The sequence below is a fragment of the Citrobacter sp. Cpo147 genome (genome assembly GCF_030332405.1).
GTDB lineage: Bacteria > Pseudomonadota > Gammaproteobacteria > Enterobacterales > Enterobacteriaceae > Citrobacter > Citrobacter portucalensis.
In genome coordinates, this window is record NZ_JAOWHX010000033.1 from 170,239 (window position 1) to 226,598 (window position 56,360).

A 56,360-nucleotide genomic window follows, 5' to 3' on the forward strand; every position below is an offset into this window, starting at 1 on the left:
TGACGGCATTTATTGGCGCACCGTTCTTTTTGCTGCTTTTGCTGCGGGGAAATCGCCCATGACGCTTCTGACCCTCCGCCATGCGTCGTTGGGATACCACAGTCACCAGCCCGTGTTACGCGATGTCTCATTTCAGGTTTCGCCCGGCTCCGTCTGTTGTCTGATTGGGGCCAACGGCAGTGGAAAAACCACCCTGATGCGCACCATTCTCGGCGTTCTTTCGCCGCTTCACGGTGACATTCTGCTTGATGGCGTCGCCATAAATCATCTCAGCGATCGGCAACGCGCCGCCGCTATCGCCTGGGTTCCTCAGGCACATGACGGCGCGTTTGCCTTCACTGCGCTGGACATGGTGATGATGGGGCTGGCCCCGCAATTGGCGGCATTTGCGGTTCCCGGCGCTAAAGAGCGTGAAAATGCGCACCAGCAGATGACGATGCTGGGAATCTCTCACCTGGCGCCCCGACGCTGGAACACGCTGAGCGGCGGAGAGCGGCAACTGGTGTTAATTGCCCGCGCGCTGGCGCAGCGTCCGCGTCTTTTGTTGCTGGATGAACCCGCTTCCAGCCTGGATTTTGGGCATCAAATCCGTCTGCTCGACACGCTGGTGACGCTGAAAAACTCGGGTATGGCCCTGCTGATGTCGACCCATCATCCGTTGCACGCCCGGGCAATCGCCGACAGCGTGGTACGCGTTGAACCGAACGGTGCAGTGTCGCAGGGGCTTCCTGAACAGCAGCTCGCCACCGATCGTCTGGCAGCGCTGTATCGCGTTACACCGTCACAAATCGCCCATCACCTCTTTGGCTCACACAACTAAGGAATAAGAATGCTCATTGACGACATTGATTTTGCCGATCTTTACCGTAAACATTTACAGCTGGCGAACAGAACCGAGAAAAAACCGGAGCACTGGGATAAGCGTGCGGAAAAAATGGCAGAGAATTGCGCCTCATTAACCGACAGCTATCTGCTACAGCTGTTGGGAAAAATCGACCTGAAAGGGGCGGAGTCGCTGTTTGATATGGGCTGCGGTCCCGGTACGGTTTCGCTGGCGTTGGCTAAAAAGATGCCAATAATTTACGGCGTAGATTACAGCCAGGGCATGCTTAGCGTAGCTGCCCGCCGCGCTGCGCAAATGAACGCCCGTCACGTGCAGTGGGTGCAGCGGGCCTGGGAGGAACACTGGGATGATTTACCCCAGTGCGATATCGCCGTCGCTTCGCGCTCTACGCTGGTTGCCGATATGCGCCAGGCGATGACCAAACTGAATAATCAGGCCCGACTGCGGGTTTACACCACTCATCTCGTCAGTTCATCTTTCGTTTCCCCCACCATTCAGCGTGCACTGGGCCGCGAAGTGATTGAGCTTCCCAACTATATCTATGCGCTTAATGTCCTGTATCAGATGGGGATCCACGCGCATGTTGATTTTATCCGCGGACCCAACTGCCAGCAGGACAACAGCACCTGGACGCGTTTTCTGGAAAACGTGCGCTGGAGTATGGGTGAACTGAGCGCCGACGAGGTCGAACGTCTGGAAAGCTGGTATCAGCAGCAGGATCCACGCGCGATTGCCCCCGCCAGCCGTGACTGGGCGCTTATCTGGTGGGACAGCGTGCCGCGGGAGGCGCTGCGATGATCTACTTTTCGCAGGCGCAAACCGACGCGCTGCTGCTGGAAGATATTCAGGGCGGCGACCTGACTACCCGCGCGTTGGGTATTGGCGCACAGCCGGGCGTTATGGAATTTTACCATCGCCAGGGCGGGTGCGTTAGCGGCACCGCCGTTGCCAGACAAATGCTCACCTCATTAGGGCTGACCATCAGCGACATGGTTGCCGATGGTGAACAGGTAAGTGCAGGACAGCGATTGATTTGCGCACATGGGAATGCGGCGGCGCTGCATCAGGGCTGGAAAGCGGTACAAAATGTCCTGGAATGGAGCTGCGGGGTTTCGGGCTATCTTGAGTGCATGTTGAGCCAACTGCGCCAACGCTATCCTGATGGGCAGATTGCCTGTACCCGCAAAGCCATTCCCGGCACGCGTTTGTTGGCGACTCAGGCAATACTCGCCGCGGGAGGCATTATCCATCGCGGAGGATGCGCCGAAACGGTACTGCTGTTTGCTAATCACCGTCATTTTCTTACCAACCCAAACGACTGGGCCGGCGCGATTGCGCGCTTACGCAGCCATGCGCCAGAAAAAAAGATCGTGGTTGAAGCAGATACACCAGATGAGGCATTAGCCGCGCTTCGCGCCGCGCCTGATGTCCTGCAACTCGACAAATTTACCCCTGAGCAAGCAACAGAAATTGTCCGCCAGGCACCTTTTCTGGCCCCCCATTGCACGCTGGCGCTGACTGGCGGCATTACCCTCGCCTCGCTGGCGAGTTATCTCGACTGTGGCATCAGACTTTTCATCACTTCCGCGCCTTACTACGCTCCGCCTGCGGATATCAAAGTTAGCCTGAGCCCGGACGCACGTGGCATATAACATTAATAAATGGACTAAAAATAATGAATTTCAACAAAAGTTGTCTTTACACAGCCCTGTCGTTTGCTTTCGCGCACAGTGCTTTTGCTGGGCAGGAAAGCGAAACCATGACCGTCTGGTCAAGCCCGGCCTCCGCGGCAACCACTACGGTTCTCGGCCAGGAAACGATGCAGCAACTGGATAAGCAAAACGTGGCGCAGGCGCTGAGCGTTGTCCCCGGCGTCGTGCTGCAAAAGTCAGGCAACCGCAATGAGCAGCAGGTGAAAGTCCGCGGTTTTGACAGCCGTCAGGTTCCCGTCTATTTTGACGGCGTGCCGGTATACATCCCCTATGACGGCAACCTCGATTTAGGCCGTTTTCTGACCTCCGATATCGCTTCGGTTGAAGTCTCCAAAGGCTACTCGTCTCTGCTACAAGGGCCGAACCAGATGGGCGGCGCCATCAATATCACCACCAAAAGACCTACCAAACCGGTTGAAGGCAGCATTGGCTATCGCCAGGGCTGGAGTCGTAGCAAAGACAACGCCCACGATATGCATGCTTCATTTGGCGCCAGCAACGATCTCGGTTACATCCAGCTCAGCGGCAGTCAGTTGAAGCAGGATTTCCTTGGCCTACCGCATGGCGTGGACAACCCTATTGCGGGCAGCAACGGCAAGATTGCCAACTCCTCCGCCGATGATAAACGCGGCATCGTGAAGCTGGGCTTTACCCCACGTGGTGATGACGAATATGTGCTGACCTATATTAATCAGGACGGTGAAAAAGATAACCCTCCGTACGCTGGAACCAGCAGTCAGAAATCACGCTACTGGCAATGGCCACAGTACGATAAAGAGAGCTATTACTATCAGGGCACTACCCATCTGGGCGATCGTTTTACCCTGAAAAGCCGTCTGTATCGCGACACATTTGAAAATACGTTGATGATGTACAACTCGCTTGCCGATCTGAAAAACAAAAAAGGCAGCTACAGTCATTATTCAGACTATAGCGATGGGGCTGGTCTGCAGCTCGCTGCGGATATGCGTGAAAACGACCAGCTCTCTTTCGCGGTGAACTGGAAGGATGATGTTCACCGCGAGAAAGGCGCACCGAATGCGTCTTACGACCGTTACGAAGACCGCACCTGGTCCGTTGCCAGCGAATACCAGTGGGCAGCGGCGGATAATGTCGATGTGGTGGCGGGAATAAGCTATGACTGGCGCGACAGTCTGGAAGGCATGAAGCACGAAAAAAATGGTAGCGTCACCCACTATGATGACAACAATCAGTCGGCCTTCAACTGGCAGATGATGACCAAATATCACTTCGATAATGCTGACACATTAGCGCTGTCCTACTCTGACAGAACGCGTTTCCCTACGCTTAAAGAGCGCTACACCACCTCGAAACCGGCCTATAACCAGGTGGCGCTGGTCAATCCGCAGCTTAAACCGGAACGCGCTCGCAGCGTGGATCTGACCTGGAATGGTTCACTTGGCAAAGACTGGGGATTCGAAGCCAGCGTCTATTACAACCGCATCAGCGATGCCATTCTTTCACACAATATTGATGCCGATACCATCCAGAATCAGAACAGCGGCCGGGTGGATTACACCGGTCTGGATGCAGGCGTTAAAGGTAAAGTCTTTGATATGCTGGATGTTGGGCTGAGCTATGGCCTGATTCATGCGGATGTCAAACGCAGCGACATCGGCAAAATAACCGATTTGCCGACGCAAACCCTCACCGCATGGATGACGCTGAAACCGTGGGATCCGTTGAGCATTACGCTGTCTGAAGAGGCCCGCTCATCGAGCTATAGCAATAGCGACGGCTCGCAGAAAGCCGCAGGTTTCGCCATTACCCATTTACGCGCCGACTACGCCATCGGTCACGGGTTTAGCGTCAACGCTTCGGTCAATAACCTGTTCGATACACAATACGTGTACAGCGAAGGATTTATCGAAGAAGGCCGTAATTACTGGGCTGGGATTGAGTACCAGTTCTGACTTAGCCATATAGAGAAACGGCCCCCACAGGGGCCGTTCGATTAATCTCGTCGTACAAGCCGGAAGACACCCAGCACAACAATCGCGCCGACCACGGCCACCAGGAAGCTGTGGAGATTAAACCCGCTGACATCGCCGCCAATACCAAACATCGTTGCCAGCCATCCACCGACCACAGCACCGACGACACCCAGAATACAGGTCAGGATAAATCCCCCGCCATCGCGCCCCGGCATAATCAGTTTGGCGATAACCCCCGCAATCAGACCAAAAATAATCCAGGCAATAATTCCCATTTTCAGGCCCTCTTTCCAGTGAACGCACGCGCAAGACATTCCTGCGCCAGCACTTAAAGTATAGGCAAGCCGTCGCGACATGCTTTTATCACGCAGACTTAATTCATTGGGTTTGGTAAAAAATTTCATCCATTTGTATTAAGTTCCGTCGATTGATGCCGATAACCCAACGACAAACCAGGCATCCAGGAGTCATTAGGTGTGAGTAACTACAATGAGCAGTTCCTGAAGCAAAATCCGTTAGCGGTGTTAGGTGTACTTCGGGACTTAAAGTCGCAGCAGGTTCCACTGCGTATCTCCTGGTCGGGCGGCCAGTTCATCAGCAAAGTTCTGGCCGTCAGCCCGGACGAGCTGGTCATGGATTTTGGCAGCCAGAAATATGAAAACCAGGCCGTACAGCGGGCCAGCCAGATCTCGATTATCGCCGAAACGCAGGGAGCCAAAGTAGAATTCACCCTGCCACAGTTGAAAAAAGGCGAGTATCAGCAACTGCCGGCGTTTATTTCATCCTTGCCGCCTTCTCTGTGGTTTGTGCAGCGTCGCGAATATTTCCGCATCGGCGCTCCGCTGCACCCTCCCTATCGCTGCACGGCAAAAATGCCGGACAACAGCACGCTGTGCTTTCGCTTATTCGATTTATCGCTTGGCGGTATGGGCGGGCTGTTAGAAACGGCAAAACCAGAAGGACTGGTAGAAGGTATACGCTTCGCGCAGGTTGAACTGAATATGGAGCAATGGGGGGTGTATCACGTTGACGCCCAGCTCATTTCCATTAGCGAGCGCAAAGTTATCGACAGCAAAAACGAAACCATTACCACTCCCCGCCTGAGCTTTCGTTTTCTCAACGTCGGCCCGGCGGTGGAGCGGAACTTACAGCGGATTATTTTTTCCCTTGAACGCGAGGCCCGGGAAAAATCGAATAAGGTGCGCGAGTAAACTCACACGAACTACATCACATCCAGCGCTTGTTGAAGCTTCCAGATATAGCGCGGGGCCTGCGGCGCCGGATGATTGTCCGCAACATGTTCAATAAATTCATCCGGGCTGAGATCGTTGATCTTATTGATGGCTTTCTTCCTGTCGGAAGAGAACGTTCGCAGCAATGCGCCCGCGCCGTTGGCGTACGATACTACCAGCGCATACTGCATCACTTGCGGATCCTCGATCCCGGCCAGCGGCCCGGTTTCGAGAATACTCAGGTATGCGGCCCCCATGGAGATATTGCGTTCGGGGTTTTTCAACTCGCTGGTCGACGGCTCTCCGCTCCAACCCATGCGGCGATAAACATCGCGTCCTGAAGTTGAGGCTTTCAACTGCATCAGACCAATCGCATTGGACTTACTGACCGCATTCGGATTTCCGCCTGATTCAATGGCAATAATTGCGGTAATCAATTGTGGACTGACACCCCAGGCCGCACCGGCTTTTTCACTGATTGGCATCCATTGCATTGCGCGTTTAACCGGAACTTCAGCATTCCACGGCGGGTTTTTGTAATCATGTTTTGAACTACAGCCCGCAAGTAATACAACCAAAAAAGCAAACCATCTCAATTTCACGTCATCTATCCTTATAGCCGGAACCTGTCGCTGAGGTGACAACGACATACCTACGCGGCATGATATACATTTGGTTTTAGTTGTAGCAAGGAAATGCCATGTCCCGGTTTCACTTAATTTCCCCGTCGGGCTACTGTATCAATCAGCAGGCTGCCTTACGTGGGCTTGCGCGTCTTACTGAGGCCGGTCATCAGGTCGACAATTCAGCAGTCATTGCGCGCCGCTGCCAGCGTTTTGCAGGTACAGAGGCAGAAAGGCTTGCTGATGTTAACTCGCTCGTTAATCTGAAAACCCCCGATACTATTGTGATGGCGGTACGCGGCGGCTATGGCGCGAGCCGTTTACTGGCAGAAATTGACTGGCAGGGGCTGGCAGCCCGCCAGCAACAAGATCCGTTGCTGCTGTGCGGACACAGCGATTTTACGGCGATCCAGTGTGGTCTGCTGGCACAGGGGAATGTGATTAGCTTCAGCGGCCCGATGCTGGCGGCGAACTTCGGCGCCGAAGAAATGAACGCATTCACCGAGTACCATTTCTGGCAGGCTTTGCGTAATGCCCAATTTACCCTCGAATGGCAGGGTGAGGGTCCGCAGTGCGCAACTGAAGGTACACTGTGGGGCGGAAATCTGGCGATGATCATTTCGCTGATGGGTACACCGTGGATGCCGGCTATCAAAAACGGCATTTTGGTGCTGGAAGACATTAACGAGCATCCATTCCGTGTCGAGCGTATGCTGCTGCAGCTGTACCACGCCGGAATACTAGCCCAGCAAAACGCCATTATTCTTGGCAGTTTTAGCGGTAGCGCACCCAATGATTACGATGCCGGTTACAATCTTGATTCAGTTTGTGATTTTCTGCGCGCCAGATTATCAGTACCGTTGATCTGCGGCCTCGATTTTGGCCATGAACAACGCACTGTCACCTTGCCTTTGGGAGCCAATGCGGTGCTGAAAAATGATAAAAACGGCACTCAGCTCACCTTAAGTGGGCATCCGGTACTAAAATCGTAAAAAAAGCGGCTAATAGGGCTAAGTAAAACGCTGTTTCTGTCGTTATTATGGTAGGGTTTATTAATACGAAACAGCGTAATTCAGGAGTAACCGAACGTTGGATGCCGCAGCAATTATTAGCCTTTTTATTTTGGGTTCCGTTCTCGTCACCTGCAGTATCTTACTCAGTTCATTCTCATCACGTCTCGGTATCCCAATTCTGGTGATATTTCTCGCTATCGGTATGTTAGCGGGCGTGGATGGTATAGGCGGCATACCTTTCGATAACTATCCATTCGCCTACATGGTGAGTAACCTGGCACTGGCGGTTATCCTGCTCGACGGCGGGATGCGCACCCAGGCCAGCTCTTTTCGCGTTGCGTTAGGCCCGGCGCTATCGTTGGCGACGGTCGGTGTGCTGATTACTTCCGGACTCACCGGCATGATGGCCGCGTGGCTGTTTCATCTGGATCTTATCGAAGGACTCCTGATTGGCGCGATTGTTGGTTCAACCGACGCCGCGGCGGTCTTTTCCCTGCTTGGCGGTAAGGGGCTTAACGAACGCGTTGGCTCTACGCTGGAAATTGAATCCGGCAGTAATGACCCGATGGCCGTGTTTTTGACCATCACGCTCATCGCCATGATCCAAAACCACGAGACCGGTTTAAGCTGGATGTTCGCGGTGCACATTATCCAGCAGTTTGGCTTAGGCATCATTATCGGTCTTGGCGGTGGATATATGCTCCAGCAGATGATTAACCGCATTTCGCTGCCTGCCGGACTGTATCCTCTATTGGCGTTAAGCGGTGGGATCCTGATTTTTGCCCTGACCACTGCGCTGGAAGGCAGCGGTATTCTGGCGGTTTATCTATGTGGTTTCCTGCTGGGTAATCGCCCTATTCGCAACCGGTTTGGCATTCTGCAAAACTTCGACGGTCTGGCCTGGCTGGCGCAAATCGCCATGTTCCTGGTGCTCGGACTGCTGGTTACGCCATCCGACCTGCTGCCTATCGCAATCCCGGCACTGATTTTGTCTGCGTGGATGATATTCATTGCCCGCCCGCTTTCGGTCTTCGCGGGACTGCTGCCGTTTCGTGGCTTTAATTTGCGCGAGCGCATTTTCATCAGTTGGGTGGGTCTGCGCGGTGCGGTACCCATCATCCTCGCCGTCTTCCCAATGATGGCGGGTCTGGAGAACGCGCGCCTGTTCTTTAACGTCGCCTTCTTCGTGGTACTTATCTCGTTGCTGTTTCAGGGAACGTCGCTTTCATGGGCTGCTAAAAAAGCCAAAGTGGTGGTCCCTCCCGTCGGCTGGCCCGTGTCGCGCATTGGTCTGGATATTCATCCGGATAACCCGTGGGAGCAGTTTGTTTATCAGCTCAGCGCGGATAAGTGGTGTGTGGGCGCCGCACTGCGCGACCTGCATATGCCGGAAGAAACGCGAATAGCCGCCCTGTTTCGTGACAACGTGCTGTTTCACCCCTCCGGCAGTACGCGTCTTCGCGAAGGCGATGTATTGTGTGTTATTGGCCGCGAGCGCGATCTCCCGGCTCTTGGCAAGCTGTTCAGCCAGTCGCCACCTGTGTCGTTAGACCAGCGCTTCTTCGGTGATTTTATTCTTGAAGCCAGCGCAAAATATGCCGATGTGGCGCTGATTTATGGCCTGGATGATGGCACCGAATATCGTGATAAGCAGCAAACGCTGGGTGAAATTGTCCAGCATCTGCTTGGTGCCGCGCCGGTCGTCGGTGACCAGGTGGAATTCGCTGGTATGATCTGGACGGTGGCCGAGAAGGAAGATAATGCAGTGCTGAAGGTTGGTGTTCGCGTTGCTGAAGATGAGGATGAGGATGAGTAAAGCGGATGTTTTTGCCGGGTGGCGGCTGCGCCTTACCCGGCCCACAAAATGCACTAAATAAAGTTACACCGTCACAACTGGCACGCGCAGCGCCAGAGAACACATTAACTCGTAGCCTACCGTACCTGCGGCGGTGGCCACATCGTCAATTTTAATCTCTTTGCCCCACAGCTCTACCGGCGTCCCGATCCCTGCCTGCGGGCACGGTGTCAGATCTACCGCCAACATATCCATTGAGACTGTCCCCACCGTCCCGGTACGTACACCATCCACCAGCACAGGCGTTCCGCTTGGCGCATGGCGTGGATAACCGTCTGCATAGCCGGTCGCTACAATGCCAATGCGCTGCTCGCCGCTGGCAGTGTAACGTCCACCGTAGCCCACCCGATCGCCAGCTTTCAGCGTTTGTATGCCGATTATCTCGCTGCTCAAAGTCATCACTGGCTTCAGGCCGGTGTTAGCGATGTCTCGCCATTGTCCCGAAGGCGATGCGCCATACAAAATAATGCCCGGACGAACCCAGTCATAATGCGCTTCAGGGTGCCACAGCGTGGCGGCCGAATTCGACAGCGATCGTCTGCACTCCAGCCCTTCAGTTGCCTGCGCAATACGCGCCATAGCTTCCTGAATACCTTCCGGGTGCTCTGCATCGGCAAAATGCGACATCAGCGTCATTTCACCGACGTTGGGCATCGCCCGCAGCTGTTGCCAGACCGTGGGAACTCTTTCCGGTAAAAACCCAAGCCGGTTCATACCACTGTTCACCTTCAGGTAAACATCGAGCGGCGCCTTCAGGCGCGCATTCTGCAATGCTTTTAGCTGCCAGTTACTGTGTACACAGGTGGTTAGTCGATAATTGTCATATACAGTCAGGTCTTCAGCGTGGAAAAAACCCTCCAGCATGAGTATCGGGCCTTTCCATCCACGCTCGCGTAGGGTTATCGCCTCTTCAAGATTGAGCATGGCAAAACCATCGGTTGTGCCCAACGCATTCCAGACGCGTTCAATACCGTGTCCATACGCATTGGCTTTTACCACCGACCAGACGCGGGCGTCCGGCGCGGCCTGGCGGGTAATGGTCAGATTTTGTTTCAACGCCTGCAGGTCAATGCTGGCCAGTATCGGGCGGGTCATCTCACGTCCTTATCAGTTATGTGCGCCATGTAAATGCCGTGGACGAGAGGGGGTAAACCCCGGACTGTAACGCGCCACGCTCAGATCGTCATAAGGTATGGCTGGCGTGCGGCCAGAAAGGATATCGCTCAGCAGCTGACCGGAGCCGCAGGCCATGGTCCAACCCAGCGTGCCGTGGCCGGTATTGAGCAGCAGATTCTTAAAGCGGGTGCGCCCCACCACCGGCGTTCCGTCCGGCGTCATCGGACGCAGTCCGGTCCAGAAGGTTGCCTGCTCCACATGACCGCCGCGCGGGAAGAGATCGCGTACGACCATTTCCAGCGTTTCACGACGAGGTTGTAGCAGTTCTGTATTAAAGCCGACAATCTCCGCCATACCGCCTACGCGAATACGATTGTCAAAGCGGGTAATAGCGATTTTGTAGGTTTCATCAAGGATAGTAGAAACCGGCGCACCGTCGTCTTGCGCCACCGGAATGGTCAACGAATAGCCTTTGAGCGGATAGACCGGGATATCAACGATCCCTTTCAGCATTGCCGTGGAGTACGAACCAAACGCCATCACATAGGCATCGGCTTTAACTATCTCTTCGCCGCACTGGACGCCATAAATCTGCTCACCATCGCTCAGCAGCTTATCGACCGGGGTATTAAAGCGAAACTTAACGCCTGCCTGCTCCGCCATCTGCGCCAGACGCTGGGTAAACAGCTGGCAGTCGCCGGTTTCATCATTCGGTAAGCGCAGACCACCGGTCAGTTTGTGCGCCACTTCTGCCAGTGCGGGTTCGACTTCCGCCAGACGGTTTGCTTCCAGCAGTTGATATGGCACGCCAGCATCTTCTAGCACGGCGATATCGCGAGTGGCGTTCTCATACTGTTGGGCAGTACGGAAAAGTTGCAGGGTTCCGCCCTGACGTCCTTCGTACTCGATACCGGTAGAGGCGCGCAGCGCTTTCAGGCAATCACGGCTGTATTCCGCCAGCCGCACCATGCGTCCTTTATTTTCCATATAGTGGCTGGTGTCACAGTTGCGCAGCATCTGCCACATCCATTTCAACTGGAACTGGGTTCCGTCAAGACGGACGGCCAGCGGAGCATGGCGCTGAAACATCCACTTAATTGCTTTTAGCGGTACGCCTGGTGCCGCCCATGGTGCTGCATAACCTGGAGAGATTTGCCCCGCGTTCGCCGCACTGGTTTCCAGTGCCGGACCGGGCTCACGATCAATGACGGTGACATCGTGTCCAGCCTGACTTAAGTACCAGGCGCTGGTCACGCCAACGACACCACTTCCCAGTATGACAACTCGCATAGCCACTCCGTTAACAGTAAAAGAACAATCATCTAATTACATCTTGATAACTCAGTTGAAAATATTATTCAACATATGGCTTTTTTATGGTGACTTACCTCACATATAGCGGTGATGGCTGGGGACTCTCCGCTTTGGCATCTCCTGCTGTGCGTTATTTTTATCCAGCATAAAATTTTGCGGCCATGCCATTTTTCGACGCCTCGCTAACGTGAAATCGCAAAGAAAAAATTTCTGCCGCAGCACGTTTTTTAACACCATGATCTATGCTTGACATGAGGTACTCCAGACAGAGAGTGCCGCCAACAATGAGGGTGCGCGAATGGCTACGATTGATTCCATGAACAAGGACAGCACACGGTTAAGCGATGGACCCGACTGGACGTTTGATCTGCTGGATGTCTATCTGGCAGAGATAGACCGCGTGGCGAAACTCTACAGACTGGACACCTACCCGCACCAAATCGAGGTGATCACCTCCGAACAGATGATGGACGCTTACTCCAGCGTCGGGATGCCGATCAACTATCCTCACTGGTCGTTTGGTAAAAAGTTTATTGAAACCGAGCGCTTGTATAAGCATGGTCAGCAGGGACTGGCCTATGAGATTGTTATCAACTCCAATCCGTGTATCGCGTATCTGATGGAGGAGAACACCATCACCATGCAGGCGCTGGTGATGGCGCATGCCTGCTACGGACACAACTCCTTCTTCAAAAACAACTACCTGTTCCGAAGCTGGACGGATGCCAGTTCCATTGTCGATTACCTGATCTTCGCGCGAAACTATATAACCCAGTGTGAAGAGCGTTACGGCGTGGATGAAGTCGAAAAGCTGCTCGACTCCTGCCATGCGCTGATGAACTACGGCGTTGACCGTTACAAACGCCCGCAAAAAATCTCCCTACAGGAAGAGAAAGCCCGTCAGAAAAGCCGTGAAGAGTATCTGCAAAGCCAGGTGAATATGTTGTGGCGCACACTGCCGAAGAAAGAGGAAGAGAAAACCGTGGCGGAAGCCCGCCGTTATCCCTCTGAGCCACAGGAGAACCTGCTGTACTTCATGGAGAAGAATGCCCCGCTGCTGGAGTCCTGGCAACGCGAGGTGTTGCGCATTGTACGCAAGGTCAGCCAGTATTTTTATCCGCAGAAACAGACGCAGGTGATGAACGAAGGCTGGGCCACTTTCTGGCATTACACCATCCTGAACCACCTTTATGATGAAGGTAAAGTCACCGAACGGTTTATGCTGGAGTTTCTGCATAGCCATACCAATGTGGTATTTCAGCCGCCCTACAACAGCCCGTGGTATAGCGGGATAAACCCTTATGCCCTGGGGTTTGCCATGTTCCAGGATATCAAACGTATTTGTCAGTCGCCGACCGAGGAGGACAAATACTGGTTCCCGGACATAGCGGGTTCTGACTGGCTGGAAACCCTGCATTTCGCGATGCGCGATTTCAAAGATGAGAGCTTTATCAGCCAGTTCCTGTCACCAAAGGTGATGCGTGATTTCCGTCTGTTCACCGTGCTGGATGACGATCGTCACAACTACCTGGAGATATCTGCGATTCATAATGAGGAAGGATATCGTGAGATCCGCAACAGGTTGTCGTCGCAATACAACCTCAGCAACCTGGAGCCGAATATTCAAATCTGGAACGTCGATCTGCGTGGCGACCGTTCGCTCACCTTACGCTACATTCCGCATAACCGCGCGCCGCTGGATAAAGGACGCAAAGAAGTGCTCAAGCACGTACACCGGCTTTGGGGTTTTGACGTGATGCTGGAGCAACAGAATGAAGATGGCAGCGTGGAGCTGTTGGAGCGTTGCCCGCCAAGGATGAACGGTCTGTAAATCTTATTACCGGAGGCGGTGTAAACACCATATCCGGCCTACGAAGTGCACGTATTGTAGGCCGGATAAGACGCTTTGGCGTCGCCATCCGGCATGGAGCGATTAACGGCCCTGAATAGCTAAGTCGCCCGGCAGGCTCTTCTGCATACGATGCCAAATTTCGCCGCTGTCGTGACCATAGCGGCGCACCGTTTCATACACCTGCTCATGAGCGCCCTGCTCGCAGAGTTCTGACAGTTTACGGTAGAAGCTCAGCGCCAGCGCGCGCGCTTCCGGATTGGCAAAATAATGACGGCCAATGCGGGTATATAATCCTTTCATACCGTTGAGGATCAAACCGTAAATCGGATTGCCGGAGGCAAATGCCAGACCGCGGAAAATGTTATAATCCAGATCGGCAAATGCGTCAGCGTGGTCGGCCACCTGATTTGCCGTCGCCAGAACCTCCTGCGCTTTATCAGGATGCTGGCGAAACGCAGTACGAACAAAGATCGTTGAAATATTGGTACGCACAGACAGCAGATTATCAATCAACTGCGGGACACTCTCGTGATCGAGACGCGCCAGCGTTTCAAGAATATTCAGCCCGGAGGTTTCCCAGAAGTTATTCACCTTCGTCGGTTTGCCGTGTTGAATGGTCAACCAGCCATCTCGCGCCAACCGCTGCAATACTTCGCGTAGCGTGGTACGTGTCACCCCAATAAGTTCGGAGAGTTCACGTTCAGCGGGCAAAATAGTGCCAGGTGGGAAGCGGTTATTCCAGATACTTTCAATGATGTATTCTTCCGCGAACCCAGCCGGGCTTTGCGCCTTAATGACCATAGTAAAAATTCCATTACACAGCAAAACATAGTTACACACATCATACCAGATGGGTATCTTAGCTGATAGCTGACGCAATGAAGAAAAAGTGGATCAAGGCTTCATTTTCCAAATAACGCTACAGTACAGCCAACCTTGTCAGTCTCGTGAATAGCTTGCCTGTACTCCCTCCTCCCGCTAAGCTTTGCGGTCAAACATAAAAACATGATTTCATTTTTAAAGGTAGGGAAATCACCATGGAGCTATCATGGGGCCGCGCGATGTGGCGCAATTTTTTAGGTCAATCACCAGACTGGTACAAACTTGCACTGCTTGTCTTCTTAGTCGTCAACCCGATTATTTTTTTCATCAACCCTTTTATCGCCGGCTGGTTGCTGGTGGCCGAGTTCATTTTCACGCTGGCGATGGCGTTAAAATGCTACCCACTGCTGCCAGGCGGGCTGTTGGCTATCGAAGCTGTCATTATTGGCATGACCAGCGCCACGCATGTGCGTGAAGAGGTTGCCGCAAACCTTGAGGTGTTATTGCTGCTGATGTTTATGGTGGCAGGCATCTACTTTATGAAGCAGTTATTACTGTTTATTTTCACGCGTCTGCTGCTCACTATTCGCTCCAAGACGCTGCTGTCGCTGTCTTTTTGTGTTGCAGCCGCTTTCCTCTCGGCGTTCCTCGATGCGTTGACCGTCGTGGCCGTGGTGATCAGCGTTGCGGTCGGTTTTTATGGTATCTACCATCGCGTTGCTTCTTCTCGCGCGGAAGACAACAACATGCTCGATGACAGCCATATCGATCAGCACAATAAAGTCGTACTTGAGCAGTTCCGAGGTTTTCTGCGTAGCCTGATGATGCACGCGGGTGTCGGTACGGCGTTAGGCGGCGTGATGACCATGGTGGGCGAACCACAAAACCTGATTATCGCCAAAGCAGCTGGCTGGCATTTTGGTGACTTCTTCCTGCGCATGTCGCCGGTTACCGTCCCGGTACTGATTTGCGGCCTGTTAACCTGTGTGCTGGTCGAGAAATTACGCTGGTTTGGCTATGGCGAAACGCTGCCGGAGACCGTCCGTGATGTCCTGCAACAGTTTGACGATCAGAGCCGCCAACAACGTACCCGTCAGGACAAAATCAAACTGATTGTCCAGGCGATTATTGGCGTCTGGCTGGTCGTTGCTTTGGCCCTGCACCTGGCAGAAGTCGGATTGATCGGTTTGTCGGTCATCATTCTGGCAACCTCGTTGACCGGCGTCACCGACGAACATGCGATAGGTAAAGCCTTTACCGAGTCGCTACCCTTCACCGCGCTGCTGACCGTGTTCTTCTCTATTGTCGCGGTGATTATCGATCAACAGCTCTTTTCGCCGATAATTCAGTTTGTTTTGCAGTCTTCTGAGCATGCTCAACTGACGCTGTTTTATCTCTTCAACGGCCTGCTGTCTTCGATCTCTGATAACGTTTTTGTCGGCACTATTTACATTAACGAAGCCAAAGCCGCACTGGAACAAGGGACTATCAGTCTCAACCAGTATGAGCTGTTGGCGGTGGCAATCAATACCGGGACCAACCTGCCTTCCGTGGCCACACCAAACGGCCAGGCCGCATTCCTGTTCCTGCTGACCTCTGCACTGGCGCCATTGATTCGCCTCTCTTATGGTCGCATGGTGTGGATGGCCCTGCCGTACACTCTCGTCCTGACGCTCGTTGGTCTGCTTTGCGTCGAGTTCACGCTGGTACCGGTGACCGAGTGGATGACTCAAACGGGCTGGTTAGCTACACTTTCATAACAATTAACCGGGCAAATCACTGCCCGGTTTGACTTTTTGCATGATAAATATCCGATTACGCAAATTTTCAATTCCCGCTAGTGGCGCATAAAGTGAATTGGTTTAAACTGCGGTCTCTACGCATGTTGCAGGGAAATGATTATGTTGCGATTTTTAAACCAGTGCTCCCGAGGTCGTGGAGCATGGTTATTGTTGGCGTTAACCGCCTTTGCGCTGGAGCTCGTCGCGCTGTGGTTCCAGCACGTCATGCTGCTAAAACCTTGCGTGTTGTGTATTTACGAACGTAGCGCATTATTCGGCGTGATGGGTGCAGGGCTGGTTGGTGCTATCGCACCAAAAACACCGCTGCGCTATGTGGCGATGATAATCTGGATTTACAGTGCCTGGCGCGGACTTCAGTTAGCGTATGAGCACACCATGATTCAGCTGCACCCATCACCGTTTATGACCTGTGATTTTGCCGCACGCTTCCCAAGCTGGCTGCCACTGGACAAATGGCTGCCGCAGGTGTTTTTAGCGTCCGGTGACTGTGCTGAGCGCCAGTGGTCTTTTTTAACCCTGGAAATGCCGCAGTGGCTGTTGGGGATCTTCGCCGCCTACCTGGTGGTCGCCGTGCTGGTGGTGATAGCACAGCCGTTCAAGCCGAAAAAACGTGACCTCTTCGGTCGCTAACAGAGACGCTCCTTCGGGAGCGTTTTTTTTGCCTTAAATTCATTGCCTGCTGGCATCTATAAGATGTATATTAAATACATCTTATAGATGCCGCACCAAGGAGATGTCTTATGTCCCATTTACGCATCCCGGCAAACTGGAAAGTTAAACGCTCTACTCCCTTCTTTACCAAAGACAACGTCCCTGCAGCACTGCTTTCTCACCATAACACTGCAGCAGGCGTTTTTGGCCAGCTTTGTGTGATGGAAGGTACGGTAACGTATTACGGCTTTGCCAATGAAGACGCAAAAGAGCCTGAAGTAAAAGTGGTGATTAATGCCGGTCAGTTTGCGACCAGTCCACCGCAGTATTGGCATCGCGTTGAATTAAGCGACGACGCCCAATTCAACATCAATTTCTGGGTTGAAGATGACAACCATGGAGATGAGATGTATCAGGCGAAAAAGTCTTAAGCCTTAACGCCTGCTAATCGATGGGCGGCTTAGTCCGCCCATGAAGGTTTGTTCAGAATATGATCCTGCCAGTCACGCACTTCCGATTCTTTCACCGCAATATGACGTACTGAAATACGTTCACCGTGCATCGCCGCTTTTGATCCCGTCAGCAGTGGATGCCACTCCGGCAGCCCTTTACCTTCCGCTAGCAGACGATACGCACAGGTCATCGGCAGCCATTCAAAGGTAGGCAGATTATCGCGCGTCAGTTTGATACAGTCAGGCTCGTACTCGAATCGACGTTCGTAATTACGGCACTGACAGGTTTTGATATTGAGTTGCTTACACGCGACGTTAGTAAAATAGATTTCGTCGGTGTCTTCATCCATCAGCTTATGCAGGCAGCATTGACCACACCCGTCACATAATGACTCCCACTCGGCATCGGTCATTTCATCCAGGGTTTTACTTTGCCAGAAAGGTATGTCGCTCATCAGGGTATCCGCTATTGCAATAAAGCTGCACCTTATAACCAGTCTGGCACGCTGATGCAAGTTTTGCCGCCCGAAAAGGCGGCAAGAAGAGATTACAGCACGCGTGTCGTCAGCGTTTGACCATGAAAACTGATAGCCAGTTCATCACCGCTGTTTAACGGCCCAACGCCCGCTGGCGTCCCCGTCAACACAACATCGCCCGCTTTGAGGGTAAAGAAACGACTCATGTAGGCAATCAAAGGAACGATTTGATGGATCATATCCGCCGTGGTGCCGTGCTGACGCTGTTCACCGTTGACCGTTAATCCGAGCATCGTATCCTGTGGATCGCCGTTAAACTCCGCCACCGGAATAAACCCTGACAGCGGGCAAGAGTTATCAAAACCCTTCGCTTTTTCCCATGGCTGCCCCGCCTTCTTCATTTTGCCCTGAATATCACGCAGGGTCAGATCCAACGCGACGCCATAGCCCGCGATGGCTTTGCGCACATGTTCTTCCGTCGCCTGACGTAAGGTCGCGCCAATCAAAACAGCCAGCTCAACTTCATGGTGAACCGAACCCATATCCGATGGGATAACCAGCGGCTGACGCAAATCGCACAGCGCGGTTTCCGGTTTAATAAACAGCACCGGCTCTTCCGGAGGCGTTCCACCCATCTCTTTAATATGGTTGGCATAGTTACTCCCTACGCAAACCACCTTACTCACCGGATAATCCAGCAGAGCACCATGCCAATTATGATGTTGATACATTACTTTCCCCTAACGTAGTTATCAATTTCAGGTACTGCATCGATGGGGCGTGCTGCTGCCGGATGCAGTTTAACGTTTATCGTCTGGTGTATTTTGTTTCGTCGCGGCCAGATGCTGTTTAAGTAAATCTTCTGGCGGCGGTGGTATTTGTAAATAATAGCCCTGCTCGGTGAGTGCCTGTTTTACTTTTTCCAGATCGGCATTAACCAGCTTTTTACGGCCATCAAGCGGCAACATCATTGCCAGCGTAGGCTGACCAAATCCTTTCATCAGTTCTTCAGGAACTCGCGAGAAATCGTCTTTTTTTTCGACATATAAATAGGTCTGGTCACGTTTACTGCTTCGGTAGATCACACAAAACATATCTTTTACTCTGAATTCACGGAATGGTGGCTTGCCTCAATATAATACTGACTATAACATGCCTTATAGTCTTCGGAATATCACCCCGCGCTGGGGATGATAAATAGCAAATTGAGTAAGGCCAGGATGTCAAACACGCCAATCGAGCTTAAAGGCAGTAGCTTCACCTTATCCGTGGTTCATTTACATGAAGCAGAACCCGAGGTTATTCGTCAGGCGTTGGAAGACAAAATCGCGCAGGCACCTGCTTTTTTAAAACATGCTCCCGTAGTGGTTAACGTGAGTGGTCTTGAAAGCCCGGTAAACTGGTCAGCGCTGCAGAAGGTTGTCGCGTCTACCGGATTGCGCATTATCGGCGTTAGCGGATGCAAAGACGCCAGACTCAAGGCTGAAATCGACGAAATGGGTCTTCCTTTACTGACTGAAGGTAAAGAAAAAGCTATTCGTCCTGCGCCCGTTGAGGCCCCGGCTCCCGTCGCTCCGCCACAAAACGTTACTCCCATCACAAAAACACGATTAATAAATGTGCCGGTTCGTTCCGGTCAGCGCATTTATGCACCACAATGTGATCTGATTGTTACAAGCCACGTCAGTGCAGGCGCAGAGCTTATCGCTGATGGCAATATTCATGTTTATGGAATGATGAGAGGCCGTGCGTTGGCAGGCGCAAGCGGTGACCGGGAAGCGCAAATTTTTTGTACCCATCTGACGGCAGAACTGGTGTCTATCGCAGGTGTTTATTGGCTGAGTGATAAAATCCCAGCAGAATTTTATGGCAAAGCGGCACGTCTGCAATTAGCAGAAAACGCTTTGACAGTTCAACCGTTGAATTGATCCCTTTTTAACAAGGAATTTCTATGGCACGCATTATTGTTGTTACTTCGGGTAAAGGGGGCGTTGGCAAAACCACCTCCAGCGCGGCCATCGCTACAGGTTTGGCCCAGAAGGGAAAGAAAACTGTCGTTATTGATTTTGATATCGGCCTGCGTAATCTTGATCTGATTATGGGTTGTGAACGCCGCGTCGTTTACGACTTCGTCAACGTTATTCAGGGCGATGCGTCGTTAAATCAGGCGCTAATCAAAGATAAGCGTACCGAAAATCTCTTTATTCTTCCGGCCTCACAAACTCGCGATAAAGACGCGTTGACGCGTGAAGGCGTCGCGAAAGTTCTGGACGATCTGAAAACGATGGAATTCGACTTCATCGTCTGCGACTCTCCGGCGGGTATTGAAACCGGTGCGCTGATGGCCCTCTATTTTGCAGATGAAGCGATTATTACCACCAACCCGGAAGTCTCCTCTGTACGTGACTCTGACCGTATTCTGGGTATTCTGGCGTCGAAATCTCGTCGCGCGGAAAACGGTGAAGATCCAATTAAAGAGCATCTGCTGCTTACGCGCTACAACCCTGGCCGCGTAAATAAAGGTGACATGCTGAGCATGGAAGACGTACTGGAAATTCTGCGAATCAAGCTGGTTGGCGTGATTCCTGAAGATCAGTCAGTCCTGCGCGCGTCTAACCAGGGTGAGCCGGTTATTCTCGACATCAATGCTGATGCCGGTAAAGCCTATGCTGATACCGTAGACCGTCTGTTGGGAGAAGAACGTCCTTTCCGCTTCATTGAAGAAGAGAAGAAAGGTTTCCTCAAACGCCTGTTCGGAGGATAAGTTATGGCATTACTGGATTTTTTTCTCTCGCGGAAAAAGAGCACAGCGAACATCGCTAAAGAGCGACTGCAGATTATTGTTGCGGAACGTCGTCGTAGTGACGCCGAGCCACATTATTTACCGCAGCTGCGCAAGGATATTCTCGACGTTATCTGCAAGTATGTACAAATTGATCCCGAAATGGTCACGGTACAACTTGAACAAAAAGACGGCGATATTTCGATCCTCGAACTTAACGTGACATTACCTGAAGCGGAAGAGTCTAAATAAGCTCTTTTGTCGCTAAATCATGGTTACGAAAAAGGCAGATTATTCTGCCTTTTTTATTTTCTGTCTCTGACTAACCTATCGAGCATTTATTCCAAAGTAAACTTTGGGTAGTTTTCGGCAAAATAGCGGCGCAAATACTCAACCGTAATACGGATTTTTGCCGACGTCGCCAGCCGGGAGACATAAACCGCCCATATATTGGCGGGTTGATAATACTCAGGCAATATATGCACCAGATGTCCGCTGGCAATGTTGTCGCAAACGTCCCACCACGAACGCAAAGCAATTCCCTGCCCATCCAGACACCATTGATGTACCACTTCGCCATGGTTAGACGACAGCGGCCCCGTAACCTTTATTGAGTGTGCGCCCTCTTTATTACGCATTTGCCAGATACCAAACGGATGGTCGCGTTCTTTAATAACCAGGCAGGGAAAAGTAGAAAGATCGTTCAGTTGTTTCGGCACTCCATGCTGCGCCACAAATTCCGGCGAGGCGCACAGAATACGGTAGTTAGTCGCCAGCTTGCGGGCAATCAGGTTCGGCGCGATATCATCCCCGATACGAATATCAAGATCGACGCCCTCATTGACCATATCTACCAGACGGTCTTCAACATCGAACCTCAGTTCTAACTGCGGGTACTCTTTTGCCAGCGCAGACAGCGCCGGAGCGACCACCCGGCGGCCAAAACCAAAGCTACTGATAATTCGTAGCATCCCCTGCGGGATCTGCCTGGCATCGGACAGCTCGTCCATCATCTGATCGACATCCTGCAGGATCCGCTGTGCCCATTCGTAGATCCGCTCCCCCTCTTCCGTGATGGTTACGCGCCGCGTTGTTCGGTGCAACAGCACCACGTTCAGCGTTTGTTCCAACAGGGCAACGCGCTTACTGATAAAAGCCGGAGATACGCCCAGCTCTTCGGCAACGGCGGCAAATCCCGCACGACGGGCAACCAGCATAAAGACGCGTAAATCATTTAACAGCGGCAGATTATTCATGATCTGTGTTTTATGTTTCACCAGTTAGGGGGATTAACTATTAATCAGTCAATTATAGGATACGGGGAAAGTCAATTTTGATGGCGTACAAGTGAGAGCTGCTATGAAGAAAACCTGTCGTATTGCCGCTATCCCCGGAGATGGCATTGGTAAAGAAGTCCTGCCTGAAGGCATTCAGGTGTTGCAGGCAGCCGCCGAGCGTTGGGGGTTGTCACTCAGCTTTGAGCAAATGGAATGGGCCAGCTGCGAGTACTACGCCCATCACGGGAAGATGATGCCGGATGACTGGCACGAGCAGTTACAATCCTTCGATGCTATCTATTTTGGTGCCGTTGGCTGGCCGGAAACCGTACCGGACCACATCTCATTATGGGGTTCACTGCTTAAGTTTCGCCGCGAATTCGACCAGTATGTCAACCTGCGCCCGGTACGCCTGTTTCCAGGCGTACCTTGCCCGCTGGCAGGCAAGCAGCCTGGCGACATTGATTTCTATGTGGTGCGCGAGAACACCGAGGGAGAATACTCTTCACTCGGCGGACGCGTAAGCGAAGGTACAGAACACGAAGTGGTTATCCAGGAGTCGGTCTTCACCCGTCGCGGCGTGGATCGTATATTGCGTTACGCTTTCGAGCTGGCGCAAAACCGCCCGCGCAAAACCCTGACCTCGGCGACTAAATCCAATGGACTGGCCATCAGCATGCCGTACTGGGATGAGCGCGTGGAAGCAATGGCGGCTAACTATCCCGAGATCCGTTGGGATAAACAGCATATTGATATACTCTGCGCCCGCTTTGTGATGCAGCCGGAGCGTTTTGACGTGGTGGTTGCCTCCAACCTGTTTGGCGACATCCTTTCCGATCTGGGTCCAGCCTGTACCGGAACGATTGGCATTGCGCCTTCAGCCAACTTAAACCCGGAACGCACCTTCCCGTCCCTGTTCGAGCCAGTACACGGTTCGGCCCCCGATATCTACGGCAAGAACATCGCCAACCCTATAGCGACTATCTGGGCTGGCGCCATGATGCTCGACTTCCTTGGCAACGGTGATGCCAACTATAAAGCCGCCCACGACGGTATTCTGGCAGCAATTGAGCAGGTTATTGCCAGCGGCCCGAAAACGCCAGATATGAAAGGCAACGCCACCACCCAACAGGTAGGTGAAGCCATCGCTCAGGCACTGCGTTAGAGGTCAAACCACGAAATATGAGCCGCGTCACTGACGCGGCTTTTTTATGCGTTTTATGTCGCCAAAAACCTGCGCCAATTCACCTTTTATTATTTCCGTTCCGTGTTTTATTGCTTCACGTATCGGGCAATTGTTTAATTCATGTAAAGAACAAATAATAAAATTGTTAAACACAAAATCACTAATTCCCTACAGCATGATAACAACGACAGGCTAATGCCATACGCGGGCAACTGTGCCCAGGAGATCCCATGTTGAGCAACGTAAAGAAAAAAGACTTGCCGCTGATAGCCATCAGCCTGGTGGCTATTCTTTTCATCGCCGCCACACTTAGTCTCTTCCCTCAGCAGTCTGCACAAGTCGCAAATACCCTTTTTAACGGCGTTACCCGGATGCTGGGTTCCGCCGTGCAGATCCTCGTTCTGATGGCGATGGGTCTGGTCGTCTGGCTGGCCACCAGCAAATACGGCAACATTCGTCTGGGAGAAGGAAAAGCGGAATACAGCACGCTGTCCTGGCTGTTTATGTTTATTTGTGCCGGACTAGGTTCCTCCACGCTCTACTGGGGCGTTGCTGAGTGGGCCTATTATTACCAGACCCCGGGTCTGAATATCGCTCCGCACTCGCAAAAAGCGCTGGAATACAGCTTACCCTACTCTTTTTTCCATTGGGGAATCAGCGCCTGGGCGACCTATACGCTGGCTTCATTAACCATGGCCTACCACTTTCATGTGCGGAAAAACAAAGGGCTGAGCCTGTCCGGAATAATCGCCGCTATCACCGGCGTGCATCCGCAGGGCGTGTGGGGCCGGCTGGTTGATTTGATGTTCCTGATCGCAACAGTTGGCGCGTTAACCATCTCTCTGGTTGTCACCGCCGCCACCTTTACCCGTGGTTTATCTGCTCTCACGGGTTTACCGGATAACTTCACCGTACAGGCGTTTGTTATCCTGTTCTCTGGCGGCATTTTCTGTCTGAGCTCCTGGATTGGCATCAACAACGGCTTGCAACGTCTGAGCAAAATGGTCGGCTGGGGGGCGTTTTTACTGCCGCTGCTGGTGCTGATTGTCGGCCCGACCGAATTCATCACCAATAACATCATCAACGCCATTGGTCTGACGACACAAAACTTTTTGCAGATGAGCCTGTTCACCGATCCACTTGGCAACGGTGAGTTCACCCGCAACTGGACGGTGTTCTACTGGCTGTGGTGGATCTCCTACACCCCTGGCGTGGCAATGTTTGTCACTCGCGTATCCCGTGGTCGCAAAATCAAAGAGGTTATCTGGGCGTTAATCTTAGGTAGTACCGTTGGCTGCTGGTTCTTCTTTGGCGTGATGGAAAGCTACTCCATTCACCAGTTTGTGAACGGTGTGATCGACGTACCGCAGGTTATGGCCACGTTAGGCGGCGAAACAGCCGTACAGCAAGTGTTGATGTCGTTGCCTGCCGGGAAACTGTTCCTGGTGGCGTATCTGGCGATCATGATTATTTTTCTCGCCTCGCATATGGATGCCGTCGCCTACACCATGGCGGCCACCAGCACGCGTAACCTGCAGGAAGGGGAAGATCCGCAGCGTAGCTTACGTCTGTTCTGGTGCGTGGTCATCACCCTGATCCCCTTATCGATTTTATTCACCGGCGCGTCCCTGGAAACCATGAAGACCACGGTGGTTCTGACCGCACTTCCCTTCCTCGCCATTCTGTTGGTGAAGGTTGGCGGTTTTCTTCGTTGGGTACGGCAGGACTATGCCCACGTTCCTGCGCATCAAATTGAAAGTCATCTTCCCGAAACGCCAGTTAACGCCCCCGTTGCGCCACCGGCCGGGACATTACTCAAAGGCGACAATTAAGCGCCAGTAAAAAATCCTCTTACTCACAAATTAAAGGTATTCCAATGAGCAATCTGAGCCCTGAGTTTATTCTGCCGCAAAATTTCTGTGCCAACCCGCAGGACGCCTGGACTATCCCTGCCCGGTTCTATACTGACCATCAGGCCTTCGAGCACGAACAAGAGAAAGTGTTTGCTAAAAGCTGGATTTGCGTCGCCCACAGTAGCGAGCTGGCAAAGCCCAATGATTATGTTACCCGGGAAGTGATTGGCGAGAACATCGTGCTGGTACGGGGTCGCGATAACGTGCTGCGCGCGTTCTACAACGTTTGCCCGCATCGTGGTCATCAGTTGTTGAGCGGCGAAGGGAAAGCGAAAAATGTAATTACCTGCCCTTACCACGCATGGGCGTTCAAACTTGACGGCAATCTGGCGCATGCGCGTAACTGCGAAAATGTCGCCAACTTCGACAGCGAAAAAGCGCACCTTACACCTGTACGTCTGGAAGAGTATGCCGGATTCGTGTTTATCAACATGGATCCGAACGCGGGCAGCGTGGAAGAACAACTCCCAGGTCTTGCAGACAAAGTTATCGAAGCCTGCCCTGATGTGCATGACCTGAAGCTGGCGGCACGCTTTACGACCCGAACTCCAGCCAACTGGAAGAATATTGTCGATAACTATCTGGAGTGCTACCACTGCGGCCCGGCTCACCCTGGTTTTTCCGACTCGGTTCAGGTTGATCGTTACTGGCATACTATGCACGGCAACTGGACGCTACAATACGGTTTCGCCAAACCGTCAGAGCAGTCATTTAAGTTCGAAGAAGGTGTTGATGCCGCCTTCCACGGTTTCTGGCTGTGGCCGTGCACCATGCTCAACGTTACGCCAATCAAAGGCATGATGACCGTTATCTATGAATTTCCAGTGGATGCAGAAACTACGCTGCAAAACTATGACATTTACTTCACCAACGAAGAGCTGACCGAAGAGCAGAAACAACTGATCGAATGGTATCGCAACGTCTTTCGTCCTGAAGATTTACGTCTGGTAGAAAGCGTGCAAAAGGGGCTGAAATCGCGCGGGTATCGCGGTCAGGGCCGCATTATGGCCGACACCAGCGGCAGCGGTATCTCCGAACATGGCATTGCCCATTTCCATAATCTGGTCGCGCAGGTGTTTCAGGAATAACCAGGGGCTGTAACGACAGACACCGGCGCATCGTTAAGCCGCGCCGGACAGATTTTTTAGGGAGTGCCGCAATGTCTGATTATCAAATGCAAGAAGTCCGGGTCAGCCGGATTGAGACGATTACCGCGCAGGTAAAACGCTTTACTTTAACGGCGACATCAGGCGAGCCGTTGCCCGCGTTTCAGGGTGGCAGCCATATCATCGTGCAGATACGCGATGGCGAGAATCTATACAGCAATGCGTACTCGCTGATGAGTTCACCCTTCGATACCAGCGCCTGGCAAATCGCCGTACGACTGGAAGAGGCGTCCAAAGGCGGCTCACGTTATCTGCATCAAAAGGTGAAACCCGGCGACACGCTCACGATTTCCACGCCTAACAATCTGTTCGCCCTCGCCCCTCAGGCACAACAACATCTGTTGATTGCCGGAGGTATCGGCATCACACCGTTTTTATCGCAGATCCCGGAGCTGGAACACTCTCAGGCAGAATGGCAACTGCATTATTGCTCTCCCAGTCAGGACAACTGCGCGTTTTATGACGAACTCCTGCAACACTCCAGCGTCGATCGTATTCATCTGCATCTGTCAAGCGCAGGAACCCGCCTTGATTTATCTCGCCTGCTGGCCGATGTCGAACCCGGCACACATATTTACACCTGCGGGCCAGCAGTGCTCAACGATGCCGTCAGAGAAGCGGCTTCCCTCCATAGACTGGACAGCAATACGCTACATTTCGAACAATTTGCGCTGGAAGATAAAAGCGGTGATGCCTTTACCCTGGTGCTGGCGCGTTCAGGACGCGAGTTTGTGGTCCCGGAAGAGATGACCATTTTGCAGGTTATCGAAAATAACAAAGCCGCGCGCGTTGAGTGCCTGTGCCGGGAAGGCGTATGCGGCACCTGCGAAACAACGATTCTTGAAGGGGAAGCGGATCACCGCGATCAGTATTTCAGCGACGACGAAAAAGCCAGCCAGCAGAGCATGCTCATTTGCTGCTCTCGCGCCAAAGGTAAGCGCCTGGTGCTTGATTTGTAGCGTTGCGCAGGCCGGGTTAGCAATGGCGCAACCCGGCGAGCCTGGTGACTTACTGCGGATATTCCTGCAGCAGCGCGTTGAGACGATCGGACATCAGTTCGCCACGCCAACCGGAAACCAACTCCGGCAGGGTCTGCTGCGGCTTTAATTTCCAGTGCCAGTTGAGTAGCTGGTTGATTTGACGGCGTGAAGCCAGCAGTTCGACGCTAAGATTATGCTCAGTACTCACCTCGGCAACCAGCGCCTTGATGGCTTTGAACGCTTTGCGGTATCCTGGCATATCCATCAAATTCAGCAGCGGCTGTGGCAGTGATTCTTCCGGTAAAGCCTGCGCTTTTTCTACCAGAGAAATCAGCGTTTTGCCATGGAAGCGAATTTCACTACCGGAAAGGCCTAGGCTGTCCAGTTCACCCAGACTCCCCGGCATATAACGAGCGACCGACCACAGGTGTTCTTCACGCACCACAAAGTTCACTGCCAGATCACGCTCACGTGCTTTACGCAGTCGCCAGTCGGCAAGCAGTTGCAAGCAGGCCAACTGACGGGTACGCAGCTGCCAGGCGTTAGTGATATCGCGCCATGCGTCTTCAGGCGCCAGAACCTCCTGGCGACGCTGCTGCATTAAGCGGCACTCGTCCAGTGCGGCTGGCAGCCAGCCGCTGGCTTCAGTTTCGACCATCAGTTTTGTGGTGATCGGTAATAGATACCAGACATCAGCCGCCGCGTACTCACACTGACGCTCGGTCAGCGGTCTGGCCAGCCAGTCGGTGCGGGATTCGCTTTTGTCCAGCGCCACCCCCGTAAACTTTTCCACCATCGCGGCAAACCCCCACGACAGCGGACGACCGCAAAAAGCAGCCAGAATTTGTGTATCAATCAACGGCTGCGGCAGTTCGCCAAAAGCGTTGAGAAACACTTCCAGATCTTCGCTACCCGCATGCAGGAATTTGGTGATGGCAGTATCACGCAGAATATCGCGCAGCGGCGACCAGTCGGTGATCCCCTGCGGATCAATCAGAGCAACGTGTTTGCCATCAAACAGCTGGATCAGCCCCAACTGCGGATAATAGGTACGCGTGCGAACAAATTCTGTATCCAGGGCTATCGCCGGAAATTCACGGACGGCTTCGCACAGCGTGGCCAACGCGTCGTCCGTGGTGATCATTTGATAATTCAAATCGTGCTCTCTTAGGTTTGCGCCAAAAAAAACGCCGGATTACCCGGCGTTTTCTACTGGCTGACTTAACGCTCAGCCTTTATTGTCCACTTTGGCACGCGCTTCGTCACGTAATTCTCGTCGCAAAATTTTACCAACGTTAGATTTCGGCAACTCATCGCGAAACTCCACCAGCTTCGGTACTTTATAGCCTGTCAGGTGACGACGACAGAAAGTGACCAGCGCTTCATCGGTTAACGAGGCATCTTTCTTCACCACGAAAATTTTCACCGCTTCACCGCTGCTGCCGGACGGAACCCCAACCGCAGCCACTTCCTGCACGCCAGGGTGTTGCATAACCACGTCTTCAATTTCATTAGGGTAGACGTTAAAGCCGGACACCAGGATCATATCTTTCTTACGATCGACAATACGCAGAAAGCCTTCGTCATCCATCACCGCAATATCGCCAGTGTGCAACCAGCCGTCTTTGATGATTTCGTCAGTGGCGTCTGGTCGCTGCCAGTAGCCCAGCATCACCTGTGGACCTTTCACACACAGCTCACCCGGTTCTCCCGGTGGCACTTCGTTGTCGTCGTCGTCCACCAGCTTGACCTCAGTGGAGGGAACCGGTAAACCGATACTTCCGCTGTGGTAGTCAATATCGTGAGGGTTAACACTCACCAGCGGGGCGCACTCCGTCAGGCCATAACCTTCCAGAAGATACTGCCCCGTCAGCTTCACCCAGCGTTCAGCTACCGCTTGTTGAACCGGCATTCCGCCACCTGCCGAGAGATGCAGTGACGAGAAGTCCAGTTGCTGGAACTCTTTGTTATTCAGCAGCGCGTTAAACAGCGTATTGACGCCGGTCATCGCGGTAAACGGATACTTCGCCAGCTCTTTTACCAGCCCCGGAATATCACGCGGGTTAGTAATCAGCAGGTTTTGACCGCCTAGCTCAATAAACAGCAGACAGTTCATCGTTAGCGCAAAAATGTGATACAGCGGTAACGCCGTCACCACCAATTCTTTACCCGGATGCAGCAACGGACCGTAGGTAGCATGAACCTGCTCAAGATTAGCCAGCATGTTGCGGTGCGTGAGCATCGCGCCTTTCGCCACGCCGGTTGTCCCGCCGGTATATTGCAGGAACGCCAGATCTTCCGACACCACTTCGGGTTTCACATACTGCATGCGGTAACCGTTTTGCAGCGCACTGCGAAACGAGATGGCATCCGGCAGGTTATATTTCGGCACCAGCCGTTTGATATACTTGACGACAAAGTTGACCAGCGTCCCTTTTGCGGTCGACAGCTGATCGCCCATACGCGTCAGGATCACGTGTTGCACAGACGTTTTGTCGACCACCTTTTCCAGCGTATGAGCAAAGTTAGATACGATGACAATCGCCGACGCGCCGCTATCGTTGAGCTGATGTTCCAGCTCGCGAGGCGTGTAAAGCGGGTTAACGTTCACGACGATCATGCCGGCACGTAAAATCCCAAACAGTGCGACCGGATATTGCAGCAGGTTCGGCATCATCAGCGCGACGCGATCGCCCTTTTTCAGCCCCAGGCCTTGTTGTAAATAGGCCGCAAATGCCCGGCTCCGCTCTTCAAGCTTGCGGAAGGTCATCACCTCCCCCATGTTTACAAACGCGGGCTGATCGGCATACCGTCTTACTGAGTGTTCAAAGAGTTCCACCAGGGATTGATAACGGTCAGGATTGATCTCCGCAGGAACACCAGCGGGATAACGGTTAAGCCAAACCTTTTTCAATACATCACCTCTAAAATGCGTATTCGTCGTCATCACAACCCCAGGCAATAAACAAACTGTTAACATAATATTAACTCAGCGTACCAGTTTGTTTATTACACAACGACAAGGTTGCGAAGCACGTCACTATTTATTTTTCTTATATCCACGTTAATGCAGAAACAGCGGACGAGCCGCTGTTTCTTTTACCAATAAAACAAAGAGTTACTCTGTTACTATGGTCTGAACCTGTGCCGGGCCGGGATTGTACCAGCCCCATCCGCCGTAGCCACCGTAAGGCCAGCCACGCGCACCGTAGAACCAGGGGTCGATAGGCTGAGGCGGCATGACAATCTGCTGAGTAATATGCCAGCGTTTATAACCGGTTACCTGCATCAACATGAATTTATACGGCGTATTACCGATTTTTCCGTCCACCGTACCGCTAATCGGACCGACGACGGTGACCAGTTGCCCGCGAAAATCCACCGGGTCGAGGAAGCCATTTACATCAGCATATATCCGCCCGCGAGAGGCTTCACCCAGCACTGGACGCGCACCACTATCGAGCGGAACGGTGGCAATTTCCAGACGGGATTTTCCCTGCTGGTTCTGAATATCCACCACTTTGCCGCCGAAACGCGCCTCCTGTCCGACATACAGCTGCGGCGCATTCATCACCCGCACCAGATCCTGCTGCGGCGTCGGGCTCGAACCTTTAATCGCATCCGGAATGGTGACGCAGCCGCTAAGCATTAACGCTAAGGCCCCCGCCAACACACCCTTTATTAACTGCTTTTGCACCGCCATATTGTGACTCCCTTTTCTTAGCTTCTGCCCCGGCCTGTTCACAATGCTGTTCACTGACGACTGTAGGTCTTAGCCGGAGTTCTACTACTAAGATTCATTCTTTACCGGGAAGTTTCTTCCACGCCACGGTGTTACGTAAATAAACCGGTTCAGCGTGTTCGACCGCTACGGTCTCACCCGCAGCCAGCATTTGCGTGGCGACGGGCAGCATGTCTTCAGCCGCTGGAAGCAGCACGTCACCATCGCTGAACGTCAGACCGCTGTCTTTACCAAGCTCAGGCCATGCCGGCCACCCCGTCCCGACCGTCACCCAGTCGCCAGAAAGCTGCAATAAACGCTCATGTACCTGCTCGGGGGTTAACACCGCTTCGGTTTCTTCACCGTGCCAGTTACCGTTGTCATCACGCTGATATTCGGCCCAGTAGACTTCGCCCATTCGCGCGTCAATCGCCGCCAGTACGCGAGTCGCGCCCGACTTACGCCAGGCGCCCTGCGCCATGGTCGCCAGGGTGGAGACGCCGATCATCGGTAAGTTTGCGCCTAACGCCAGCCCCTGAGCAATGCCAATACCGATACGCACGCCGGTGAAACTGCCGGGACCGCGACCAAACGCTAGGGCGTCGATATCGGTTAACGTGAGATCGCCAGCGGCCAGGATTTCCTGAACCATCGGTAAAATTCGTTGGGTGTGTTCTCGTGGGCAAAGCTCAAAGTGAGCCTTGATAGTACCGTCATTCCACAGGGCAACAGAGCACGCCTCTGTGGCGGTATCGATAGCCAAAATTCGCATGGGTGTTTGTGATCAGATCAATAAATTTGGCGCGCATCTTACCACACTCCGTAACAAATTACTCAGCCGTTGGTATGGCAAGAAAGCGAACCGCGCGAGCGATGTCACGCGTCCGTGGAGCAGGTGGAAGACTCGCCAGGAAGGTGGCGCCGTATGGCCGCATAACCAGACGATTGTCGCAAATCACCAGCACGCCGCGATCGTCAGCATCACGTATCAGACGCCCTACACCCTGCTTCAGGGTGATTACCGCATCCGGCAACTGGACGTCTTCAAACGGATCGCCGCCTCGCAGTCGACAATCCTCCATTCGGGCTTTTAACAGCGGGTCGTCCGGCGAGGTAAACGGCAGTTTATCGATTATCACCAGCGACAGCGTATCGCCGCGCACGTCCACGCCCTCCCAGAAGCTGCTGGTGGCAACCAATAGCGCATTACCTGCGCTGACAAACTGCTGTAGCAGTTGTCCTTTGCTGGTTTCGCCCTGCAGCAGTACGGGAAGCGTCATAGTAGCGCGGAATTGTTCCGCCAGATCGCGCATCATCGCGTGCGAAGTACACAGCATAAAACAGCGACCGTTGTTCGCTTCGATAATAGGTCGCAGCATGGATGCCAGCTGACGCGCAGCCCCCGGCTGGTTGGTTTGCGGGAGATTACGCGGCACGCACAGCAGCGCCTGGCGCGTGTAATCAAAAGGGCTCGGCAGCAGCATCGACTCGGCATCTTCAATACCCAGTCGTGCGGTGAAATGATGAAGGTCATCGTTTACCGACAGCGTGGCGGAAGTAAAAATCCAGCAGCCCGGCTTTTGTTCCATCACTTCTTTGAATTTATCCGCCACCGTAAGCGGCGTCAGCGCGAGGGTGAAATGGCGGGAGGTGCATTCATACCAGTAGCTGAAGCCTGGCTGGTTGATCTCTTTCAGGCGCTTCAGACGCGCACGATAAAGCGTGGCGCGCTCAAACGCGGCATCCAGCAACGCCGAACGCCCGAGGGACAGCTTCGCCACGTCATAACACAGCTCCAGCGTGTCATCGAGCAGCAAAAACGCGCGCTGTACGCGCTGGTCGGCCAGCAGTTCCCGCAGGTTTCCGCGATAACCCGGCTCACCAAGCTGCAAGCGGAAGTCCTGAGCACTTTGTGCAAGGCGATCGGCGCACTTTTGCAACTGCTGAGTGTCTTTCAGCTCGGTGCGATAGGCAATGGTGATGTCTTTCGCCAGGTCTAACAGCTGGCGACTGGAGAGTGATTGACCAAAGTACTGGCTGGCGATATCCGGTAACTGATGCGCTTCATCGAAGATCATCACATCAGCTTCCGGGATCAGTTCGCCAAACCCGCTCTCTTTTACCACCATATCGGCGAGAAACAGATGATGGTTAACCACGACAACATCCGCATCCATCGCTTTTTTACGCGCTTTAACGACAAAACACTCTTTATACAGCGGGCAGTCGCTGCCCAGACAGTTGTCATTAGTGCTGGTCACCAGCGGCCAGGCCTGCGAGTCTTCCGCCACGCTGACGCAGGTGCTGATGTCCCCATCAAGGGTTTGATTTGACCAGGAGCGCAGCAGAATGACGTCGCTTAACGTTTGTACCGGCAAGTCGCCACCCGCCAGCGCCTGCTGTTCGAGACGTTCGAGGCACAGATAGTTTGAACGCCCTTTCAGCAGCGCCAGTTTACCGGTGAACTTCAGTGCTTTAGCGACAGTCGGGAGGTCGCGGCTGTATAGCTGATCCTGCAACGCCTTCGAGCCCGTGGAGACAATGACCTTCTTTCCGGCACGCAGCGCTGGAGCAAGATAAGCGTAGGTTTTACCCGTTCCGGTTCCGGCTTCTACCACCAGCGGTTGTGATTTTTCGATGGCATGACTGACGGCGATGGCCATCTGCCGCTGTGGTTCTCGCGGTTTAAAACCCGGTATCGCTTTAGCCAACTGACCGTCTGCTGCAAAATCGTCCGTCACACTGCCCCCTGTTCATTTGAACAGGGATTATGTCAGGCCAGCGGGTCTTTCGCCAGTTGAAGAGGTGACGTGGGCACAACATTATGGCAGTCTTGGCGCAACCCAAAGCTATTATGAAAAAACGTAAACGAGGAATGATTTATGACGATTGTGCGCATTGATGCCGAAGCGCGTTGGTCCGACGTGGTAATCCACAACAACACGCTGTATTACACCGGCGTGCCGGAAAATCTGGATGCAGACGCCTTTGAGCAGACGGCAAATACGCTGGCGCAAATTGATGCGGTGCTGGAAAAACAAGGCAGCAACAAGTCACGTATTCTTGATGCCACCCTGTTTTTGGCAGACAAAAACGATTTTGCCGCCATGAACAAAGCCTGGGACGCGTGGGTCGTTGCTGGCCACGCGCCGGTACGTTGTACCGTTCAGGCCGGATTGATGAACCCGAAATACAAAGTTGAGATTAAGATAATCGCTGCAGTTTAAGCGGCGTTATTCGTCTTCATCTTCAAAACGCGCCACGATCCGCTCGCCGGTATGACTGGCGCGTAACTCTTCAGCAACCAGAGCAATGGCTTGTCCGCTGCTCATCCCCTGCGACATCAGCTCCTGAATACGTTCTACCGCTTTTTGCTGCTGCTCATGACTGAGTGAAGGTAAACCTGCAAACATTGTTAACTCCTGCTAAATTGTCTGCGCTAATTATTTCATGCTACCGGGCAGTTAGCCAGTAGAGTAGCAACGAGTCAGGACTGATGAAGACGTTATCTCCCGCAGTAATCACATTACCCTGGCGTCAGGACGCCGCTGAACGCTATTTTTCGACATTAAGCCATCTGCCCTGGGCGATGCTGTTGCATTCAGGTCAAGCCGACCATCCGCATAACCGCTTTGATATTCTGGTGGCGGACCCCGTCACCACGTTGGTTACACGTGCTGAAGAGACCGTAGTGCAGAACGGGCACGCAATCACGCGCTCGCTTGATGATCCAATGACGGTATTACATTCCGCGCTAGCTGCACACAAGATTCACCCCGAGTATCACCCGGATCTGCCGTTTCAGGGCGGCGCGTTAGGTCTGTTTGGCTACGACCTTGGCCGACGCTTTGAATCTCTGCCGACTATTGCTGAGCGCGATATTACGCTACCGGATATGGCCGTTGGCATTTACGACTGGGCGCTGATTGTCGATCACCAGTTGCAGACCGTATCGCTGCTCAGCCATAACGATGTCGAGGATCGCCTGAAGTGGCTCGATGCGCAACAACCGCCAACGCGTGAGCCGTTTACATTGACCTCGGCGTGGCAGTCCAATATGAGCCGCGCCCGGTACGGCGAAAAATTCCGCCAGGTACAGGGCTATCTGCACAGCGGCGATTGTTACCAGGTCAACCTCGCGCAGCGTTTTCAAGCGCATTACGAGGGGGATGAGTGGCAGGCATTCGTCAAACTCAATCACGCTAACCGCGCCCCGTTCAGCGCGTTTATTCGTCTTGAGGAAGGCGTTATCCTCAGTCTTTCGCCGGAACGTTTTATTCTGCTGGAGAATCAGCATATCCAGACGCGTCCTATTAAAGGTACGTTGCCCAGGCTTGAAGATGCCGATGCCGATCGTGAGCAGGCCCGGCGGCTGGCGAATTCGCCGAAGGATCGTGCGGAGAACCTGATGATCGTCGATTTGATGCGTAATGATATTGGCCGCGTTGCCGTACCGGGTTCGGTACAGGTTCCGGAGCTGTTTGTCGTAGAACCGTTCCCTGCCGTTCATCATTTGGTCAGCACCATTACCGCACGTCTGCCAGAGTCATTACACGCCACCGATCTGCTACGCGCAGCCTTCCCTGGCGGCTCTATTACCGGTGCGCCGAAAGTGCGGGCGATGGAAATTATTGACGAACTGGAGCCACAAAGACGTAATGCCTGGTGTGGCAGCATCGGTTATCTGAGTTTTTGCGGCAATATGGATACCAGCATCACCATTCGCACGCTGACAGCCACAAACGGACAAATTTATTGTTCCGCTGGCGGCGGCATAGTGGCGGACAGTCAGGAAGACGCTGAATATCAGGAAACATTTGATAAAGTGAATCGTATTTTGCACCAACTGGAGAACTGAGACGTGGAATACAGCAGCCTGACGCTTGATGATTTCTTATCGCGCTTTCAACTCCTGCGTCCGCAGGTCAATCATGCCGCGTTAAACCAGCGCCAGGCCGCCGTACTGATCCCCGTCGTGCGTCGTCCACAGCCGGGGTTGTTGTTAACCCAGCGTTCCGTTCACCTACGCAAGCACGCCGGACAGGTCGCCTTCCCCGGTGGGGCGGTGGATAGCAGTGATGCCTCGTTAATTGCCGCCGCCCTTCGCGAGGCACAGGAGGAGGTGGCGATCCCACCTTCATGCGTAGAAGTGATCGGCGTTCTGCCGCCGGTCGACAGCGTGACCGGTTTCCAGGTCACCCCAGTGGTAGGCATTATCCCGCCTAATCTGCCGTATCGCGCCAGTGAAGATGAAGTTTCAGCAGTGTTCGAAATGCCGCTGGCCCAGGCCCTGCATTTAGGTCGTTACCACCCGTTGGATATTTACCGTCGTGGCGATTCACATCGCGTATGGCTTTCCTGGTATGAGCAATATTTCGTCTGGGGAATGACTGCCGGAATAATTCGTGAGCTGGCGCTGCAAATTGGCGTCAAGCCCTGACTATACTTATCTTTACGCGCGCCATAGACAACTTGAAACTCAGGTCACAACATTAGTAAAACCGCGGTTATCTATTAGTTTAATTCATGTGAATAGTTAAGCCGATCGCCGCGTTCCCTCTTACACTATGCGCAGTTATAACATCGTTACTGGAAAGCCCAGTCGCCCTGTAGGAGTATTATCGTGATTAGTCTATTCGACATGTTTAAGGTGGGGATTGGTCCCTCATCTTCCCATACCGTAGGGCCTATGAAGGCGGGTAAACAGTTCGTCGATGACCTGGTCGAAAAAGGATTACTGGACAGCGTTACTCGTGTCGCCGTCGACGTGTATGGTTCACTGTCGCTCACGGGTAAAGGTCACCACACCGATATCGCCATTATTATGGGTCTGGCGGGCAATGAGCCTGCTACCGTGGATATTGATAGCATCCCCGGATTTATCCGCGACGTAGAAACGCGTGGACGCCTGCTGCTTGCGCAGGGTCAGCACGAAGTGGATTTCCCGCAGAATGACGGGATGCGTTTTCACAACGGCAACCTGCCGCTGCATGAAAACGGAATGCAGATCCATGCGTACAATGGCGAAACCGTCATTTATAGCAAAACCTACTACTCAATCGGCGGTGGATTCATCGTTGATGAAGAACATTTTGGTCAGGATGCCGCGGGCGAGGTCAGCGTGCCTTATCCGTTCAAATCCGCGACTAAAATGCTGGAGTACTGCAACAGCACCGGCCTGTCTCTCTCTGGCATGGCTATGCAGAACGAACTTGCTCTGCACAGCAAAAAAGAGATTGAAGAGTACTTTGGCCACGTCTGGCAAACCATGCAGGCCTGTATCGATCGTGGCATGAACACCGAAGGTGTGTTGCCGGGTCCGCTGCGCGTTCCTCGTCGTGCTTCAGCTCTGCGTCGTATGCTGGTTTCCAGCGATAAGCTGTCCAACGATCCGATGAACGTGATCGACTGGGTTAACATGTTCGCGCTGGCCGTTAACGAAGAAAACGCCGCAGGCGGTCGCGTAGTGACAGCGCCAACCAACGGTGCCTGCGGTATCGTGCCTGCGGTACTGGCCTATTACGATCATTTCATCGAGTCCGTCAGCCCGGATATCTATACCCGCTATTTCCTGGCGGCCGGTGCAATTGGCGCGTTGTACAAAATGAACGCCTCAATCTCTGGTGCAGAAGTAGGTTGTCAGGGTGAAGTGGGCGTAGCCTGCTCCATGGCTGCCGCGGGTCTGGCTGAACTGTTGGGCGCGAGCCCTGAGCAGGTGTGTGTTGCTGCCGAAATCGGCATGGAACATAACCTCGGCTTAACCTGCGATCCGGTTGCCGGTCAGGTACAGGTTCCGTGCATTGAGCGTAACGCCATTGCTTCAGTGAAGGCGATCAACGCTGCGCGTATGGCAATGCGCCGTACCAGCGCGCCGCGCGTCTCGCTGGATAAAGTCATTGAGACCATGTACGAAACAGGTAAAGACATGAACGCCAAATACCGCGAAACGTCACGCGGTGGCCTGGCAATCAAAGTTCAATGTGACTAATACTTAATTTTCGCCCATCTGCGACGGATGGGCGAATTTGCCCCCTCTCCCTCGTCTACTGTAATTTTCCCCACTACACTTGCTCTGTTGCTGTTGGCTTCTGTGACCAACGGCTTATCGGGCGGCCCGCATGCAAACAGCACAACGGATCATTAAAAATTATCGCCGGAATCGCTTAATCGTCTGCACAGTATGTGCACTACTGACGCTCATCCTCACATTAACTGTCCGATTTATTTCGGAGCGTAATTTAAATCACCGAAATATCGTCACCTTTGCCAACCATGCTGTAGAAGAACTGGATGACGTGCTTTTACCCTTGCAGACCGGACGTGATGTATTGCTGCCGTTAATTGGCCTCCCCTGCTCAGTGGCGCGTTTACCCTTAAGCAAACATGCCGCAAGACTGCAAACGGTGCGTTCTATTAATCTGATTCAAAGCGGGATCCTCTATTGCTCCAGCATTTTTGGGTATCGCAATGTCCCCATTCGTCAACTACAGCCCGAATTACCCAGCCGGGAACCGCAACTGCTGCTGTCTACTGACCATTCGCTGATTAAAGGGAGTCCGATTTTGACGCAGTGGTACCCATCCTCTGCTGATGGTGAAGATGGCGTGCTGGAAATCGTCAATATTGATTTATTGTCGTCTATGTTGCTTGAACCCCAGCCGCCGCAGATCACCGATGCCAGCTTAACCGTTGGTAATCGGCATCTACTGTATGATCAAGGTGTGGTCGATACTCTGCCTAAGCTAAATGATGAAAAACGCTACCAGCTGTCATCTCAACATTTCCCGTTTACCATTAGCGTCACCGGCCCCGGTCCCAGTGAACTGGCGATTAAACATCTGCCAACACAGCTGCCGCTGGCGGTGATCCTAAGTTTATTAGTGGGTTACCTGGCATGGCTGGCGACCGCCAGCAGAATGAGTTTTTCCTGGGAGATTAATCTGGCCCTTGCTGCTCGGGAATTCGAGCTATTTTGCCAGCCGCTGCTTAATGCGCAAACCCAGCAATGCATGGGCGTGGAGATTCTTCTACGCTGGAATAACCCACGCCAGGGTTGGATCTCTCCGGAAGTGTTTATTCCCATCGCTGAGGAGCACAACCTGATTGTGCCGCTAACCCGTCATGTCATCGCAGAAACCATTCAGCAAAGACACGTTTTCCCGATGAGCAGTCAGTTTCATATTGGGATTAATGTCGCCGCCAGCCATTTTCGTAACGGCACGCTGCTAAAAGATCTTAATCAGTACTGGTTCAGCCAGCACCCAATCCAGCAGTTGGTTATCGAACTGACCGAACGCGATGCGTTACTGGATGTGGATTATCGGGTCGTACGCGAATTAAATCGGCTTGGCGTAAAACTGGCGATTGATGATTTCGGTACCGGTAACAGCTCGCTCTCCTGGCTGGAAAAACTCCGCCCGGATGTGCTGAAGATCGATAAATCATTTACTTCGGCCATAGGAACAGACGCCGTGAACTCAACCGTCACAGACATCATTATCGCTTTGGGGAAAAAATTGAATATAGAACTGGTGGCGGAAGGCGTTGAAACCCAGGCGCAGGCTCAGCATTTGCGCCGACACGGCGTACATTTGTTGCAAGGTTTTTTGTACGCAAAGCCAATGCCGCTGCGTGATTTCCCAAAATGGCTGGCGGGCAGCACGCCGCCGCCCACCCGACATAACGGGCGACACAGTATGCCCGTCATGCCGTTTCGCTAAACCCGGTTACTCGTCTTCGTCGTGAGCGGGTTGTTCTTTAACAATGCGAACTAAATCCACACGATAGTCATTCGCTTCGACAATCGTAATGCTCAGCGGTGCGACTTCGATAACATCACCTACACGTGGAATATGGCCGTTAGCCGCAATGACTAAACCTGCCACCGTGGCGATGTCTTCGTCTTCATTCACTAACGTATCCACGTCCAGCGCCTGTTGCAACGCATGCAGATCGGTACCGCCTTTGACCAACCAACCACCTGCATCAGCAATAATTTCAGGTGTTTCATCGGCATCCGGGAATTCACCGGCAATGGCTTCTAATACGTCCAGCGGCGTGACCAGACCCTGTACTACGCCAAACTCGTTAGTGACGATAACGAAGCTACCGCGGGCACGACGCAGTACGCCTAACAGATTGATCGGGTCCAGCGTCTCCGGAACAACAATAGCCGGAGAAGCAGAGGCAATCGCCGCCACATCCACACCGTCTTCCAGCGCCACCAGCAGCTCTTTAGCACGCACGATACCGATGATCTCATCCAGTTCGCCACGACACACCGGGAACAGGCTGTGAGGTGAAGAGAGCAACTGCTCGCGAATTTCCGCCACGCTCAGGTCGGCATCAACCCAGCTGATTTCACCACGTGGCGTCATAATGCCGCGTAACGAACGCGACGCCAGGGAGAGGACGCCGTTGATCATATAGCGTTCTTCTTCCACAAACGCGCCTTCCGGGACAGGAACCGGCACCGGGTTATCGGATTCCATCTGCACGCTGGCCTGACGTTTACCGCCCATCAGACGCAGGATTGCATCGGCAGTACGTGCACGCAGCGGCAGCGTCGACTGGTGGCGAATAAAATTACGACGGGCAATCTGGTTAAACAGCTCGATGATGATCGAGAAACCAATCGCCGCATACAGATAACCTTTCGGAATATGGAAGCCAAACCCTTCGGCAACCAGGCTCAGACCAATCATCAACAGGAAGCTCAGACACAGCACCACCACCGTCGGGTGTTGGTTCACAAATCGTGTCAGCGGCTTAGAGGCCAGCAGCATCACGGCCATGGCAATCACTACTGCCGCCATCATCACTGGCAGATGGTTGACCATGCCGACCGCCGTAATCACGGCATCCAGCGAGAACACCGCATCGAGGATGACAATCTGCGTTACGACAACCCAAAAGCTCGCATACCCTTTCGTCTGCCCGGTATCATGTTCACGGTTTTCCAGCCGCTCATGCAGCTCTGTCGTAGCCTTGAACAAGAGGAAGATACCCCCCAGCAGCATAATCAGATCGCGCCCCGAGAACGCATAGTCCATTACCGTGAACAGCGGCTTTGTCAGCGTCACCATCCACGAAATCACGGACAACAAGCCCAGACGCATAATCAGTGCCAGTGACAAACCGATTAAACGCGCTTTATCACGCTGTTTCGGCGGCAGCTTATCAGCCAGGATCGCAATGAAGACCAGGTTATCAATACCCAGAACAATTTCGAGAACGACAAGCGTGAGCAAACCCACCCAAATCTGCGGGTCCATTAATAATTCCATGACAAGCTCCTGCTTAAGGAATGACCAAACTGCGCGCTGAGGATCTCAGGCGTTAAAGCGATATGCAGAGAAAATTTGTGGCAAAAAGTGCCAATCTGACAGGCTTGATACGGCCTGAAGGTGAAATGACGTCGGTGACGATCCATATGGTGGGCTACTGCCCTATACTCCTGAGTAATTAAACAGATGCTAAACATAACAGAGAGAAGCTGTTTTTAGCAAAGATTTACCTTCCTTTGCAATAAGTTGTTTCGGAGATATTTTACCCTTCGAAATTTCTTTTTATCGGAAGTTAAATTACGGATCTTCATCACATAAAATATTTTTTTCGATATCTAAAATAATTCACGAAAATCATAGGTTTTTCTTTGTAACCCTTATCTGAATCGATTCGATTGCGGACGACGATTCAAATACATCTTCACGTTGATGTGTTAACGATAATAAAGGAGGTAGCAAGTGACCATTGCTATTGTAATAGGCACACATGGTTGGGCTGCAGAGCAGTTACTTAAGACGGCAGAGATGCTGTTAGGCGAGCAGGAAAACGTCGGCTGGATCGATTTCGTTCCAGGCGAAAATGCTGAAACGCTGATCGAAAAGTACAACGCTCAGTTGGCAAAACTCGATACCAGTAAAGGCGTGCTGTTTCTCGTTGACACATGGGGAGGCAGCCCGTTTAACGCTGCGAGCCGCATTGTCGTCGATAAAGAGCATTACGAAGTAATCGCCGGTGTGAACATTCCCATGCTGGTTGAGACCTTCATGGCGCGTGATGACAACCCAAGCTTTGATGAATTAGTGGCACTGGCCGTTGAAACCGGTAGCGAAGGCGTGAAAGCGCTGAAAGCAAAACCGGTGGAAAAAGCCGCTCCTGCCCCCGTCGCGGCACCGAAAGCAGCAACCCCCGCGAAACCGATGGGACCGAACGATTATATGCAGATCGGCCTGGCGCGTATTGATGACCGCTTAATCCATGGTCAGGTGGCAACTCGCTGGACCAAAGAAACCAACGTAACGCGCATTATCGTCGTCAGTGATGAAGTTGCCGCCGATACCGTGCGTAAAACGCTGCTGACTCAGGTAGCACCTCCGGGTGTGACGGCGCATGTGGTTGATGTCGCGAAAATGATCCGCGTCTACAACAACCCGAAATATGCAGGTGAGCGTGTGATGCTGTTGTTCACCAACCCAACCGACGTAGAACGTATCGTTGAAGGTGGTGTGAAAATTACCTCCGTAAACATTGGCGGTATGGCTTTCCGTCAGGGTAAAACGCAGGTAAACAACGCAATTTCTGTCGATGACAAAGACATCGAAGCCTTCAAGAAACTCAACGAACGCGGTATTGAGCTTGAGGCCCGTAAGGTTTCTACCGATCAGAAACTGAAAATGATGGATTTGATTGCCAAGGTGAAATAATTCCCTGGCATTTACTTAGTTTTCACACTTAAGTCTGTATAGCAATAGGAGAAGTACAATGGAGATTACCACTCTTCAGATTGTGCTGGTGTTCATCGTCGCATGTATCGCGGGTATGGAGTCGGTACTCGATGAATTTCAGTTCCACCGTCCGTTGGTGGCCTGTACGCTGATTGGTGCCGTTCTCGGGGATATGAAAACCGGTATCATCATCGGTGGTACCCTGGAAATGATCGCCCTGGGCTGGATGAACATCGGTGCTGCGGTTGCACCAGATGCCGCACTGGCCTCAATTATCTCTACCGTTCTGGTTATCGCGGGTCACCAAAGCATTGGTGCCGGTATCGCGCTGGCTATCCCACTGGCAGCAGCAGGCCAGGTACTGACCATTATCGTTCGTACTATCACTGTAGCATTCCAGCACGCAGCGGATAAGGCGGCCGAAAACGGTAACCTGACGGCGCTCTCCTGGCTGCACATATCCTCTCTGTTCCTGCAGGCTATGCGTATCGCTATCCCGGCGGTAATCGTAGCGATTTCTGTTGGTACCAGTGAAGTTCAGAGCATGCTTAACGCCATTCCGGAAGTCGTAACCGGTGGTCTGAACATCGCAGGCGGAATGATCGTAGTGGTTGGTTATGCGATGGTCATCAACATGATGCGCGCAGGCTATCTGATGCCATTCTTCTACCTCGGCTTCGTCACCGCGGCATTTACTAACTTCAACCTGGTTGCTCTGGGTGTGATTGGCGCAGTCATGGCCATCCTCTACATTCAGCTGAGCCCGAAATATAACCGCGTAGCCGGTGCACCTGCTGCGGCGGCTGGCAATAACGATCTCGATAACGAACTGGACTAGCAGGTGAGCGAAATGGTTGATATGACTAAAACTACCACCGAGAAAAAACTCACTCCGAGTGACATTCGTGGCGTGTTCATTCGTTCTAACCTGTTTCAGGGTTCATGGAACTTCGAACGTATGCAGGCGCTGGGTTTCTGTTTCTCCATGGTACCGGCTATCCGCCGCTTGTACCCGGAAAACAACGATGCACGTAAGCAAGCGATTAAGCGTCACCTGGAATTCTTTAACACCCATCCGTACGTAGCGGCCCCAGTACTGGGCGTTACGCTGGCAATGGAAGAACAGCGTGCAAACGGCGCAGAGATTGACGATGGTGCCATCAACGGTATCAAAGTTGGTCTGATGGGTCCGCTGGCAGGCGTCGGTGACCCGATCTTCTGGGGTACCGTACGTCCGGTCTTCGCCGCACTCGGCGCAGGTATCGCGATGAGCGGCAGCCTGCTGGGGCCACTGCTGTTCTTCATCCTGTTTAACCTGGTTCGTCTGGCAACCCGTTATTACGGTGTGGCATATGGCTACCGTAAAGGTGTCGATATCGTTAAAGATATGGGCGGCGGCTTCCTGCAGAAACTGACTGAGGGGGCGTCAATCCTCGGCCTGTTTGTCATGGGAGCATTGGTTAACAAGTGGACGCACGTAAACATCCCACTGGTGGTTTCTACTATCACCGGTCAGGATGGTCAGACTCGTGTTACCACCGTGCAGACTATCCTTGACCAGCTGATGCCGGGTCTGGTTCCTCTGCTGCTGACATTCGCCTGTATGTGGCTGCTGCGTAAGAAAGTGAACCCGCTGTGGATCATCGTTGGCTTCTTCGTCATCGGTATCGCAGGCTACGCTGTCGGACTGCTCGGCCTGTAAGACTGTTGTACATCACCGGGGGCTTGCCCCCGGTTTTTCTATTTAGAGGGTTGAGGATTCATGACTATCACGGACCTGGTGCTGGTTCTATTTATCTTTTCGCTGCTGGCGTATGCCATTTACGATCAGTTCATCATGCCCCGCCGTAATGGCCCTACTCTGCTTACTGTCGCCCTGCTTCCCCGCAGCAGAGTCGACAGCGTTATCTTCCTTGGCTTGGTAGCTATTCTTATCTACAACAACATCACCAGCCACGGCGCGCAATTTACCACATGGTTATTATGTGCACTGGTATTGATGGGGTTGTATCTGTTCTGGATCCGTACGCCAAAAATCATCTTCAAGCAGAAAGGTTTTTTCTTCGCCAACGTCTGGATTGAATATAACCGCATTAAAGAGATGAATTTATCTGAAGACGGTGTATTAGTGATGCAATTAGAACATCGAAGATTGTTGATTCGCGTACGAAATATAGACGATCTTGAGAGAATATATAAACTTTTAATTTCAAATCAATAAGTTATAAATATAGCCTGAACTATGTTTTTTATATATCAGCATTAAAATAAACATAGCCAAGGCTATATTTAACTGTCCGCAATGTTATTTATTTTAACGTTTTATTTAAAAATAAATCTAAATGAAAATCGTTTTCAATTAGAAGTCAAATATTATTTCTGCGTTTCTTGTTTTATATTCTCAAAATATGTTAAGGTTGCGCCCGTCGTTGGGGAGTAGCCGATTTCCAGACTCCGGAAATGTACGTGTCAACATACTCGTTGAAAAACGTGGCGCGTACGGACTGAATTTACAGGTTCAGTCAGGCGAGACCATAGGCACATCAACTGCAATGCATATCTGAATGGCGCTGTATTTACAGTGATTCCGGCCTGTATGCATGGTTACTGGGGGCAGTGATGTGTTTTATGGATACCCCGGTCAGGACGCTGTTATGAATCTCACCGCTACCGTTCTTCTCGCTTTCGGCATGTCGATGGATGCTTTCGCTGCATCAATTGGCAAAGGCGCCACACTGCATAAACCCAAATTTTCTGAAGCATTGCGCACAGGTCTGATATTCGGCGCAGTTGAAACGCTTACGCCGCTGATTGGCTGGGGCATGGGTATGTTGGCCAGCAAATTCGTGCTGGAGTGGAACCACTGGATCGCCTTCATTCTGCTGATTTTTTTAGGTGGGCGAATGATAATCGAAGGTTTTCGCGACAACGGTGATGAAGAGGAAGAACCGCAGCGCCGTCATGGTTTCTGGCTGCTGGTCACCACCGCCATTGCCACCAGTCTCGACGCAATGGCCGTCGGGGTGGGCCTGGCTTTCCTGCAGGTCAACATTATTGCCACCGCGCTGGCCATCGGCTGCGCCACATTGATTATGTCCACGCTCGGAATGATGATTGGTCGTTTCATTGGCCCGATGCTGGGCAAACGAGCAGAAATTTTGGGTGGGGTGGTGCTGATTGGTATCGGTGCCCAGATCCTCTGGGCACACTTCCACGGTTAATTCAGACGCTGCCAGACATGAATACTAAAGTCGGTCTGGCAGTCAAACGTCGTTTTCCCCGCTAACGTTTCCCACACCTCCGGCTTTGCCCGCCAGGCGAACGGCGTCATTTGCAGTAACGCAACGGCCTCGCTGCCCTGAAGCTGCATCTGATACCCCAGCGCAATACTCTGTTGCAGAACAAAACCGTCCAGTTGCTCTGTGTGCGGCGCATGCAAACGCACCTCATCATAAATAAGCCCTTTCAGTTCCATTAAATGACGCGGTCCCGGCGTGGCGGTGATAACCCATCCCCCCGGTTTAACCACGCGTGCCAGCTCTTGCGCTTTACAGGGCGCGTAGATCCTGATGATGGCATCCATTGACTCATCTGCGAACGGTAGACGATGGCTGGAGGCAACGCAAAAGGTCACCTGCGGATAGCGTCTGGCTGCGGCTTTAATTGCCACTTTGGAGACGTCAAGACCAAAGGTTGTACAACCCGTCAGCGCGTCGGCAAACGCATGGGTGTAATACCCTTCCCCACAGCCAATATCCAGGATCGCTGCATCTTCTGAAGTCGACTTCTCTTTCAGCACATTCACAATCGCATCACGCAACGGTTGATAGTGCCCGGCATCAAGAAATGCCCGTCGCGCCTGCATCATCTCAGCGCTGTCACCCGGATCGCGCGATCGTTTATGCTGAACCGGCAGTAAGTTGACATACCCTTCTTTCGCCACGTCAAACTGGTGCCGCCCGGGGCAGACAAAACTGTTATTCGCTTGAGTAAGAGGCTGGTGGCAAAGAGGACAGGAAAACGACATGACAACTCCGGCAGGTGACTTAAGGGCGCAAGTGTAACGCGAATTGCGCCCTGGGAAAATAACTTACAGCGACGGCGAGGATACGTTGCTGCCGTGCATCACCAGCAGATGATCGGAGTCAGCAGGCATGCCATCCGGTTTAACGTTCTCCAGACGCAGGACATCACCCATTATCTGGCTGAAGACAGGCGCAGAGACAGCCCCACCATAATAAGCACCGTTTTGCGGATTATTGATGACGACAACCAATGCGAATTTCGGGTCGCTCGCTGGCGCAACACCTGCCGTGTAGGCCACGTATTTATCGACATACTTACCGTCATCACCAATTTTCTTTGCCGTTCCTGTTTTAACCGCCACGCGATAATCTCTGACCGCGGCTTTAGTTCCCCCACCACCGGGTAATGCAACGCTTTCCATCATATGTTCAACCTGGTGAACCAGCGCCTCCGGCATCACTCGGGTACCGATTACCGGCGGGTCAATACGGGTAATCGAAAGGGGCCGATAGATACCAAAACTACCAATGGTTGCATATACGTGCGCCAACTGCAGCGGCGTTACCATTAATCCATAACCAAATGCAAAGGTCGCGCGATCCAAATCGCTCCAGTAGCGGCGTTGAGGCATTAAACCGCTACTTTCACCGGTTAATCCCAGTCCGGTTGGATCGCCAAAACCAAAGCTTTTATAGGTATCCAGCAATTTTTGGACAGGCATAGCCAATGAAAGGTGCGACACGCCGGTATCGCTCGATTTCTGTAAAATCCCGGTCAGCGACAGTTCCGGGTAAAATCCGACGTCGCGAATGCGATGTCCATCAAGGTAAAAAGGATGGGTATCAATCACGCTGTCGGGTTGTACTATCCCCTGCTGGAGTGCAGTCATGATCACCAGCGGTTTAACGGTTGAACCGGGTTCAAACGTATCGCTAATTGCACGGTTACGAAAATCATCCAGTACCGCGCCATCACGATTATTGGGGTTGAAGTCAGGAAAGCTCGCCATGGACAGTATTTCACCGGTAGCAATGTTGACCAGCACTGCGGCTCCTGATTCCGCTTTATTCCACGTAACGGCATTGTCCAACGCATCTTCGGTGACCGTCTGCAGACGCTCATCGATGCTGAGCTGTAATTCGTGTGCAGGAACAGGCGTAACTTCGGTGATATTTTCGATGACATGGCCAAATTTGTCTTTACGTACCAGACGGGAGCCAGGTTTACCCATCAGTTGGTTATTAAAGCTCTTTTCCAGCCCTTCAATGCCTTGTCCATCAATGTTGGTAAAACCAATGAGATTCGCCGCTACGTGGCCTGCGGGATAGAACCGGCGGGATTCCTCGCGCAGGTTGATGCCCGGGAGATTAAGATCATCAACCCACTCAGCCTGCTGAGGGGAAATTTGTCGTGCAAGATAAATAAAACGTCCGCCAGGATTACTGTTAACGCGTTCCGCCAGCGTACTAAGTGACAAATGCAGAGTCCTTGCCAGAGCCTGCCAGCGTTCGTTGTAACCCACGCCTCCCTTGCTGATGATGGTCTTAGGATCGGCCCATACGGCGTTAACCGGAACACTTACCGCCAGCGGTCGCCCTTCTCTATCGGTAATCATCCCGCGCGGCGAGGCAATAGTTACCTCACGTAACGAACGCATGTCTTCCTGTTTCACCAGACTCGTCGGCGTGACAATTTGCAGCCACGCAACCCGACCCAGCAGCAATCCCAGACTCAATAATATTGCCACACAAAGCAGGGCAAAACGTACGGGAGTAAAATTGCGCGCGTCGCCGTCGTTTTTCTTTTTCACCTGGTCTCCAGCAAGATAGTTTTTCAGGTGTCTGATTTAACGAGAAATGTCGTAAGAAAGCGGGGAAAACTATGCTACGAACATCACGCCTTTGCAACAAAGCGCTAATGGAAGGGCATTTAGAAATATTTAGACGTATTTTGAATTAAAAAGCCCCGCATAGGCGAGGCTTTATATCTGAGATGGTTGCGCATATGCGCTTCAAATCAGTGGTGTCGATCAGATAGCTGTTACGTTAACAGCAGCCGGACCTTTCTGGCCGTCCTGAATTTCGAACTCAACGTTCTGGCCTTCAGCCAGAGTTTTGAAGCCGTTACCCTGGATAGCGGAGAAGTGTACGAACACGTCTTTGCTGCCATCAGCCGGAGTAATGAAACCAAAACCTTTAGACTCGTTGAACCACTTAACTTGACCTTTAATCTTTGCCATTTGCAAAATTCCTTAGAGTATTTTCTTCGCCCGCAGGCATAACATAGATAAAACTGAGACATTACTGCTTGAGGCACTAATATAAGGTTCGGCAGAGAAGCGGTATTCAACGTCAACGTGTTTACTCAGGACTTCTTTACTGAAAATGCCACACATAAACAGAACTGTACCTCGTTTAACCCAAAACGTGTTATCACATACAACGTTAATAATGGCAAGCCATTTTTAAACGTGTCTCGATCGGTCGCACAAATCCCGTCGTTCATCAAACAGCAACTGCACAGTTATGCGCCACACCGAGTAGTGTTATATTCCCGCCGCTCGCCCCATCCCCCGCCTGGCTTGCACCATTGCCGGGACATTTCTACCATAGCTCAATAGCTTCGGTTATTCCAGATTAGCTGTTACAGGGTGTGCTGGATATCATTTTTTATGCTTAGTAATGCATAAAATGTCACAAGCGTAAAAATGAGATCCGCCTTCTGCTTTTGCACCAAAATAATGAAAGAATGATGACAATGCACAAAAAAAGTAAGAGAAACGTTTCGCTGTTAATAAAACGATCGCTATCACAAAAATGACATAATCATATTTTTATCGTATGGGAAATTATATTTATATCAGACCGGGGATAAGATATTAATTGGTTGGAGCATCTGAAAATACTGAGTTTAGACGCGTATCAGAGTGCTAATTACACGACATGTACAGAAGAAAATAATCTGGCACGTTGGCGACAGGATGAAACATCTGAGAACAAAAGCAACAGATCCTCATCCTGTCATACCGTTTTTACCGCTCAGCTACCAGGCGGATGATGTCATCATCTTCATCCTTCGCTGTGACCGCAGCAGGCTCTGCCGCTTTTTCAGGTTCGTTCGCTTCGCAAAGGCGACGGAGCAATGCGTTCTGTCTTTTTTGCTGATCTAACAATGCTTCGAGCAGCTCAATCTGCTCATTAGTACGCGAACTTGCCCGATTGACGAAAAACCACAGTACAAGCCCGACAACCAGAATCACCACCGATACAGCCAAAGACGCCAAACTCAACGCGCCAGAATTCAAAACTTCGTTCATTTTACCACCTCAATGTAGACAGCGTAGTTTACCACTGCCGCACAAGAAGGTAATCAACTGTGGCAAAAATGCGCTTACCAGGGAATAAATTTATTAACGGCACAAATACCGCTGAAAAATTGTACATCCTGATCGCACATGATGTTGAACACTTGCGCCCACATCAGTATGCATACCAGCACGACAACTATCAGCACTACCCAGCGAATTTTTTTCACTCCAGCTCCACTCTTCGAATCTACATCTTATGTCTATAAATTATCATGCGTTACCTAAACCCAGCGTTAACTGTATCGGCATTCAATCTTTTTAGGAATGATTCACTTGTTTCATCCCATGTACAGGCTAATCTAATAATAACGAGAAAAGATAAGAGGTTGTAATGCGTCTGATAATCCGCGCTATTGTGTTGTTAGCTCTGGTTTGGATCGGTTTATTACTGAGCGGCTATGGAATTTTGATTGGAAGTAAGGAGAATGCAGCGGGTCTGGGCTTGCAATGCCAATATCTGACCGCCCGCGGAACCAGCACCGCACAATACGTCCACACAAACAGCGGTATCATTGGCCTGTCGGATTGCCCTTTGTTAAGAAAAAGTACGGTCATTATTGATAACGGTTAATATAGCAACAATACATACGCTACGTTATTTGCACCAACTAACTTTATGACTGTTCATAAAAAACCCCAGATACAAAAATACCTGGGGTTTTAACGTTGACGCTATTACGCCAGATTAGAACGGATAGTCGTTATAACCCATTTGTTCTGAAATTTTACGCGCAGCCGTATGCAGCATCGCCACATACTCGTGCAAACGTTCCTCAGAGAAACGCAGCGTCGGAAATGAAATACTCAAGCCTGCAATCACCACACCGAAACGGTCAAACACCGGCACACCGATGCAGCGCAGACCTTCTTCCTGTTCTTCGTTGTCTTCACCGTAGCCCTGCTCACGGACTTTATCCAGCAGTACCAGCAGTTCATCAGTATTGGTAATAGTACGGTCGGTGCTGCGTTTGTACTCAATACCGTCCAGTATTTGCTTCACTTCATCGCGGTCACGCCATGCCAGCAGAACTTTACCGATAGCCGTGCTGTACAGTGGATTACGGCGACCTACGCGAGAATACATGCGCAGATTGTACATGGAGTCGATTTTATGAATGTAGACGATGCTGTCTTCATCCAGTGCGCCAAGGTGTACTGTCTCTTTGGTCAGGCGCGAAAGTTCGCGCATCTGAATATCAGCGCTACGGATAAGATCGACGTTTTGCAACGCGCGAGCACCCAGCTCGAATAATTTCAGGGTCAGTGAGTATTTCTCAGATTCCCCTTCTTGTGCCACATAACCCAGCGTTTTCATGGTCTGCAAAAAGCGATAAACGGTGCTTTTCGACATCATGACGCGTTGCGACAACTCGGTAATACCAATTTCGCGCTCTTCACCCAGCGCCTGCAGGATGCCAAAAACCTTCAGCACGGAAGATACAGAATCGGGTTGTTTATCCAGATCTGCGATTGCCATTTATCACCCCTTTCGAGTGTTTTATAAAAATCAGAACCGGTTTTTATTATAATTTCACGTATCAGCCCTCGCAATCGCTCTTTGCTTACTTAGTTACAAATCTGCGACCTAACGCCTGAATATCAATGCTAAAATTATTATTCTCATCATAAATTCCGACAATATTGACTTCCTATGGAAAAAACTCAGACCGATGGTCTGCCATTGCCCCAGCGATATGGCGCAATTTTAACCATTGTTATTGGCATCTCTATGGCAGTACTCGATGGCGCAATAGCGAACGTTGCCCTCCCCACTATCGCCACCGATCTTCAGGCCTCACCCGCCAGCTCAATCTGGATTGTGAACGCCTACCAAATTGCGATCGTTGTTTCGCTGTTATCGCTCTCTTTTTTAGGTGATATGTTTGGCTACCGACGCATTTATAAGTGTGGTCTGGTCGTGTTTCTGTTGGCGTCGCTGTTTTGTGCCTTGTCAGACTCGCTACATATGCTGACGTTAGCGCGCGTGGCTCAGGGGTTTGGCGGCGCGGCGCTGATGAGCGTTAATACGGCATTGATCCGACTCATTTATCCTCAGCGCCAGCTTGGCCGCGGAATGGGAATTAACTCCTTTATTGTGGCAGTCTCCTCGGCAGCGGGTCCGACTATTGCGGCGGCAATTCTCTCTATTGCCTCGTGGAAATGGCTATTTCTGATTAACGTCCCGCTGGGGATCATCGCCCTGCTACTGGCTATGCGTTTTTTGCCCCCCAATTCTTCACGTAGCAATAAACCGCGCTTTGATCTGCCCAGCGCAGTAATGAACGCCTTAACATTCGGTTTGTTAATCACGGCACTCAGCGGGTTTGCACAGGGACAGTCGCTAAAATTGATTGGTGCTGAACTGGTGGGGCTTCTCGTGGTAGGGTTTTTCTTTATCCGCCGCCAACTCGCATTGCCAGTACCGTTATTGCCGGTTGATCTGCTACGCATTCCGCTGTTTTCACTCTCTATTTGCACCTCAATCTGTTCATTCAGCGCACAAATGCTGGCAATGGTTTCTCTCCCCTTTTTCATGCAAACGGTTCTCGGGCGCAGCGAGGTTGAAACGGGCCTGCTACTGACGCCGTGGCCGCTGGCAACCATGGTGATGGCCCCACTGGCGGGATATCTGATTGAACGTGTTCATGCGGGTCTGCTGGGCGCGCTGGGCATGGCAGTAATGGCGTGTGGGCTGTTTTCGCTGGTGTTGCTGCCCGCATCACCTTCTGATTTTAATATCATCTGGCCAATGATTTTGTGCGGTGCGGGTTTTGGCTTGTTCCAGTCACCGAATAATCACACCATCATCACCTCCGCGCCGCGTGATCGTAGCGGAGGCGCGAGCGGTATGCTCGGAACGGCGCGTTTACTGGGCCAGAGTACCGGGGCCGCACTGGTTGCGCTGATGCTAAATCAGTTTGGTGACAACGGAACACACGCCTCGCTGATAACAGCGGGTATTCTGGCTTCGCTGGCCGCAATCGTGAGTGGCTTACGTATCACACAACCGCGAGTTCAGGCATAAAAAAAGCGCGTCTGTCGACGCGCTTTTTATTTTTAGTCTGCAGCCAATTATTTCAGGTATTCACCGCTGCGCAGCGCTTCAATACGTTTGTCCAACGGCGGGTGAGTCATAAACAGCTCACTCAACGATTTGGATTTACCGTTGATGCAGAACGCCATCATGCTGGTCGCTTCCTGCGGCTCATAGCTGGTTTTCAGGCGCTGTAGCGCGGCGATCATTTTTTCACGACCCACCAGTTTCGCTGAGCCTGCATCCGCATGGAATTCACGATGACGTGAGAACCACATCGTAATAATGCTCGCCAGAATACCAAATACCAGCTCCAGTACCGTCGCTACCGCAAAGTAGATTAACGGGTTACCGTTGCTACCCTCTCCCTCATCGCGGTTACCGCCCATAAACCCAGCGGCAATCTGCGCCAGAATACGTGAGATAAAGATAACGAAGGTGTTCACCACACCCTGAATTAGCGTCATGGTAACCATATCGCCATTAGCAATGTGGCTGATCTCATGCGCGATAACCGCTTCGGCTTCATCCGGACTCATGTTTTGCAACAGGCCAGTACTTACAGCCACCAGCGAGGCATCCCGGCGCGCACCGGTAGCAAACGCGTTAATATCTGGCGCATGGTAGATTGCAACCTGCGGCATAGCGATCCCGGCCTGGCGGGCCTGGTTCGCAACTGTATTCATCAGCCAGCGTTCTCTTTCATTGCGAGGCTGTTCGATCACTTCCCCGCCAACGGACTTTAACGCCATCCATTTGGACATCAGCAACGAAATGAAGGAACCACCAAAACCAAACAGCAGTGCCATGATCAACAAGCCTTGAACGCTGCTTGACTGAATCCCTGTCAGGCTCAATACCAGCCCGAAAACGACCATCACAGCCAGGTTCGTCAGCAGGAAGAGCGCGATTCGCATCATAATTTTCTTTTAACCTCAATTTAACAAAACGCACTATGCGATTACCCATATCGTATGGGTCTTATGACTATTTTCAAGCATCCATAGGTGCTAAGTCACCAGAAAGACACAACTTTACATTTTATCGTATCAGACTGACGTCTTCATGCACTTGTTAAAAAAACAGGCACAATTTCTTGTGCCTGTTCGAGGTTATTGACTGGTTGCGGGCTGTTCCGCTGGCTTTTCTTTTTCAAGATGCGCCAGGTCGAGCGCGATTTTTACCGTTTCATCCAGGTATGGATCCGGCTCCTGGTAATCCTTCGGTAGATCGTCCAGTTTCTTCAGCAGCGGTTTGCCTTCACGCTTGAACCGATCGTTAATACGCGCCAGACGCATTGCGTCATCTTCGTTATTCTCTTTTTCACGCTGAGCGTAATTCAGAGAAGCGATGTTGCGCTTATCCTTCATCGCATTGAAACGCGCAATGTCCTTCATGATGTACTGGAACTCAGGATCGTTCGCAATACGTGCATTGTGCTCTTTCAGCAATTCAGGTCCGAACGGCGTCAGATTATCTGACTTGGTGTAGGTCGCCGCATCAATGCTGTCCCACGGCAGCGCGTTATCTTCAAACTTCTCGCCAGTTTCAGTTTCTTCATTACCTGTCGGCATGATGATATCCGGCGTAACACCCTTACGCTGCGTGCTGCCACCGTTTACGCGGTAGAATTTCTGGATCGTGTACTGAACAGAACCCAGCGCAGGCCATTCCGGACGCAGCATCTGATCGTAAATACGGTTCAGGGAGCGATACTGCTGAACGGTGCCTTTACCGAAGGTGGGTTCACCAACGATCAGCGCTCGGCCATAATCCTGCATTGCCGCAGCGAAAATCTCTGATGCTGAGGCGCTGAAGCGATCGACCAATACCACCAGCGGGCCTTTGTAGTACACAACGCCGTCGGTATCACTGTCTTCACGCACTTTACCGTTATTGTCACGAACCTGAACCACCGGGCCGGAAGGAATGAACAGACCGGAAAGCGAAACCGCTTCGGTCAGCGCTCCACCGCCGTTGGTACGCAGATCTATGATGATGCTGCTGACGTTCTGTTTTTCCAGTTTCTGCAGTTGGACTTTGACATCATCAGTCAGGCCAACATAGAAACCAGGAATATCCAGTACGCCGACTTTTTCTTTGCCAACGGTTTTCACGGACATTTTAACGGCACGGTCTTCGAGACGGATACGTTCACGCGTTAGCGTCACGGTGCGCGTCTTGGTACCTTTACCGGCAGGCAGAATTTCAAGGCGTACCTTGCTGCCTTTAGGCCCTTTGATCAGTGCTACGACATCATCCAGACGCCAGCCAATCACATCGACCATGCCCTTGCCCGTCTGCCCGACGCCGACAATACGATCGCCAACGCTGATCGCTTTGCTCTTGGCTGCCGGACCACCTGCCACCATGGAGTTAATGACGGTGTAGTCATCATCCATCTGCAGAACCGCGCCAATACCTTCCAAAGACAAGCTCATTTCAGTATTGAACTGCTCGGTATTGCGCGGAGAGAGATAGTTAGTATGCGGGTCGATTTCACGGGCGAACGCTGTCATCGCCAGTGAGAACACATCTTCGCTGTTGGTCTGCGCCAGACGGCGAATCGCAAATTTGTAGCGGCGCGTCAGCGTTTCGCGGATTTCCGCATCGGTTTTACCGGTCAGCTTCAGGCTGAGTTCGTCAAATTTAACCTTGCCGTCCCACAGCGCATTAAGCTCTGCTTCGCTCTTCGGCCACGGCGCTTTGCTTCGGTCGAGGTTAAAGGTGTCGTTACCGGTGAAATCCATTGGACGTGCCAGTACGCTTAATGCGTACTGATAACGTTCAAATCGGCGTTTTTGCGCCAGATTATAGAGATCGTAAAAGACATCCAGCTTGCCGGTGCGCAGTTCATCGCCGAGGACCGTTTTCTTTTTTGCATACTGTTCGATATCGCTCGCCAACAGCACGTTGTGGCTGTAGTCGAGCAAATTCAAATAGCGGTCAAAAATTTTTGCCGAAAACGCCTGATCCAGATCGAACTGGCGATAGTGTGATCGCGTAAAACGCGACGTCACACGTTCGCTTACCGTCGCATGCTGGGTTTCTTCCTTTAAAACGGGGATTTGATCGGCACGCGTGATGTCTTCCACAGCAAGTGCCTGGCCTGCTAATGCAAGCAGACCAGCTAACGCAGTAAGCCTAAAAAAAGTGTTCATGCCAGGCCTGGCCTCCGTTTCAGAACACCAGGTGTTCTGCGCGTACAATCAAAGACATACCCGAATTCAGCTGTACACGGACGCCATCTTTGGTGATTTCTAATACGGTGGCATCCATCGCATTATTTCCTGCTTTCACCTTCAGAGACTGCCCTACCGTCAGTACTGAAATATCAGATACCGGGGTATGCTGTTCTTCGCGAGGAGCACGCGGTGCTTTTGCTGCTGGTTTTTCAGCGCGAGGTTTACGCTCAGCACCTTCTTTACGACGCGGTGCAGGACGCGGCTTACGCTCGCGA

General features: G+C 52.1%; 57 protein-coding genes and 2 pseudogenes (2 of these 59 only partly in view). 31 read left to right on the forward strand and 28 right to left on the reverse strand.

Going from position 1 to position 56,360, the window contains the following annotated elements; translation table 11 throughout:
- The 5 genes in view from OGY06_RS12815 to OGY06_RS12835 are tightly spaced (at most 23 nt apart) and all read left to right on the forward strand, a layout consistent with a single transcriptional unit that may run on beyond the window.
- Positions 1–62: the 3' end of a FecCD family ABC transporter permease gene (locus tag OGY06_RS12815; protein ID WP_373370766.1), read on the forward strand. Its footprint begins 898 nt before the window's first position; only the last 62 of its 960 coding nucleotides appear in the window; its start codon lies off the left edge, out of view; it ends in the stop codon at positions 60–62.
- Positions 59–820, forward strand: coding sequence for an ABC transporter ATP-binding protein (locus OGY06_RS12820; protein ID WP_003833537.1), 762 nt, complete (start codon positions 59–61; stop codon positions 818–820). Before OGY06_RS12815 ends, OGY06_RS12820 begins: the two co-directional genes overlap by 4 nt.
- 9 nt (positions 821–829) lie before the next feature.
- Positions 830–1,642 (forward strand): class I SAM-dependent methyltransferase, encoded by an 813-nt coding sequence (locus OGY06_RS12825; RefSeq protein WP_286605443.1) that lies wholly within the window; start codon positions 830–832, stop codon positions 1,640–1,642.
- Entirely contained in the window at positions 1,639–2,496 is an 858-nt protein-coding gene (gene modD / locus OGY06_RS12830; RefSeq protein WP_200921512.1) for a ModD protein, read from the forward strand. The genes OGY06_RS12825 and modD overlap by 4 nt, the downstream gene beginning before the upstream one ends.
- 23 nt (positions 2,497–2,519) lie before the next feature.
- Positions 2,520–4,490 (forward strand): TonB-dependent receptor plug domain-containing protein, encoded by a 1,971-nt coding sequence (locus tag OGY06_RS12835; protein WP_218667387.1) that lies wholly within the window; start codon positions 2,520–2,522, stop codon positions 4,488–4,490.
- Between the two features lie 41 nt (positions 4,491–4,531).
- Here the strand turns inward: OGY06_RS12835 and OGY06_RS12840 are convergent, their stop codons facing one another.
- Entirely contained in the window at positions 4,532–4,786 is a 255-nt protein-coding gene (locus tag OGY06_RS12840) for a GlsB/YeaQ/YmgE family stress response membrane protein (RefSeq protein ID WP_003020908.1), read from the reverse strand.
- Between the two features lie 201 nt (positions 4,787–4,987).
- Between OGY06_RS12840 and ycgR the strand changes: the two genes are divergently transcribed.
- Complete coding sequence (gene ycgR / locus OGY06_RS12845; RefSeq protein WP_197385811.1) at positions 4,988–5,722, forward strand: flagellar brake protein YcgR; 735 nt, start codon at positions 4,988–4,990, stop codon at positions 5,720–5,722.
- A gap of 11 nt (positions 5,723–5,733) precedes the next feature.
- Here the strand turns inward: ycgR and emtA are convergent, their stop codons facing one another.
- Positions 5,734–6,345: a membrane-bound lytic murein transglycosylase EmtA gene (gene emtA / locus OGY06_RS12850; RefSeq protein WP_003020914.1), complete on the reverse strand. Its 612-nt coding sequence runs from the start codon at positions 6,343–6,345 to the stop codon at positions 5,734–5,736.
- A 98-nt stretch (positions 6,346–6,443) separates the two neighbouring features.
- Between emtA and ldcA the strand changes: the two genes are divergently transcribed.
- Entirely contained in the window at positions 6,444–7,358 is a 915-nt protein-coding gene (gene ldcA / locus OGY06_RS12855; protein WP_218667386.1) for a muramoyltetrapeptide carboxypeptidase, read from the forward strand.
- 97 nt (positions 7,359–7,455) lie between these two features.
- Positions 7,456–9,186, forward strand: a pseudogene (locus tag OGY06_RS12860) (potassium/proton antiporter); the annotation flags it as partial.
- On the opposite strand, the pseudogene OGY06_RS23305 reads toward OGY06_RS12860, so the two are convergent.
- The 3 genes and pseudogenes from OGY06_RS23305 to OGY06_RS12870 all read right to left on the reverse strand — a co-directional run.
- A pseudogene (locus OGY06_RS23305) lies at positions 9,130–9,249 on the reverse strand (hypothetical protein); the annotation flags it as partial. The pseudogenes OGY06_RS12860 and OGY06_RS23305 sit on opposite strands and share 57 nt — an antisense overlap.
- 9 nt (positions 9,250–9,258) lie before the next feature.
- Positions 9,259–10,329 (reverse strand): catabolic alanine racemase DadX, encoded by a 1,071-nt coding sequence (gene dadX / locus OGY06_RS12865; RefSeq protein ID WP_003833552.1) that lies wholly within the window; start codon positions 10,327–10,329, stop codon positions 9,259–9,261.
- 12 nt (positions 10,330–10,341) lie between these two features.
- Positions 10,342–11,640 (reverse strand): D-amino acid dehydrogenase, encoded by a 1,299-nt coding sequence (locus OGY06_RS12870; RefSeq protein ID WP_003833553.1) that lies wholly within the window; start codon positions 11,638–11,640, stop codon positions 10,342–10,344.
- Between the two features lie 322 nt (positions 11,641–11,962).
- Here OGY06_RS12870 and OGY06_RS12875 point away from each other — a divergent pair, with 322 nt between their 5' ends.
- Positions 11,963–13,495 carry a SpoVR family protein gene (locus OGY06_RS12875; protein ID WP_003833557.1) on the forward strand — a complete coding sequence of 511 codons (1,533 nt, stop codon included), beginning with the start codon at positions 11,963–11,965 and terminating at the stop codon, positions 13,493–13,495.
- A 102-nt stretch (positions 13,496–13,597) separates the two neighbouring features.
- Here OGY06_RS12875 and fadR read toward each other — a convergent pair whose 3' ends face one another.
- Positions 13,598–14,317 carry a fatty acid metabolism transcriptional regulator FadR gene (gene fadR / locus OGY06_RS12880; RefSeq protein WP_003833559.1) on the reverse strand — a complete coding sequence of 240 codons (720 nt, stop codon included), beginning with the start codon at positions 14,315–14,317 and terminating at the stop codon, positions 13,598–13,600.
- A 236-nt stretch (positions 14,318–14,553) separates the two neighbouring features.
- Between fadR and nhaB the strand changes: the two genes are divergently transcribed.
- The 3 genes from nhaB to OGY06_RS12895 all read left to right on the forward strand — a co-directional run bounded on the left by nhaB (position 14,554) and on the right by OGY06_RS12895 (position 17,222).
- Positions 14,554–16,098, forward strand: a complete 1,545-nt coding sequence (gene nhaB, locus OGY06_RS12885) for a Na(+)/H(+) antiporter NhaB (protein ID WP_003833561.1) — start codon at positions 14,554–14,556, stop codon at positions 16,096–16,098.
- 141 nt (positions 16,099–16,239) lie between these two features.
- Positions 16,240–16,770 (forward strand): disulfide bond formation protein DsbB, encoded by a 531-nt coding sequence (dsbB, locus tag OGY06_RS12890; protein WP_003844060.1) that lies wholly within the window; start codon positions 16,240–16,242, stop codon positions 16,768–16,770.
- Between the two features lie 110 nt (positions 16,771–16,880).
- Positions 16,881–17,222, forward strand: coding sequence for a TehB family protein (locus OGY06_RS12895; protein WP_003020940.1), 342 nt, complete (start codon positions 16,881–16,883; stop codon positions 17,220–17,222).
- A 29-nt stretch (positions 17,223–17,251) separates the two neighbouring features.
- On the opposite strand, the gene ycgN is transcribed toward OGY06_RS12895, so the two are convergent.
- The 3 genes from ycgN to OGY06_RS12910 form a co-directional block, all read right to left on the reverse strand.
- The gene (gene ycgN / locus OGY06_RS12900) at positions 17,252–17,698 is read right to left on the reverse strand and encodes a cysteine cluster protein YcgN (RefSeq protein ID WP_003020944.1); all 447 of its coding nucleotides are present in this window, start codon (positions 17,696–17,698) and stop codon (positions 17,252–17,254) included.
- A 92-nt stretch (positions 17,699–17,790) separates the two neighbouring features.
- Positions 17,791–18,450, reverse strand: coding sequence for a fumarylacetoacetate hydrolase family protein (locus tag OGY06_RS12905; RefSeq protein ID WP_003833734.1), 660 nt, complete (start codon positions 18,448–18,450; stop codon positions 17,791–17,793).
- Positions 18,451–18,519: 69 nt separating this feature from the next.
- The gene (locus OGY06_RS12910) at positions 18,520–18,813 is read right to left on the reverse strand and encodes a YcgL domain-containing protein (RefSeq protein ID WP_003833735.1); all 294 of its coding nucleotides are present in this window, start codon (positions 18,811–18,813) and stop codon (positions 18,520–18,522) included.
- 126 nt (positions 18,814–18,939) lie between these two features.
- Here OGY06_RS12910 and minC point away from each other — a divergent pair, with 126 nt between their 5' ends.
- The 3 genes from minC to minE are packed head-to-tail and all read left to right on the forward strand — an operon-like array spanning position 18,940 to position 20,753.
- Complete coding sequence (gene minC / locus OGY06_RS12915) at positions 18,940–19,647, forward strand: septum site-determining protein MinC (RefSeq protein ID WP_003833736.1); 708 nt, start codon at positions 18,940–18,942, stop codon at positions 19,645–19,647.
- A 23-nt stretch (positions 19,648–19,670) separates the two neighbouring features.
- A complete protein-coding gene (gene minD, locus OGY06_RS12920; RefSeq protein ID WP_003020956.1) occupies positions 19,671–20,483 on the forward strand; it encodes a septum site-determining protein MinD in 813 nt (270 codons plus the stop codon).
- Between the two features lie 3 nt (positions 20,484–20,486).
- Positions 20,487–20,753, forward strand: coding sequence for a cell division topological specificity factor MinE (minE, locus tag OGY06_RS12925; protein ID WP_003833739.1), 267 nt, complete (start codon positions 20,487–20,489; stop codon positions 20,751–20,753).
- An 86-nt stretch (positions 20,754–20,839) separates the two neighbouring features.
- Here the strand turns inward: minE and OGY06_RS12930 are convergent, their stop codons facing one another.
- Positions 20,840–21,757: a LysR family transcriptional regulator gene (locus OGY06_RS12930; protein ID WP_003833741.1), complete on the reverse strand. Its 918-nt coding sequence runs from the start codon at positions 21,755–21,757 to the stop codon at positions 20,840–20,842.
- 103 nt (positions 21,758–21,860) lie between these two features.
- Here OGY06_RS12930 and OGY06_RS12935 point away from each other — a divergent pair, with 103 nt between their 5' ends.
- The 4 genes from OGY06_RS12935 to OGY06_RS12950 all read left to right on the forward strand — a co-directional run bounded on the left by OGY06_RS12935 (position 21,861) and on the right by OGY06_RS12950 (position 27,002).
- Entirely contained in the window at positions 21,861–22,943 is a 1,083-nt protein-coding gene (locus OGY06_RS12935; protein ID WP_126317861.1) for a tartrate dehydrogenase, read from the forward strand.
- Between the two features lie 251 nt (positions 22,944–23,194).
- Positions 23,195–24,796, forward strand: coding sequence for a BCCT family transporter (locus OGY06_RS12940; RefSeq protein WP_286605453.1), 1,602 nt, complete (start codon positions 23,195–23,197; stop codon positions 24,794–24,796).
- Positions 24,797–24,840: 44 nt separating this feature from the next.
- Positions 24,841–25,965 (forward strand): carnitine monooxygenase, oxygenase subunit YeaW, encoded by a 1,125-nt coding sequence (yeaW, locus tag OGY06_RS12945; protein WP_003833746.1) that lies wholly within the window; start codon positions 24,841–24,843, stop codon positions 25,963–25,965.
- A 71-nt stretch (positions 25,966–26,036) separates the two neighbouring features.
- Complete coding sequence (locus OGY06_RS12950) at positions 26,037–27,002, forward strand: PDR/VanB family oxidoreductase (protein ID WP_286605456.1); 966 nt, start codon at positions 26,037–26,039, stop codon at positions 27,000–27,002.
- 49 nt (positions 27,003–27,051) lie between these two features.
- Here the strand turns inward: OGY06_RS12950 and rnd are convergent, their stop codons facing one another.
- The 5 genes from rnd to yoaA form a co-directional block, all read right to left on the reverse strand.
- Positions 27,052–28,167 (reverse strand): ribonuclease D, encoded by a 1,116-nt coding sequence (gene rnd, locus OGY06_RS12955; protein WP_218667373.1) that lies wholly within the window; start codon positions 28,165–28,167, stop codon positions 27,052–27,054.
- An 84-nt stretch (positions 28,168–28,251) separates the two neighbouring features.
- On the reverse strand, positions 28,252–29,937 hold the full coding sequence (gene fadD / locus OGY06_RS12960; RefSeq protein ID WP_122973958.1) for a long-chain-fatty-acid--CoA ligase FadD: 1,686 nt from the start codon (positions 29,935–29,937) through the stop codon (positions 28,252–28,254).
- Positions 29,938–30,141: 204 nt separating this feature from the next.
- Complete coding sequence (locus OGY06_RS12965; protein WP_003833754.1) at positions 30,142–30,726, reverse strand: Slp family lipoprotein; 585 nt, start codon at positions 30,724–30,726, stop codon at positions 30,142–30,144.
- A 94-nt stretch (positions 30,727–30,820) separates the two neighbouring features.
- Complete coding sequence (tsaB, locus tag OGY06_RS12970; RefSeq protein WP_003833757.1) at positions 30,821–31,516, reverse strand: tRNA (adenosine(37)-N6)-threonylcarbamoyltransferase complex dimerization subunit type 1 TsaB; 696 nt, start codon at positions 31,514–31,516, stop codon at positions 30,821–30,823.
- 58 nt (positions 31,517–31,574) lie between these two features.
- Positions 31,575–33,485 carry a DNA repair helicase YoaA gene (gene yoaA, locus OGY06_RS12975; protein WP_003833760.1) on the reverse strand — a complete coding sequence of 637 codons (1,911 nt, stop codon included), beginning with the start codon at positions 33,483–33,485 and terminating at the stop codon, positions 31,575–31,577.
- A 141-nt stretch (positions 33,486–33,626) separates the two neighbouring features.
- Between yoaA and OGY06_RS12980 the strand changes: the two genes are divergently transcribed.
- Positions 33,627–33,971: a RidA family protein gene (locus OGY06_RS12980; RefSeq protein ID WP_003020984.1), complete on the forward strand. Its 345-nt coding sequence runs from the start codon at positions 33,627–33,629 to the stop codon at positions 33,969–33,971.
- Between the two features lie 6 nt (positions 33,972–33,977).
- Here the strand turns inward: OGY06_RS12980 and OGY06_RS12985 are convergent, their stop codons facing one another.
- On the reverse strand, positions 33,978–34,157 hold the full coding sequence (locus OGY06_RS12985) for a YoaH family protein (RefSeq protein WP_003020986.1): 180 nt from the start codon (positions 34,155–34,157) through the stop codon (positions 33,978–33,980).
- 83 nt (positions 34,158–34,240) lie between these two features.
- Here OGY06_RS12985 and pabB point away from each other — a divergent pair, with 83 nt between their 5' ends.
- The 4 genes from pabB (at position 34,241) to pdeD (ending at position 39,464) form a co-directional block, all read left to right on the forward strand.
- A complete protein-coding gene (gene pabB, locus OGY06_RS12990) occupies positions 34,241–35,602 on the forward strand; it encodes an aminodeoxychorismate synthase component 1 (protein WP_286605458.1) in 1,362 nt (453 codons plus the stop codon).
- A gap of 3 nt (positions 35,603–35,605) precedes the next feature.
- The gene (locus OGY06_RS12995; protein ID WP_003020991.1) at positions 35,606–36,184 is read left to right on the forward strand and encodes a CoA pyrophosphatase; all 579 of its coding nucleotides are present in this window, start codon (positions 35,606–35,608) and stop codon (positions 36,182–36,184) included.
- Positions 36,185–36,367: 183 nt separating this feature from the next.
- Complete coding sequence (sdaA, locus tag OGY06_RS13000; RefSeq protein ID WP_286605460.1) at positions 36,368–37,732, forward strand: L-serine ammonia-lyase; 1,365 nt, start codon at positions 36,368–36,370, stop codon at positions 37,730–37,732.
- A 130-nt stretch (positions 37,733–37,862) separates the two neighbouring features.
- Positions 37,863–39,464, forward strand: coding sequence for a cyclic di-3',5'-guanosine monophosphate phosphodiesterase PdeD (gene pdeD / locus OGY06_RS13005; RefSeq protein ID WP_008785025.1), 1,602 nt, complete (start codon positions 37,863–37,865; stop codon positions 39,462–39,464).
- A 6-nt stretch (positions 39,465–39,470) separates the two neighbouring features.
- Here pdeD and yoaE read toward each other — a convergent pair whose 3' ends face one another.
- Together yoaE and OGY06_RS23310 are read right to left on the reverse strand one after the other, a co-directional pair.
- Positions 39,471–41,030 (reverse strand): CNNM family cation transport protein YoaE, encoded by a 1,560-nt coding sequence (yoaE, locus tag OGY06_RS13010; RefSeq protein WP_008785026.1) that lies wholly within the window; start codon positions 41,028–41,030, stop codon positions 39,471–39,473.
- Positions 41,018–41,227, reverse strand: coding sequence for a protein YoaL (locus OGY06_RS23310; protein ID WP_008785027.1), 210 nt, complete (start codon positions 41,225–41,227; stop codon positions 41,018–41,020). Before OGY06_RS23310 ends, yoaE begins: the two co-directional genes overlap by 13 nt.
- Positions 41,228–41,489: 262 nt before the next feature.
- On the opposite strand from OGY06_RS23310, the gene manX reads away from it, so the two are divergent.
- The 5 genes from manX to mntP all read left to right on the forward strand — a co-directional run bounded on the left by manX (position 41,490) and on the right by mntP (position 45,694).
- Entirely contained in the window at positions 41,490–42,452 is a 963-nt protein-coding gene (gene manX, locus OGY06_RS13015; RefSeq protein ID WP_003833768.1) for a PTS mannose transporter subunit IIAB, read from the forward strand.
- 58 nt (positions 42,453–42,510) lie between these two features.
- The gene (locus OGY06_RS13020; RefSeq protein WP_063940867.1) at positions 42,511–43,311 is read left to right on the forward strand and encodes a PTS mannose/fructose/sorbose transporter subunit IIC; all 801 of its coding nucleotides are present in this window, start codon (positions 42,511–42,513) and stop codon (positions 43,309–43,311) included.
- A gap of 12 nt (positions 43,312–43,323) precedes the next feature.
- Positions 43,324–44,175, forward strand: coding sequence for a PTS mannose transporter subunit IID (locus OGY06_RS13025; RefSeq protein ID WP_003833769.1), 852 nt, complete (start codon positions 43,324–43,326; stop codon positions 44,173–44,175).
- A gap of 60 nt (positions 44,176–44,235) precedes the next feature.
- Complete coding sequence (locus OGY06_RS13030) at positions 44,236–44,694, forward strand: DUF986 family protein (RefSeq protein ID WP_003021010.1); 459 nt, start codon at positions 44,236–44,238, stop codon at positions 44,692–44,694.
- 433 nt (positions 44,695–45,127) lie between these two features.
- The gene (gene mntP, locus OGY06_RS13035; RefSeq protein ID WP_003021013.1) at positions 45,128–45,694 is read left to right on the forward strand and encodes a manganese efflux pump MntP; all 567 of its coding nucleotides are present in this window, start codon (positions 45,128–45,130) and stop codon (positions 45,692–45,694) included.
- Here the strand turns inward: mntP and rlmA are convergent.
- The 6 genes from rlmA to mgrB form a co-directional block, all read right to left on the reverse strand.
- Entirely contained in the window at positions 45,691–46,500 is an 810-nt protein-coding gene (gene rlmA, locus OGY06_RS13040; RefSeq protein WP_003833772.1) for a 23S rRNA (guanine(745)-N(1))-methyltransferase, read from the reverse strand. The genes mntP and rlmA overlap by 4 nt on opposite strands.
- Positions 46,501–46,563: 63 nt before the next feature.
- On the reverse strand, positions 46,564–48,309 hold the full coding sequence (gene ftsI2 / locus OGY06_RS13045; RefSeq protein ID WP_003833773.1) for a peptidoglycan DD-transpeptidase FtsI2/PBP3(PARA): 1,746 nt from the start codon (positions 48,307–48,309) through the stop codon (positions 46,564–46,566).
- A gap of 219 nt (positions 48,310–48,528) precedes the next feature.
- Positions 48,529–48,738 carry a transcription antiterminator/RNA stability regulator CspE gene (gene cspE, locus OGY06_RS13050; RefSeq protein ID WP_001062678.1) on the reverse strand — a complete coding sequence of 70 codons (210 nt, stop codon included), beginning with the start codon at positions 48,736–48,738 and terminating at the stop codon, positions 48,529–48,531.
- 12 nt (positions 48,739–48,750) lie between these two features.
- Positions 48,751–48,894 (reverse strand): DUF2627 domain-containing protein, encoded by a 144-nt coding sequence (locus tag OGY06_RS13055; protein WP_003034983.1) that lies wholly within the window; start codon positions 48,892–48,894, stop codon positions 48,751–48,753.
- A 636-nt stretch (positions 48,895–49,530) separates the two neighbouring features.
- Entirely contained in the window at positions 49,531–49,815 is a 285-nt protein-coding gene (locus OGY06_RS13060; RefSeq protein WP_003833774.1) for a YebO family protein, read from the reverse strand.
- 74 nt (positions 49,816–49,889) lie between these two features.
- Complete coding sequence (gene mgrB / locus OGY06_RS13065; protein ID WP_003833775.1) at positions 49,890–50,033, reverse strand: PhoP/PhoQ regulatory lipoprotein MgrB; 144 nt, start codon at positions 50,031–50,033, stop codon at positions 49,890–49,892.
- Positions 50,034–50,197: 164 nt separating this feature from the next.
- Between mgrB and OGY06_RS13070 the strand changes: the two genes are divergently transcribed.
- A complete protein-coding gene (locus tag OGY06_RS13070; RefSeq protein ID WP_003034975.1) occupies positions 50,198–50,437 on the forward strand; it encodes a YobH family protein in 240 nt (79 codons plus the stop codon).
- Between the two features lie 114 nt (positions 50,438–50,551).
- Here the strand turns inward: OGY06_RS13070 and kdgR are convergent, their stop codons facing one another.
- The gene (gene kdgR, locus OGY06_RS13075) at positions 50,552–51,343 is read right to left on the reverse strand and encodes a DNA-binding transcriptional regulator KdgR (RefSeq protein ID WP_003833778.1); all 792 of its coding nucleotides are present in this window, start codon (positions 51,341–51,343) and stop codon (positions 50,552–50,554) included.
- Positions 51,344–51,517: 174 nt separating this feature from the next.
- Between kdgR and OGY06_RS13080 the strand changes: the two genes are divergently transcribed.
- Complete coding sequence (locus OGY06_RS13080; RefSeq protein ID WP_003833779.1) at positions 51,518–52,891, forward strand: MFS transporter; 1,374 nt, start codon at positions 51,518–51,520, stop codon at positions 52,889–52,891.
- Between the two features lie 47 nt (positions 52,892–52,938).
- Here the strand turns inward: OGY06_RS13080 and htpX are convergent, their stop codons facing one another.
- The 3 genes from htpX to proQ all read right to left on the reverse strand — a co-directional run.
- A complete protein-coding gene (gene htpX / locus OGY06_RS13085) occupies positions 52,939–53,820 on the reverse strand; it encodes a protease HtpX (protein WP_003034964.1) in 882 nt (293 codons plus the stop codon).
- A 192-nt stretch (positions 53,821–54,012) separates the two neighbouring features.
- A complete protein-coding gene (gene prc, locus OGY06_RS13090; RefSeq protein WP_048235216.1) occupies positions 54,013–56,061 on the reverse strand; it encodes a carboxy terminal-processing peptidase in 2,049 nt (682 codons plus the stop codon).
- 19 nt (positions 56,062–56,080) lie between these two features.
- A protein-coding gene (proQ, locus tag OGY06_RS13095) for an RNA chaperone ProQ (RefSeq protein WP_003833781.1) crosses the window boundary here: on the reverse strand, positions 56,081–56,360 show its final stretch. 407 nt of this gene lie beyond the right edge of the window; 280 of the gene's 687 nt are visible here — the last part of the coding sequence; the start codon falls outside the window, past its right edge; the stop codon is at positions 56,081–56,083.

What these genes read in the sequence shown, in the direction of transcription:
- OGY06_RS12820 (WP_003833537.1), top strand. Translation starts at nt 59, where the DNA reads ATGACGCTTCTGACCCTCCGCCATGCGTCGTTGGGATACCACAGTCAC.
- OGY06_RS12825 (WP_286605443.1), top strand. Translation starts at nt 830, where the DNA reads ATGCTCATTGACGACATTGATTTTGCCGATCTTTACCGTAAACATTTA.
- modD (WP_200921512.1), top strand. Translation starts at nt 1,639, where the DNA reads ATGATCTACTTTTCGCAGGCGCAAACCGACGCGCTGCTGCTGGAAGAT.
- OGY06_RS12835 (WP_218667387.1), top strand. Translation starts at nt 2,520, where the DNA reads ATGAATTTCAACAAAAGTTGTCTTTACACAGCCCTGTCGTTTGCTTTC.
- OGY06_RS12840 (WP_003020908.1), bottom strand. Translation starts at nt 4,786, where the DNA reads ATGGGAATTATTGCCTGGATTATTTTTGGTCTGATTGCGGGGGTTATC.
- ldcA (WP_218667386.1), top strand. Translation starts at nt 6,444, where the DNA reads ATGTCCCGGTTTCACTTAATTTCCCCGTCGGGCTACTGTATCAATCAG.
- dadX (WP_003833552.1), bottom strand. Translation starts at nt 10,329, where the DNA reads ATGACCCGCCCGATACTGGCCAGCATTGACCTGCAGGCGTTGAAACAA.
- OGY06_RS12870 (WP_003833553.1), bottom strand. Translation starts at nt 11,640, where the DNA reads ATGCGAGTTGTCATACTGGGAAGTGGTGTCGTTGGCGTGACCAGCGCC.
- OGY06_RS12875 (WP_003833557.1), top strand. Translation starts at nt 11,963, where the DNA reads ATGGCTACGATTGATTCCATGAACAAGGACAGCACACGGTTAAGCGAT.
- fadR (WP_003833559.1), bottom strand. Translation starts at nt 14,317, where the DNA reads ATGGTCATTAAGGCGCAAAGCCCGGCTGGGTTCGCGGAAGAATACATC.
- nhaB (WP_003833561.1), top strand. Translation starts at nt 14,554, where the DNA reads ATGGAGCTATCATGGGGCCGCGCGATGTGGCGCAATTTTTTAGGTCAA.
- dsbB (WP_003844060.1), top strand. Translation starts at nt 16,240, where the DNA reads ATGTTGCGATTTTTAAACCAGTGCTCCCGAGGTCGTGGAGCATGGTTA.
- OGY06_RS12895 (WP_003020940.1), top strand. Translation starts at nt 16,881, where the DNA reads ATGTCCCATTTACGCATCCCGGCAAACTGGAAAGTTAAACGCTCTACT.
- ycgN (WP_003020944.1), bottom strand. Translation starts at nt 17,698, where the DNA reads ATGAGCGACATACCTTTCTGGCAAAGTAAAACCCTGGATGAAATGACC.
- OGY06_RS12905 (WP_003833734.1), bottom strand. Translation starts at nt 18,450, where the DNA reads ATGTATCAACATCATAATTGGCATGGTGCTCTGCTGGATTATCCGGTG.
- OGY06_RS12910 (WP_003833735.1), bottom strand. Translation starts at nt 18,813, where the DNA reads ATGTTTTGTGTGATCTACCGAAGCAGTAAACGTGACCAGACCTATTTA.
- minC (WP_003833736.1), top strand. Translation starts at nt 18,940, where the DNA reads ATGTCAAACACGCCAATCGAGCTTAAAGGCAGTAGCTTCACCTTATCC.
- minD (WP_003020956.1), top strand. Translation starts at nt 19,671, where the DNA reads ATGGCACGCATTATTGTTGTTACTTCGGGTAAAGGGGGCGTTGGCAAA.
- minE (WP_003833739.1), top strand. Translation starts at nt 20,487, where the DNA reads ATGGCATTACTGGATTTTTTTCTCTCGCGGAAAAAGAGCACAGCGAAC.
- OGY06_RS12930 (WP_003833741.1), bottom strand. Translation starts at nt 21,757, where the DNA reads ATGAATAATCTGCCGCTGTTAAATGATTTACGCGTCTTTATGCTGGTT.
- OGY06_RS12935 (WP_126317861.1), top strand. Translation starts at nt 21,861, where the DNA reads ATGAAGAAAACCTGTCGTATTGCCGCTATCCCCGGAGATGGCATTGGT.
- OGY06_RS12940 (WP_286605453.1), top strand. Translation starts at nt 23,195, where the DNA reads ATGTTGAGCAACGTAAAGAAAAAAGACTTGCCGCTGATAGCCATCAGC.
- yeaW (WP_003833746.1), top strand. Translation starts at nt 24,841, where the DNA reads ATGAGCAATCTGAGCCCTGAGTTTATTCTGCCGCAAAATTTCTGTGCC.
- OGY06_RS12950 (WP_286605456.1), top strand. Translation starts at nt 26,037, where the DNA reads ATGTCTGATTATCAAATGCAAGAAGTCCGGGTCAGCCGGATTGAGACG.
- rnd (WP_218667373.1), bottom strand. Translation starts at nt 28,167, where the DNA reads ATGATCACCACGGACGACGCGTTGGCCACGCTGTGCGAAGCCGTCCGT.
- OGY06_RS12965 (WP_003833754.1), bottom strand. Translation starts at nt 30,726, where the DNA reads ATGGCGGTGCAAAAGCAGTTAATAAAGGGTGTGTTGGCGGGGGCCTTA.
- tsaB (WP_003833757.1), bottom strand. Translation starts at nt 31,516, where the DNA reads ATGCGAATTTTGGCTATCGATACCGCCACAGAGGCGTGCTCTGTTGCC.
- OGY06_RS12980 (WP_003020984.1), top strand. Translation starts at nt 33,627, where the DNA reads ATGACGATTGTGCGCATTGATGCCGAAGCGCGTTGGTCCGACGTGGTA.
- OGY06_RS12985 (WP_003020986.1), bottom strand. Translation starts at nt 34,157, where the DNA reads ATGTTTGCAGGTTTACCTTCACTCAGTCATGAGCAGCAGCAAAAAGCG.
- pabB (WP_286605458.1), top strand. Translation starts at nt 34,241, where the DNA reads ATGAAGACGTTATCTCCCGCAGTAATCACATTACCCTGGCGTCAGGAC.
- pdeD (WP_008785025.1), top strand. Translation starts at nt 37,863, where the DNA reads ATGCAAACAGCACAACGGATCATTAAAAATTATCGCCGGAATCGCTTA.
- yoaE (WP_008785026.1), bottom strand. Translation starts at nt 41,030, where the DNA reads ATGGAATTATTAATGGACCCGCAGATTTGGGTGGGTTTGCTCACGCTT.
- OGY06_RS23310 (WP_008785027.1), bottom strand. Translation starts at nt 41,227, where the DNA reads ATGTTTAGCATCTGTTTAATTACTCAGGAGTATAGGGCAGTAGCCCAC.
- OGY06_RS13020 (WP_063940867.1), top strand. Translation starts at nt 42,511, where the DNA reads ATGGAGATTACCACTCTTCAGATTGTGCTGGTGTTCATCGTCGCATGT.
- OGY06_RS13025 (WP_003833769.1), top strand. Translation starts at nt 43,324, where the DNA reads ATGGTTGATATGACTAAAACTACCACCGAGAAAAAACTCACTCCGAGT.
- OGY06_RS13030 (WP_003021010.1), top strand. Translation starts at nt 44,236, where the DNA reads ATGACTATCACGGACCTGGTGCTGGTTCTATTTATCTTTTCGCTGCTG.
- mntP (WP_003021013.1), top strand. Translation starts at nt 45,128, where the DNA reads ATGAATCTCACCGCTACCGTTCTTCTCGCTTTCGGCATGTCGATGGAT.
- rlmA (WP_003833772.1), bottom strand. Translation starts at nt 46,500, where the DNA reads ATGTCGTTTTCCTGTCCTCTTTGCCACCAGCCTCTTACTCAAGCGAAT.
- cspE (WP_001062678.1), bottom strand. Translation starts at nt 48,738, where the DNA reads ATGGCAAAGATTAAAGGTCAAGTTAAGTGGTTCAACGAGTCTAAAGGT.
- OGY06_RS13055 (WP_003034983.1), bottom strand. Translation starts at nt 48,894, where the DNA reads ATGTGTGGCATTTTCAGTAAAGAAGTCCTGAGTAAACACGTTGACGTT.
- OGY06_RS13060 (WP_003833774.1), bottom strand. Translation starts at nt 49,815, where the DNA reads ATGAACGAAGTTTTGAATTCTGGCGCGTTGAGTTTGGCGTCTTTGGCT.
- OGY06_RS13070 (WP_003034975.1), top strand. Translation starts at nt 50,198, where the DNA reads ATGCGTCTGATAATCCGCGCTATTGTGTTGTTAGCTCTGGTTTGGATC.
- kdgR (WP_003833778.1), bottom strand. Translation starts at nt 51,343, where the DNA reads ATGGCAATCGCAGATCTGGATAAACAACCCGATTCTGTATCTTCCGTG.
- OGY06_RS13080 (WP_003833779.1), top strand. Translation starts at nt 51,518, where the DNA reads ATGGAAAAAACTCAGACCGATGGTCTGCCATTGCCCCAGCGATATGGC.
- htpX (WP_003034964.1), bottom strand. Translation starts at nt 53,820, where the DNA reads ATGATGCGAATCGCGCTCTTCCTGCTGACGAACCTGGCTGTGATGGTC.
- prc (WP_048235216.1), bottom strand. Translation starts at nt 56,061, where the DNA reads ATGAACACTTTTTTTAGGCTTACTGCGTTAGCTGGTCTGCTTGCATTA.